The following is a 56,943-nucleotide window of genomic DNA, read 5'->3' on the forward strand; positions in this document are numbered from 1 at the left end:
GACTTGGCCATCATGAGGGCGCGGTGCAGCTCGATGTGGGTGGCGAAGCGCGTTAGCGAGGCCGGGCGCAGCCGGTCGGCGTCGCTCTGGGCCTGCTCGCCGGGGCGTACGAGGCCGAGCCGGGCGTAGAGCATGGACCGGAAGGTCGCCATGCGCCAGGCGGGCACGGCGGCGTCGGAGATCTCGCCGTCGGGTGAGGCGGTGCGGTCGAAGACCCGCTGGGCGTCGTCGTCGGCCGCGATGGCTGCGGCGGCGTCGCCCCGCCCGGCGGCCACGTGCGCGCGAGCCATCAGCGCCTGAAGGCGGCCGAGGGAGGGACGGTCGGACAATGCGAGGGCTTCGTCCGCGTAACGCTGCGCGACCGGGAGCGCGGCACCCTCGTAGGCCAGGGCGATGGCGGCTCGCCCGCGTACCCAGACCCGGACGGCGAGGTCGTCGGAGCGGTCGGCGGCGACGCGGGCCGTGTCGTACCAGCCGATCGCGTCGGTGGGGTCCCTGGTCGTCTTGCCGTAGGTGGTCAGGGCGCGGGCGGCGACGGCCCACATGGCCGGATTGTCGAGTTGCTGTTGCAGGACGACGAGGTCGTTGGCGAGCCGGGATTGCAGGGCGTCCGCGCCGATCTCCATGTAGTCGCGGCCGTACGTGTCGACGCGGTCGCGCCAGCGGTCGGCGCTGTCGCGGTGGCCGGCGAGCGCGGCGGTGAAGCCGCCGCGGATCAACTCGTCGGCGGCGATCGGGCCGATGGTGGCGGCGGCGAGGAGGTCTCTGCGTCTCACGTCCGCTTCTCCCAACGCTCGCGGGTAGGCGAGCACGATGTCCGGCGTCGCGGTCCGGCGACCGGCTTCGACGTTGCTGAGATGCGAGGCCGAGTAGCAGGTCCGGGTCGCGATGGAGGCGAGGGTGACGCCTGCCTCAATCCGAGCGTAGTCGCGCGGTTACCGGATCGTGGTCCGGCTTCGGCGCGTTCTTGCGCGGATCGGTGTACCGTCCGTCGTGGCAGCCTGCCGGACAGTGATCGGCAGGATTCTCGTGTGGTCTGGGAGCGCCGCTGATGCCTCGCCGTCCCATCCCCGCCGATCCGTCGATCGGCGACCGCATCCGTGCCCGCCGGGAGTTGCGTGGGTGGAGCATCCGCCACGCGGCCAGCCGAGCCGGCATCTCCCACACGTCCTGGTCCCGGATCGAACGTGGGCAGCAGCGCACCGACCGGTACATGGTCGTGGACCTGGCCGCCGCGCTCGAATGCTCGGTGGTGGACCTGACCGGGCAGGCGTACACGCCGGCCGATCGGCAGCTCGACGCCGCGCGCATCGACGCGGAGCGGGTCTGGCGGACCATGATGGACACGCCGATGACCGGGCGGTCCGACGCGCCGGCCACGGCTGAGCAGGTGCGTCGCGAGGCAACGCTGGTGCGTGGACTCTACGGCCGGTGTGACTACGCGGGCGCGTTGCGGCGGCTCGTCGACCTGGTCCCCGCGATGCACGGGCTGACCGATCGGCGTGCGGCGTTGGCGGAGATGGTGCCGGTGTACGGCGTGGCGATGGGCTCCCTGCTGAGCGTCAGCCGTCCGGCTCACGCCTGGCTGGCGGCGGAACGCTGCGCCGAGGCGGCTGCCCTGCTCGACGATCCGGTCGCGGTCGGCGTCGCGACCGCCAACCGGGCCCGGGTGTCCGCCTACTCGGGGGCGTACCGGCCGGCGCGGGCGTGGTGCGACGCGGCGGCGGCCGATCTCGCGGGCAGCGCGGCGGGCGGCGCGTTGGACGTGCTGGGATTCCTGCACCTCGCCCGGGCGCATCACCTCGCCGGTCTGCGGGACCGGGCCGGCGCCGAGGGGCATCTCACCGAGGCGGGGCAGATCGCCGCGCGGACCGGGGAGACGGACAGGTGGGATCTCGCCTGGGGCCCGCGGAACGTGGCGATGTGGCGGATGGCTTTCCTGCTCGACACCGGCCGGCCGGAGGAGGCCATGACGGTGGCGGCGGGTGTGGACCTGACCGGCCTGCCGGCGGTGCGGCAGGTGTACTTCTGGCTCGACATGGGACGCGCCGCCGAGGCCGTCGGACGGGATCGTGAGGCGGTGCGGATGCTGCTCGCCGCCGAACGGGTCGGCCCGCAGCACGCCCGCTCATCCGTCTCGGCGCGGGAAACAGTGTGTTCGTTGCTGCGTAGGGGAGCAACGTCGAGCGAACTGCGAGGGCTTTGCGAACGAATGAGCCTCACGACGCAGTAGTGGTGCGTAAGCGTTCCAACCGTTCCGTGCACTTTCCGTAGCGTCCCGATCACAGGCGTGGCGGCGGCGTTCCCGCCGGATTCGCGCCTTCGAGCCGGCGCGACGGAGGCGGGTCCTTCGCCGGGCCCTGCGTCGAGGAGGAAGCACCGATGGGACAGGGTGAAAGCAGCGGCGAACAGGCTGAACGGGCCGAGCGGGAAGCCGCGAGGCAGCGGATCATCGCGCAGGCCGAGGCGGAGCGGACACCGGTTGACGACACGACTCGGGCGGTGCCGGATCGGCGGTGGCGTCGTGGGCGATGATCGCCGCCACCGGGGACCGGACGCTGCTGGCCTGTGCGGCGGTGCAGCTCGGTCCGGTGTTGCGGGCGTCGGCGCGGGCGCGGTCGGTGTTGCTGGCCGCCGCGTACCGGATCGCTCCGGGTGATCTGGATTCCGGTACGCCGGGGGAGTTGTCGCTGTGCGGGGGGCTGCTGGTGCAGGCGGCGTTGACGGCGGCGCGTGCGGGTGACGGGCGCGCGGCAGGTGGCCTGCTCGACGAGGCGGGGGAGATGGCCGTCCGGGTGGGGGACGGGTGCGACCACCACTGGACCGCGTTCGGGCCGGCTGCGGTGGAGGTGGCGCGGGTCGTGGCTGCCGTGGAGTTGGGTGACGGTGCGGAGGCGGTCGCCCGCCACGAGAGCGGTCGAGGGGGAGGGGTGGCGGTGGCTGCCGCTGGACCATCGCGCGGCGCACCTGGTGGACGCCGCGCGGGCGTACCTCCTGGTGGGTGACGCCCGGAGCGCGGCGCAGGCCCTGGTGTGGGCGGACCGTCTCGCGCCGGCCGAGGTCCGGCACCGGCCGACGGCGCGCGAGGTGGCCGCCCAGGTCGCCCGGTGCGCGGACGCCGCCGCGACGCTCGGCCGGGGCCCCGGGATGGCCTGAGGTAGTGCAAAAAACCTGCAAACGCCAGCCCTTGCCATCCGCGAAAGCGCTTTCATACGATTGCGTTACATCGATGTTTCATTTGTGGACCGGGCTCCGCGAATGAATGAGAGCGGCCGGCGACGCGCCTGATCGTGTCGCGGCAATTCATCTTTCCCTTTTCGGCGACAGCCGGCTCTTCCGGCGTGCCCGAATACGAAGCGAGGCGACAATGAGACGACAAGTCGCACTGCGACTACAGGCGGCTATGGCCACGGCGGCGGTGGGGGTCGCGGTGGTGGTGGCGCTGCCGACCCCCGAGGCGTCGGCGGCGGCCGGCACCGCCACCGGCTACGCGACCCAGAACGGCGGGACCACCGGCGGCGCGGGCGGGCAGACGGTACGCGCCACCACCGGCACCGCGATCCACACCGCCCTGTGCAACCGGGCCAGCAGCAGCACCCCGATCATCATCGAGGTCAGCGGCACCATCAACCACGGCAACACCGCGAAGGTCTCCGGTTCGAGCTGCAACACGGCGGCCGGCGTGATCGAGCTGAAGCAGATCAGCAACGTCACGATCATCGGGGTGGGCGGCGGTGCCGTCTTCGACCAGCTCGGCATCCACATCCGCGAGTCCCGCAACATCATCATCCAGAACGTGACCGTGCGGAACGTCAAGAAGTCGGGTTCGCCGACCTCGAACGGCGGCGACGCCATCGGCATGGAAAGCTCGGTCCGCAACGTCTGGGTCGACCACGTGACGCTTGAGGCGTCGGGCGGGGAGTCGGAGGGCTTCGACGGCCTGTTCGACATGAAGAACGACACCCAGTACGTCACCCTGTCCTACAGCATCCTGCGCAATTCCGGTCGCGGCGGGCTGATCGGGTCGAGTGAGAGCGACCGGTCGAACGGCTTCATCACGTTCGACCACAACCTCTACGAGAACATCGACTCCCGTACGCCGCTGCTGCGCGGCGGCATCGCCCACATCTACAACAATCACTATGTGAGTCTGCACGAGTCGGGGATCAACTCCCGGGCCGGCGCGAAGGCGAAGGTGGAGAACAACTACTTTCGCGACTCGAAGGACGTGCTCGGCACGTTCTATACCAACGAGCGCGGGTCCTGGCAGGTCAGCGGCAACATCTTCGACAACGTGACCTGGTCCGCCACCGGCGACGAGAACTATCCGGCGGGGCCGAATCCGACGTCCAACACCACCGTCGGCATCCCCTACTCGTACCGTCTCGACGGGGCGAGCTGCGTGCCGGACATCGTGCGGCAGACCGCCGGCGCCAACACCGGCCTGCGGGTCTCCGACGGCAACTGCACGCCGCAGTCCCCGCCGCCGACCACGCCCGCGCCGACCACGCCCGCGCCGACCACGCCCGCGCCGACCACGCCGCCGCCGGTGACGACTCCGCCGCCGTCCGGCGGGACCAACCTGAGCCTCGTCTCGGGCGCCGGTGCGGACGGCTCCAGCAAGGCCGGCGGCACCAGCTACGGCAACGTGCGTGACGGCAACCTCGGCACCTGGTGGTCGCCGTCCGGTTCGACCGGCACCATCTCGATCAAGTGGGGCTCGGCCACCCGGGTGTCCCGGGTGGTCATCCGGGAGCCGTCCGGCACCCAGGGTTCGATCGGCTCCTGGCAGTTGGTCAACAACGACACCGGGGCCGTGTTGGCCTCCGGCAGTGGCGCGGGTTCCATCAGCTTCGCCGCCACCTCACTGAAGAAGATCAACTTCAAGATCAACAGCTCCAGCGGTACGCCGAGGGTCGGCGAGTTCGAGACGTACGCCTGACCGGCGAAACGAGGCGGGGGCGGCCGGAATGGCCGCCCCCGCCTCCGCGTGTCCCTCCGTCGGCGGGTGAGCACGACGGTGGAGACGCGGCGTGCGCCGACGCTCACCGAGACCTGGTTCCCGTTCACGCTTGCATCCCGCCTGAAGGGCCGGTCTCCCCGTTCGGGGAGGCCGGCCCTTGGTTGTCAGGTGTGCGGTGTGGTCAGCGTTGGAGGGTGAGCAGGCCGGGGCGGTAGGGCAGGAGGCCGTAGTCGCCGCCGGAGTTGGGGGAGCGGCCTTGGTAGAGCAGTTGGAGGTTGCAGGGGTCGACGGTGAAGGTCTGGTCGGCGGTGGTGCGGATGAGTTCGCCGTGGCTGATGTCGTTGGTCCAGGTGGCGCCGCTGTTGGCCTTGCCGGCGAAGGGGTTGTTTTCGCTGGTGGCGTTGGGGGTCCAGGAGCCGTTGAGGCTGGTGGCGGTGAAGGAGCGGAAGTAGCGGCCCTGGGAGCCGATGGCTTCGACGATCATGAGGTAGCGGGTTTGTCCTTGGAGTTTGTAGACCTGGACGGCTTCGAACAGGTTGTTGGTGCTGTCGCTCATGATGGTGGTGTAGTTGGAGCCGAAGTTGCCGGGGAAGTTCCCGATGGGCATGCTGGCGCGGTAGATCTTGCCGTTGTCACCGGCGAAGAACAGGTACATGTTCTGGTCGTCGGCGATCAGCGTCTGGTCGATGGGGCCGGTGCCGGAGCCGGAGATGCTGCCGGTGAACAGCGGCTGTGCCGAGGACCAGCCGTTGGGGTTGGTCGGGTCGGACGAGGTCTTGTAGGAGAACGCGGTGCCGCCCCACTGGTAGGCCAGGACCCAGATGTTGCGGGGGGCGAAGTAGAACAGGGTGGGTGCGACGGTGCCCTGGTTCATGCCGTTCTGGCTGGCCGAGGCCATGTCGGACCAGTTGGTGAACGGGCTGAAGTTCATCGAGCCCCACGACGAGCCGGTGTTGTGGGTGGTCGCGTAGACCAGGTGCTTGCCGTTGTAGGGGACCACCGTGAAGTCCTTCAGCGACACCCAGCCGGACTTGGGCTGCGCCAGCGCGCCGGTCGACGACCAGCGGTACGACGTCGGCAGGTTGCACGTGTTGTTCGGCGGCGGCGTGGTCGGCGGCGGCGTGGGCGAGTTCGTCGGCGACGTGGTCGGCGAGCTGGTCGGTGACGTGGTGGGGTTGGTGCCGCCGGTGCAGGTGACCCCGTTGAGGGCGAAGCTGGTGGGGGCGGGGTTGCTGCTGTTCCAGGCGCCGTTGAAGCCGAACGAGGTGGTGCCGTTGGTGGGGATGGAGCCGTTGTAGCTGACGTTCTTGGCGGTGACGGCGCCGCCGCTCTGGGTGACGGTGGCGTTCCACGCCTGGGTGACGGTTTGTCCGGCGCCGTAGTTCCAGGTGAGCGTCCAGCTCGACAGTGGGTCACCGAGGTTGGTGATGGCGACGTCGGCGCCGAACCCGCCGCCCCACTGCGCCGTCACGGTGTACTTCACCGAGCAGCCGGCCGCTGCGGCCCCGGCCGGCAGTGCGGCGACCACGCCGGTCGTGGCCAGCAGCACGGCACCGGCCGAAGCCAGGCCGACATTGGCGGCCCTTAATCTAGGCATAACGCTTCCTCCTGTGGTGGTGGCGGCCGGTGCATTCGCGGGGATGATTGTGTTGTGAACGTTAACAGCCGCGTCAGGTATGTTACGGGAGCGCTCCCATGGGCTCAATGGGGGAAATTCTTAAGAAAGACGTCCAGCGATCCCGCAGCCGGACCCTCGACCCCACCCTCTCGATCACCCGCTCGGTGATCCCTGGGGTGCCGCCGACCCCACGAACGCCGGTCCCCGCCGAGGTGGCGCGCTGTCGGCCCGTCGTCGACGCTTCTATAGGTGGGCCGGTTCCGGGAGGCTGGTATCGGTAGGGTTCGACGTTGGTGATCGACGAGTGACTCATCCAAGATCTGGCCGCTGTCAGATGGTGTGCCGTGGAGTCGACTTGTCCTCGTGGGTTGCCGGCGTCGGCCCGGCCCACCTTGTTGGCCTGATCAGAAGCCTGTCCGTGACAGGGGTGTGCAGCCCGTGTCGCGTGACTCATCACAGATGTGCCGCCGGGTGATCGTCTCCCGGGCCGACGCCGTCCGAACGTCGTCCCGTGCAAGGGAGAACCGTCCGTGCTTCCTATCCTGGCAGAACGTCTGGCCGAGCGTGTCGACGCGGTCATCGGTGTGGATACCCATACCGATACGCACACCGCTGTGGTGCTCACCCCGGTCGGGACGGTGTTGACCGAGATCACCGTGCCGGCCACCGATGACGGCGCCGCTGTCCTGCTGGCCTGGGCCGGCCGGCAGACGACGGGGTTGGGAACGGGCCGGCGGGCCTGGGCCCTGGACGGCGCCCGGTGTCACGGTGTCGGCCTGCTGCGCGTCCTGCGCGCCGCGGGCGAGGACGTCCTGGAAGCACCCAAACCCGCTGCCGGTCGCCGCCGGCGAGGCGGCAAGTCCGACGTGTTGGACGCTGTGCACGCCGCTCGTGGCGTGCTGGCCGCCGACCACGTCGCCGCGCCCCGCGCCGACGGCGACCGGGAAGCCCTGCGCCTGCTGCTCGTCTGCCGCCGCCACTACAGCGACACCCGCACCGCCACCATCAACTTGTTCAAATCGGTGATCCTCACCGCCGACGACGACCTCCGCTCACAGATGCGTGGCCTGAGCACCCTGCGACAGGTCCAACACGCCACCACCCTCACCACCACCACCACCACCAGCGGCAGCGGCAGCGGCCTCGACCGACTGCGTCGCACTCAACTGGCAGCCCTCGCCGAGCAGATCCTGATCCTCGAACGGCTCCTGAAAGCCAATCTCACCGAGATCCGCACCATGGTCGACAAGCTCTGCCCGACTCTGCTCGACCAGCCCGGGATCGGCCCCGTCACCGCCGCGATCGCCCTGACCGCCTGGTCACACCCCGGCCGTTTCCGCAACGAAGCCGCCTTCGCCTCACTCGCCGGCGTCAGCCCCATCCCCGCCAGCTCCGGGCGGATCACCCGCCACCGCCTCAACCGAGGCGGCGACCGGACCCTCAACGCCGCCCTACACACCATCGCCAAAACCCGGCAACGATGCCACCAACCCACCAAGGACTACATCAACCGCCGCACCACCGAAGGCCGCACCCCAGCCGAGATCACCCGCAGCCTCAAACGCTACATAGCCCGCCAAATCTGGCGCACTCTCGAAACCACCGCTTGACAGAAACCTTCACAGATCTTGGACTTGTGGCACCTCCGATACCAGACCGAAACCGAAATTTCCCGGCACCACAACTCCATGATCGACGACCCCGGATCCAGCCGGCCCTTTCCGGAAGGGCGGATTGGGCGGCGATCAAGGGGTTTGCGCGGCCGTGGAAGTCAACATTCGACGCAAACTCCTTGATCAACGCCACGCGCCCGTCACGCCGGCTGCGGGTGGTGGGTCAGGGGGTGGTGCACGGGGTGTTGTCGGTGGCGCAGGCGGCGGGGGCGTTGTGCAGCGGGTCCGGGTCGCGGATGTCGAAGCGGATGGTGACCGATCCGTTCGGCGGCAGTTCGGCACCGGTGAAGGTGACCACGGTGCCCTCCTGCGTCGCCTCGGCGCCCTCCACCGGACCCACGGTGGCGTTGTCGCCGATGGTCACCGTCACCGTCCACCCCGGGCGTGGGGCCTGGCCCGGGTTGCGCAGCACGACCTCGCCGCGATAGCCGAAGACCCGGTCGGTGACGGTCTGGTAGGTCGCGGTCAGCGCGACGGCGGCCGGCGGCGTCGGGCTCGGCGTACTGCTGGGGGAGGGGGAGGCCGACGGCGACGGCGAGGCGCTGCGGCGGCTGGCGCTCGGCGTGGGCCGGGCGGTGGTGGGCCGGGGCGACGCGCTGGCGGTGGCGGAGGCGGAGGGCATGACCAGCGGCGGCGGTGACGGTGGCGGCGCGTCCGACGGGGGCGGGGTGTCCCGGGTCGCCCACAGTGTCGCTCCGGTGGCGGCCCCGAGCAGCGCCACCGCGGCGGCGGCCAGCAGCACCCGCCGCCGGGGTCGACGGCGCTCGTCGCCGAACAGCCGGACCACGGGCAGTTCCGCGGTCAGGCCGCCCTCGGCGCGGCGCAGGTCGACCTCCTGGAACGCGAGCCAGTCGAGGATCGCCGGCAGTCGTCCGGTCACCGCCTGCCCGTGCTGCGCGGCGCGGGCCTCGGCGTCCCAGTCGCCCTCCTCCAGAACCTCGCGCACGGAGAGTCGGGTGCCGTGCGCGGTGGGGATCAGGTCGCAGGCCAGGCGGGTGGCCCGATCGGCTTCCCGGCACCGCACCACCAGCCGCTGGGCGACGCGCAGCTCGACCACCTCGACCTCGGTGTCGGAGTGGTAGCCGGACAGCCCCGCGGTCGCCAGCACCCAGCGGTCGTCCGCCGAGGTGCTCTCGGCGAACCACTTGGCCAGCAGCGATCGATCGGTCAACGCCGGCCAGATCCGGGCCGACGGATGGGACAGGTCGACCTCGGTGACGATCTCGATCACGCGGAGACTCTAGGGCCTGTGTCAAGTAATGGGTCACTCCGTCCCATCTTCCCGCCACCCGGCCCGCCAGGCGGCCTCGCGTTCCTCAGCTCTCACCCGTTCCTGGTGCACCAACCGTCGCAGCGCGGCGCGGCCGTCCGCGAAGACCACCAACTCGAGCGCGACAAGCCCCACGCAGATCGTGGTGAGCAGCCCGAGCACGGCGAGCGCCGGCAGGTGCCGGCCGACGGGCAGCGCGACCGCCAGTGCGACAAGCGTGCCGACCCGGGTCCACGACAGGGTTCGCAGCGTGCGCCACTGGAACGCCATGTTGGCGGCGAGGTAGACCATCACGCCGCCGAAGAGCAGCGGCGCGGCCGGTCCGTGGCCCCGTTCCGCCGCTCCGCCCGACGGGTCGGTGACGGTCCGGACCAGCTCCTCCGCGCCGATCGCGAACAGGATCACCCCGGCGATCATCGGCAGGTAGAGGTAGGCGTAGGCGTCGCGGGCCATCGCCACCCGGGCATGGCCTTTGGCGGTGTGCAGCGCGATCCGGGCGGCCGGCCCGATCATGTCGAAGTGCGCCCACCACAACGCGGCGGTGAACAGGATGCCGAAGATCGCCGCCGGGATGGCCGGCCAGGTCACCGTCTTGCCGAGCAGGTTGCCGCCCACCCCGACCGAGATGACCGACTCGCCCAACGCGATGATCAGGAGCAGGTCGTAGCGTTCGGTCCAGTGCTCGGCAGAGGTGATCCGCCAGCCGTCGGTCCCGGCCAGCAGCCCGCTGCTGTACTGCACCGCGACGACGGCGATCCACAGCCCGTCGCGCAGCCACGTCCCGTTCTGCGGGTCGACGTGTGGCGGCAGCAACGCGGCCACCAGCAGCAGGCAGGTCGAGAGCACCAGCTCGGGCAGGAACAGCCATACCTTGCGTCGGGCCGGTGGGTCGCCGCGGGTGGCGTACCAGTACAGCGACGTGTGCACGACCCGGATCACCACGTAACTGACCGTGACCAGGATCGGGCCGGCGCTCTTGTGCAGGTCGCCGAAGGTCTGTGGCAGGGCCAGCGCGAACGTGAACAGCGCGACCATGCCGACCACCATGAGGATCGGTACGAAGCCCTCGCCCAGCCGCAGCCGGGCGGCCACCGCGCTGTGCACCACCCAGCACCACCAGAGCACGGCGAGCACCAGCAGCGCGTGCAGCAGTTCCCGCAGCGTCAGGTTGGCGGCGGTGGCCCGGGTGATGAGGAAGAAGGACACGACGAAGACGAGGTCGAAGAAGACCTCGAACTTGTCCACCCGGGTGGCCGGGGCGACCTCGGCCGCGGGTCCGAGGCCCTTGCGCCACCGGTCGCCGCCCACCGGCCGAGTGTGTCAGCCCAGCTCAGTCGCCAGGTCGGATTCGTCCGGCATTCCCCCGGCCGTCGGCGCGGCGTGGGCGAGGACGGTGCGTAGCACGTCGCGCAGGGGCGTGTCGGGGTGCTCGATCCACTGCTGGCCGGCGACGCGGAGCGTGGCCAGGAAGGTGGCGGCCAGGATGCGTGCCCGCAGCGGCGCGTCCGGGCCGGTGAGCCGGTGGGCGATCTCCGCGGCCAGGTCCCGCTCCATGGCCGCGTACGCGCCGACCTGGTGGGCCACCAGGCTCGGGTGGCCGTGCAACCGCCGGCGTCGGGCCAGCCAGGGTTCGGCCGGGTCGTCGTGGCTCTCGTCGGCCTCGGCCACGGCGGCCCGGGTCAGCGCGGTCCAGGGCGGCAGCTCGGCCGGCTGGTCCGCGACGAGCGTCAGCATCCGGCGCAGTCGCAGCGTGTCGCCGTGGAAGAGGGCCTCCTCCTTGCCGGAGAAGTAGTTGGAGAACGTGCGCCGGGAGACGTTGGCGGCGTCGGCGATGGCCTCGACGGTGACCCGGTCGGGGCCGTGCTCGACGGCCAGGCGCAGGGCCGCCTCGTGCAGCGCCAGGCGGGTGGCCGCCTTCTTCCGCTCGCGCAGGCCGGTGCACTCCTCCATGGCGGCCAGCGTACGTGATCCTTTTCTCAATGGGCAAACTTGCCTCATGGGCAGCTTTTGCTGATGATTGCTTGGGGCAACCAAGCGGCCATCCCTATCGACACACCTGGAGGACGCGCGATGAGCGCACCCACCGCGACGGCCGAGGCCGCGCCCATGAGCCGGCGGCAGACGCTGGAGGCACTCAGCGGGCTGCTGCTCGTGCTCTTCGTGGCCATGCTGAGCAGCACCGTCGTCTCGACCGCCCTGCCGAAGATCATCGGGGCGCTGAACGGCTCGCAGACGCAGTACACCTGGGTGGTCACCGCCACCCTGCTCACCGCCACGGCGACCACCCCGATCTGGGGCAAACTGGCCGACCTGTTCAACAAGAAGCTGCTGATCCAGGTCGCCATCGTGGTCTTCCTGGTCGGCTCCGTGGCGGCCGGCTTCTCGCGGAGCGCCGGTCAGCTCATCGGCGCCCGGGCCTTCCAGGGCATCGGCGTCGGCGGGCTCCAGGCGCTGGTCCAGGTCGCCATCGCGGCCATGATCCCGCCGCGTGAGCGGGGCCGCTACAACGGTTACCTGGGTGGCGTCATGGCGCTCGCCACGGTGGGCGGCCCGCTGCTCGGCGGCCTCATCGTCGACACCTCCTGGCTCGGCTGGCGCTGGTGCTTCTTCGTCGGCGTGCCGGTCGCGATCATCGCGCTGTTCCTGCTCCAGATCACGCTCAACCTGCCCACCGTCCGCCGGCAGAACGTCAAGATCGACTATCTGGGCGCGACGCTCATCGCCGCGGGGGTCAGCGTGCTGCTGATCTGGATCTCCTTCGTCGACGGCTCGTTCGCCTGGCTCTCCTGGCAGACCGGCGCCATGGTCGGCGGCGCCGTGCTGCTGCTCGCGTTGGCCGTCTGGGTCGAGGCGCGGGCCGCCGAGCCGGTGGTCCCGCTGGCGATCGTCCGGCAGCGCACCACCGCGCTGGCCATCCTCGGCAGCCTGGCGGTCGGCATGGCCATGTTCGGCGGCGCGGTCTTCCTCGGCCAGTACTTCCAGATCGGCCGCGGCTACAGCCCGACCGAGGCCGGCCTGCTCACCATCCCCCTGATGGGCGGCGTGCTGATCTCCTCGATCGTCGCCGGCCGGATGATCACCGCGAGCGGGAAGATCAAGCCGTACATCGTGTTCGGCTCGATCGTGCTTGTCGCCGGCTTCGCGCTGCTGGGCACCATCGACCACCAGACCTCCCTGGTGATCGTCGGGGTGGCCATGTTCGTCGTCGGCGTCGGCGTCGGCATGACCATGCAGAACCTGGTGCTCGCGGTGCAGAACACGGTCGCGCTCAAGGACATCGGCGCGGCCAGCGCCAGCGTCGCCTTCTTCCGCTCGCTCGGCGGCACCATCGGCGTGTCGGTGCTCGGCGCGATCCTGGCCCGGCAGGTCACCGACCGGATCACCCGCGACCTCGCCGCGTCCGGCATCCCCGCCTCCGGCGGCGGTGGCAGCAGCACGTTGAACCTCGACGCGCTGCCCGAGCCGGTACGGCAGATCGTCCGGGCCGCGTACGGGGACGCCACCGGGCACATCTTCCTCGTCTCAGCCGCGATCGCCGTCGTCGGCGTCGTTGCGGCGCTGTTGCTTCGCCCCGTTACTCTTCGCTCCAGCCTCGATCTTCCGGACGTCGGTCGATCGGTGGCGGTGGGCGCCGACGCGGTCGACGGGGCGCCCGCGTTCGACGGGGTGGGTGCTGACCCGGCCAGCCGGGAGGAACACGCCCGCCGCTGAGCCCGTACCCCAGGGCCGTCGCCGACCACGGCGGCGGCCCTGGTGTGTGCGTGCCGGCGGCCGGGCGGACCAGGGTGAAGGAGAAGCGGTGCAGACCAGCCAGGGCGCGTCCACACGGGGAGGCGCGCTGCGCCGGGCGGCCCGCGAGCTGACGCTCGTCGCGGTGCTCTTCCTCGCCTACAAGGTGGGCCGGCAACTGGTCGCCGGCCGGGCCGGCACCGCGCTCGCGAACGGCGAGCGGATCTGGTGGCTGGAGCGGCTGCTGCACCTGCCGAACGAGGCGCTCGTGCAGGCGCCGCTGCTGGCGCACGACCTGCTGGTGCGGCTGGCCAACAGCTACTACGCCTACGTGCACTTCCCGGCCACCGTGCTCTGCCTGGTCTGGCTCTACCTGCGCCGGCCGGCGCACTACCTCCGGCTCCGGCGGGCCCTCGCGGTGTTGACCGCCGCGGCGTTCGTGCTGCACGTCTGCGTGCCGCTCGCGCCGCCCCGGCTGACCGCGCTCACGCACCTGGTGGACACCGGCCGCCGGTACGGCCCGACTGTCTACGGCCCACCCGAGGCCGACCAGCTCAGCAACCAGTACGCGGCGATGCCCTCGCTGCACGTGGGCTGGGCGCTGGCGGTGGCGCTGGCCCTGGTGACGGTCACCGCGGGGCGGTGGCGCTGGCTCTGGCTGGCCCACCCGCTGGTCACCACGCTCGTGGTCGTCGGCACCGGCAACCACTACTGGCTCGACGCGGTCGTCGTGGTGGTCCTGCTCGCGCTGATCCTGGCCGCGCTGCCCCGACCCGTCGAGCCGTCCCGGCAGCCGCCACCGCCGCCGGCGGAACCGCCGCGCCCGCACGTGGTGCCCGCGCCGCGGCGCGCCGGCCGCCGACGGACCGCGAAGGTCCCGACGACGGCCGACGCCCGGCTCCGACCACCCGGTCGGGGCTGACCTGCGGCTCAGCCGCGCACGGTGCAGACCGTGCCGTTGAGCCGGAACACGCCCGGCGGCACGTTCGGCCCGCTGTACGCGCCGACGAAGCCGGCGCTCGTGCTCCCGCCGTCGGCCGCGAGCCGGCGGTTGTCGGCGGTCGGGGTCACCCGGACCTCCCGGCCCGTCTGGGTCCAGGTGGCGTTCCAGCCGCTGCTCACCTGCTGCCAACCGGTCGGCCAGGTCCAGGTGAGCGTCCAGCCGTCGACCTCGTCCGGCCCGGTGTTCACCACGTCGACGGTGGCCACGTACCCGTTGCCCCAGTCGGTGTCGTTGTGGAAGCGGACCGCGCAGCCGCTGTCGGCCGGGCTGCCGGTGGCGAAGGTCAACGGCGGCGACGACCAGGACACCCGACCGGCGGTGTCCCGGGCGAGCACGTTCACCGTGTAGCGGGAGCCCGGTTCGAGGTTGCGCACGGTGAACGAGGTGCCGGCGGTCTCCCCGAGCTGCTCGCTCACCGCGCCGAACTGCCGGTACACCTCGTACTTCGCGATCGGCGCGGCGCCCGCGGTCGCCGCCGGCCAGGAGAGGGTCGCCGCGCGGTCGGTCACCGCGCTCGCGGTCGGCCGCCCCGGCGCGGTCGGCCGCCCGGCCGTGCCGCCGGCCGGTCGCAGCACGAGCGTGGTCAGGGAGTACGGCGGCAGCGTCCGGGTGGTCGCACTGCCGGAACGGTCGGTGCTCACCCCGGTCGCGCCGTTGGTGAGCGTGTGCACGGTGGGCGCCTCGTCCGCCGGGGTGAACCCGGCGTAGTCGACCGCCACCGGGTACGCGGTGTCCGGATCCTTGTTGAGCAACTGGACCGCCAGGCTGCCGTCGGGTCGGCGTACCGCGTGCGCGGTGACCAGCGGCTGGTCGGTGCCGGCACGGACGAACTGGTCGCCGGGACGGGCGAACAGGTTCATCATGGACAGCGCGTGGTAGGGCGCGAACGGCGTGTTGAACGGCGGCTCGCACACGTCGCCGTCGCTCGTGCAGTTGCCGCTGGACAGCAGCCCGAAGTCGCCGTAGTCGGTCTGCCCGGCCACCTCGGAGACGGTGCCGAGGCCGTTGTGCACGTTCCACCACTGCACCGTGAAGACGCCCTGTTCCAGCAGGCCGCTGTAGGCGTCGGCGAGGAACAACGCGCCGGGCTGGGTGTTCCGGCCGGCGTCGACGTTCAGCTCGGTGAGGCTGATGCCGATCCGGTCGGAGTCCGGGCCGGCGTACCGGGAGATCTGTTGGCGCAGCAGCCAGGCGGCGTCGGGGAGCTGGTTGGTGCGGGTCAGCGACTCGGCGGCGGTGCCACCCGGGTACCAGTGCACGTCCACGAAATCGATCTTCGGGCCGGCGAGGGAGAGCACGGTCTGGTTCCACGGGCCCGGGTCGCCGCCGGCGGTGATCCCGTCGGGCCAGTTGCCGGGCATGGTCAGCACCGCGCCGACCTTGATGCTCGGGTCGACCGCCTTCATCGCGTCGGCGTACTCGATCACCAGCTCGGCGTACTGGGTGGCGCTCTTGTCGGCGTGGTCGTCGGCCTCCCAGGCCGAGCCGTAGAGGCCGTTGCCGTAGTTCTCGTTGCCGACGGTCCACCACCTCGCGCCGTAGCCCTTGGTGACGTTGGCGTAGCGCACCCAGTCGGCCGCCTCGGCGGGCGTCCCGGTGCCGTAGTTGGCGATGATCATGGGCTGGGCGCCGACCCGGCGGGCCGCCGCCATGAACGTGTCGAAGTCGGTGTCCGGCGCGACGTAGCCGCCGGGCGCGGTGTGCGTCTTCCAGTGGTAGATGTCGGCGTACGAGCCGCCGGGGTAACGCAGCATCCGCACGCCGGCGGCCTTGAGCAGGTCGGACGTCTCGGCGCTGCCGAGTTTGGCGTCCCAGATGGCGTGGTTGACGCCGAGCGCGGTGTCCGGCACGGTGGCCAGCCCGGCGCGGGCGTTCACGGTCACCGCGACCGGGTCGGCGGCGGCGCCGGCGGCGGGCGCCTCGACGGTGGCGAGCGCGGTGGTGGCGAGCAGCAGACTGGCCGCGTAGGCGGTCCAGCGGCGGACGTGGGGCAGGGATCTCCACATGGGGGCGTCCTTCGAGAGGCGGGTTCCCGGGTCGGTGCCGCCGTCCTCCCGGATGCCTACCGGCGCCCGGGTGCCCAGGAACGACGATCGGCTCCACGCGCTGATCAGGATCACACGCACGAGGCGACGCGCTCAAGGCTTAATTTATAGACAGGAGTCTTTACTGTTAACAAGGTTTAATTTATGTTCGTGACACCTTCCGTACCCCCCGAAGGAGTTGTCACCATGCGCCGAAGAATCACCCTCCCGCTGCTCACCGCCGGTGCCGTCACCGCGACGCTGGCGCTGGCCGCACCCGCGCAGGCCCACGGCTACGTCTCCTCGCCGCCCAGCCGGCAGGCGCTCTGCGCGCAGAACCGGGTGCCCGACTGCGGCCAGATCAAGTACGAGCCGCAGAGCGTCGAAGGACCCAAGGGCCTGAAGAGCTGCCACGCCAACATCGCCGGATTCGCCGTGCTCAACGACGACAGCCGCAACTGGCCGGCCACCCCGGTCGGCGGCACGGTGACGTTCACCTGGATCAACACCGCCCGGCACGCCACCGCCAACTGGGAATACTGGATCGGCAACACCCGGGTCGCGGTCGTCGACGGCGGTGGCCGCCAACCCGGTGCCACCGTGTCCCACACGGTCAACCTGGGCGGCTTCTCCGGCCGGCAGAAACTGCTCGCGGTCTGGAACATCTCCGACACCGCGAACGCGTTCTACTCCTGCGTCGACCTCCAGATCGGTGGCGGCGGCAACCCGTCACCGTCACCCACCCCGACACCGTCACCGACCCGCACCCCCACGCCGTCGCCCACCCCCACGCCCACCCCCACCGCCACGCCGGCGCCCGGCGGCACCTGGGCCGCCGGCAGGACGTACCAGGTCGGTGACACGGTGACCTACGCCGGTCGCAGCTACCGCTGCCGCCAGGCGCACACCGCGATCGCCGGCTGGGAACCCCCGAACGTGCCCGCCCTGTGGCAGCAGCTCTGACCCCACCCCCACCCCCTGCTGCGCTTTCACGGAAAGAGTGGTCATGTCACGTGGAATAGCCACTCTTTCCGTGAATCAGCGCTCGGCCCGGCGTGTGGGGTTGGCTCTTCTGGTGGTGGGGGTGCTCGCTCTGGGTGGGTGCGGGGGTGCGCCGGCGGCGCCCGTCGGCGCGCCCGCGGCGTCGGCGGGTGCCGCCGAGACCAGCGGCATCGACGCGCTGTTCCTGGCCATGATGGTGGCGCACACCGAACAGACCCTGGAGATCGTCGGGCTCGGCCTCGACCGGGCCACCGACCCCCAGCTCCGTACGCTGATCGCCGCCATCCGGGCCACCGAGACCGACGAACTGGCCACCATGCGCGGCTGGCTGCGTGCGGCCGGCCCGTCCGCGTCGGCCGCCGCCGCGCGGCACGACCACTCCGGGCACAGCGACGCCGCCGCCGGCCTTTCCCGGCTACGGGCCGCCCCCGCCGACGGCTTCGACCGGGTGCTGCGCGACGTGCTCGCCGCGCACCAGCGCACCGCCGCGGCCCTGGCCCGCGCCCAGGTCACCGCCGGCACCAGCGAGCGGGTACGCGACCTCGCCGCCCGCATCGACCGTTCGCGCACGGCCGAGGTGGCGCTGATGACGTCTTCGCGTTCCTGAGGGTGGCGGCCGGCGCCGGGGAGGGCACGGCGGGGACATGACGTTCGTCACGGTGAGTGGCGCCGCCTCGACGTACTGCGCCGTCCACGAAACGGGTCGCATCGGTGCTTTCCGTACGCCGAGAGGCGGCACGCGCGCCGGGAACGGCCCGCGTGCGGGGCGCGGAGGCCGGTGGGCGGGTGCAGGGTCGTTCGCCTCTCGGCAAAACGGGCCGCGCGATGTCGTAGGCCGTGGCTAGGCTTTCCGCCGAACGTCGTCCCCGCCTCACGTCCACCCGCGCGCCCCGTGGTGCGCGGCGCCGCCACCGCCCTCGGACCGGACCGGAACCAGGAGATTGTCTGTGACCCAGCAACCCGTCGCGACATCGAACAAACTCGACGCCGCGGTGCTCAAGGTGGCCGGTGTCGTCGTGCTCGGTGCGATCATGTCGATCCTCGACGTGACCGTCGTCAGCGTGGCCATCCCGACGTTCCAGAGCGAGTTCGACGCCTCGTACGCGCGCGTCGCCTGGACCATGACCGGCTACACCCTCGCGCTGGCGACGGTGATCCCGCTCAGCGGGTGGGCCGCGGACCGGTTCGGCACCAAACGCCTCTACATGGTGGCGTTGGCGCTGTTCACCATCGGCTCCGGGCTGTGCGCCACCGCCGACTCCATCGGTGAGCTGATCGCCTGGCGCGTCGTCCAGGGCCTCGGCGGCGGCATGCTCATGCCGCTCGGCATGACCATCATGACCCGGGCCGCCGGCCCGCACCGGATCGGCCGGCTGATGGCCGTGCTCGGCATCCCGATGCTGCTCGGCCCGATCGGTGGCCCGATCCTCGGCGGCTGGCTGATCGACACCGCGAGCTGGCACTGGATCTTCCTGATCAACCTGCCGATCGGCGTGGTCGCGCTGGTCTACGCCCAGTTGGCGCTGCCGAAGGACGCCCCCGAGCCGTCGGAGTCGTTCGACTTCCTCGGCATGCTGATGCTCTCGCCGGGCCTGGCGCTGTTCCTCTACGGCGTCTCCTCGCTGCCGGAGGCCGGAACGGCCACCGACCCCGAGGTCTGGTTGCCCATGGCGGTCGGCGCCGCGCTCGTGGTCGCCTTCGTCCGCTACTCGTTCCGGCCCCGGCACCCGCTGCTCGACCTGCGGCTGTTCCGCAACCGCAACCTCACCGTCGCCGCGCTCACGCTGTTCGTCTTCATCATCGCGTTCATGGGCGCGGGCCTGCTGTTCCCGAGCTACTTCCTGCAGATCCGCGGCGAGACCACGCTCACCGCCGGCCTGCTGATGGCGCCGCAGGGCATCGGCGCGATGATCACCATGCCGATCGCCGGCATGCTCGCCGACCGGGTGCCCGTCGGCCGGACGGTGCCGTTCGCGCTGGTCCTCCTCGCGGCCGGGTTCTTCACCTTCACCCAGCTCGGCACCGACACGTCCTACCTGCTGCTCTGCGGGTCGCTGTTCGTGATGGGCCTCGGCATGGGCGGCACCATGATGCCGATCATGACCTCGGCGCTGAAGACGTTGCAGGCCGCGGAGGTGGCGCGCGGGTCGACGCTTGTGAACATCCTCCAGCAGATCGGTGGCTCGGTCGGCGCGGCGGTGATGTCGGTGATCCTCACCAGCGAGCTGAACGGCTCGCGGGTGGTCCCCGGCGTGACCGACCCGGGCAGCGGCGCCCCGGTCACCGAGGCGCAGCTCGCGATCGCCGTGCAGCAGCAGCCCGAGCTGGCCCAGCAGTTCCCGGTGCCGCCGTCGCTGCTCGAACGCGGGCTGGACTTCGCGGCGAACTCGTTCGCCACCACGTTCTGGGTGGCGTTCGGCCTGGTGCTGCTCACGGTCGTCCCGGCCGCCTTCCTGCCCCGCCGGCGGGAGCCGTCGCACCTGCTCGACGGCGAGCCGGGGGAGGAGCAGCGGCCGATGCCGGTGCCGATCCACTGATCGTCGCCCGTCTCGCGTGGGGTCGACCGCCGGCGGCCGGCCGGGGCCGGCGCAGCCGTGGCGTATCGCCAGCGGCCCCGCCGGGCAGCGCCTAGGCTCGACGCAGGAAGCCGGCGAGAGGCGGGCGGGGTGAGCGCAGGCGGCGAGGACCGGTCGGCGCGGCGGCGCAGCCGCCTGCTGCTGGCCGGTCTGCTGGCCGTCGTCGGCCTGATCCTGCTGCTGCTCGCGCTCACCGTCGCCACCGGCACGGTAGCCGGCCTCGAGGTGGTGCTCGCCCTGCTGTTGCTGGCCGCCAGCTACGCCGTCCAGCGGGTGGCCCGCCGGGAGACCGTCTACCGCGACGAGCGGCGGCGGTGACGGGTGTGACCACCCGACCGGGCTAGGCTGACCGTGTGGATCAGGAAGACCGGATCGCGCTGTTCCTCGACTACGAGAACCTGGCGCTGGGCGTACGGGACCATCACGGCGGTCGGCCGTTCGACTTCCGTCCGATCGCCGACGCCCTCGCCGAACGCGGCCGGGTGGTGGTGCGCCGGGCGTACGCCGACTGGTCGTACTTCGACGAGGACCGGCGGATGCTCACCCGCTCGCACGTCGAGTTGATCGAGATCCCGCAGCGGATGGGCTTCTCGCGCAAGAACGCCGCCGACATCAAGATGGCGGTGGACGCGGTCGAGCTGGCCTTCGAGCGCGGCTACATCTCCACGTTCGTGATCTGCACCGGGGACAGCGACTTCACCCCGCTCGTGCACAAGCTGCGCGAACTCAACAAGCGGGTGATCGGCGTCGGGGTGGAGAAGTCGACGTCGGCGCTGCTGCCGCCGGCCTGCGACGAGTTCCTCTACTACGACCGCCTCGAAGGGGTGGACGTGCCGCCGCCCGCGGCCCGCCGCACGCGCCCGTCCCGGCCGGCCGGGACGTCGCCGGTGGAGCCGGCGCCCGAGCCGCCGGTGGGGACCGCCCCGGCCGAGGACGAGTCGGCGCGGGACGTCGACACGCTCGCGGTCCTGCTCGTGCAGACCGTGGCGGGTATGCAGGGCAGCTCCAGCGGCGAGGTGACCGCGTCCGGTCTGAAGCGTGCCCTGCTCCGCAAGGACCCGACGTTCAGCGAGTCCGACTACGGCTTCCGCACGTTCGGTGAGCTGCTGCGGCACCTGGCCGCCTCCAACGTGGTGGAGTTGGCCGCCGGCCCGGCCAAGGGCGATCCGGAGGTGTCGCTGCCCGAGCGGGGCGACCGGGAGGTCACGTTCGGGCTGCTCCGCTCCGTGGTGGCGGACCTGGCCGCCGAGGGCGGCGCGGTGGCGCTGTCCGGCCTGAAGGACCAGCTCCGGCGCGCCCGGCCGGACTTCAGCGAGAAGAAGCTCGGCTACCGCAGCTTCCTCCAGTTCTGCAAGGCCGCCGCCACCGACGGAGCGGTGGAGCTGCGGTGGAGCCCGGACGACGGTGACTACCTGCTCACCCCGCAGCCCTCCTGAGCACGGCACACGTGGCCATGGCGCGGATCGTGCAACTGCTGGCCTCGCCGGTGCACCGCTATGTGGGCCGGCCGGCGGACGGACCCGCCCCGGCGCCGCCCGGCGAACTTGTCGACCAGGTGCGCGTACGCGCCGGCCTGGGCGTCGTCGGTGACCGCTACTTCGGTCGGGCGGCGCACCGCACGGCGAGCGTCACGCTCGTCGCGCAGGAGTCACTGCCGCCCGGCGCCGACCTGACCGAGTTGCGCCGCAACGTGCTGACCAGCGGCATCGCGGTGGACGACCTGGTCGGCCGGGTGCTCACCCTCGACTCCGGCGACGGGCCGGTCAGCCTGCGGGTGCACCGGGCCGCGCCGCCGTGCGCCTGGCTGGACGTGGTGGTCGCGCCGGGCACCTGGAAGGCGCTGCGCCGGCGGGCCGGCGTCCGCTGTGAGCCGCTCACCGACGGTGTCCTGCGGGTCGGACCGGTCACGGTCACCGTCGACGGCTGAGGGCGCGCCGGAACTTTTCCCGCCCGCCCGCCGACCAACCTCGGGGTCACCGATCGTCGAGGTCGGCGGCGAGGTGACGGAGGGGACGCCAGGGATGAACCGAACGACGCCCGCATCCGTACCATCCGACATGATCGTGTCGGAGCGGCGGGCGAGCCGCGGATGAGCCTGGACGCCGACGACGAGCAGGTGACCCGGTGGGCGCACCTCGCCGGGCAGGGTGACCAGCAGGCCGCCGCCGCGTTCGTCCGGGCGCTCCAGGGCCCGGTGTGGCGGTTCCTCGCCCACCTGGCCGGGCCGTCGGAGGCCGACGACCTCGCCCAGGAGACGTTCCTGCGTGCGTTGCGCAGCCTGCCCGGCTTCGCCGGCCGTTCCTCGGCCCGGACCTGGATCTTCACCATCGCCCGCCGGGTCGCCGTGGACCAGGTGCGGGCCGCGACGGTACGCCCCCGGGTGGCCGCGCTTCCCGACTGGCAGGCCGCCGCCGAGGCGGCCGGGGCGGTGACCGCCGGCGGGGACGACGGCGTGACGCTGCGCGGGCTCATCGCCGGGCTGGCACCGGACCGGCGGGAGGCGTTCGTCGCCACCCAGGTGCTCGGCCTGTCCTACGCCGAGGCCGCCGAGGTGTGCGGCTGCCCGGTCGGCACCATCCGGTCCCGGGTCGCCCGCGCCCGGGAGGACCTGGTCGCCGCCTGGACCGTCGACACCCGGGACCGCCGCGCCCGCTGAGCCGCGCCGCGCCACCCGCACGAGCCGCGCGCTGATTCACGGAAAGAGTGGCTATTCCGCGCGGAATAGCCACTCTTTCCGTGAAAGCGCACCAGGGCGGGTGGGGCGGGGGCGTCAGGCGGCGCGGCGGTCGTGGGCCCGCGCGGTGTACGGGCCGGGCGGCACCAGCCGTAGCGGGGCCGGCGCGGGCGGCTCCTCGGTGCGCAACGCCCAGCGCGACCCGGACGACCGTTGGTCGGGCGGTGTGTCACCGGACCGCCAGCGGGGCCGGGACAGCACCAGCATCACCGCCCAACCGACCAGCAGGAAGCCGTGGCTGACCAGCCGCGTCACCGCCACCTGCCCGGTGATCAGGTCGTTCACCGACAGCAGTACGAGCGTGACGACGAACGCGCTGAGCATCGGCAGCAGCCCGGACGGGGTGGACCGGCGCAGCGCGACGTAGAGGAAGCCGGCGCCGACGGCCACGTTCCACGCCGCCGACTCGTGCCACAGGTGCTGGCCGGCGGTGTGCGCGTGCGCGACCACCGCCTCCCGGCCGATCTGCGCCAGGCCGAGCACCAGTTGCACGGCCCCGAGCAGGCCGAGCGCCGCGCGCAACCCCAGCGCCACCCGCCGGCGGCGGCTGGGGCGGGGCGGCGGCGCGGCGGCCAGCACGGACGCGACCAGATCGGGCACCTGCGGGGCGAGTTGGGTACGGGCCCGCCGGGTGACCGCCGCGGCCGAGTCGAACCACCGCCGGCATCCCGCGCAGCCGCTCAGGTGCGCCTCGGCCGCCTCGGTCTCCGCCCGGGACGCCTCACCGTCCAACTGGGCCGACAGGATTTCCCGCCACTGCTCACACACCATGTAGAGATAGTCGTCCGGTCCGGCCACCTGGTTCCCGGTGGGGTGTCGATCACGCCGGTACCCCGGCTCGTGCAGGCCGGCCTGGCCTGGCTGATCGCCTACGAGGTGTTCGGCAACCCCGATCCGACGGCACCGCGCTGCGCACCGCCGGACGAGGCCCGCCGCTAGCATGTGCCGATGACCTTCGACGCCACGCTCACCCGCATCAACGAGGGTGTGCAGTTGCATCACCAGCAGGGCGAGCGTGCCGCGGCGCGGGACCTGTTCGCCCAGGTGTGGGACGAGATCGGCGGGGAGCGGGGCGACGCGCTGCACGTCTGCGTCCTCGCCCACGCGATGGCCGACGTGCAGGACGACGTCCGCCAGGAACTGCTCTGGGACGAGCGCGCGCTGGCGGCGGCCGACCGGCTCACCGACGAGCGGGTCGCCGAGTCGGGGGTGCCCCTGTCGGTGGCCGGGCTCTACCCGTCACTGCACCTCAACCTGGCCGAGTGTCACCGCAGGCTCGGCGACCTCGACCGGGCCCGCGAGCACCTGCGGCAGGCCGAGGCGGGCATCGGCGCGCTCGGCGACGACGGATACGGCAAGGTGATCCGGGGCGGCCTGGACCGGCTGACCCGGCAACTCGCCGCCGGATAGCGGCCATGGGCCGCCCGCGGTAGCGGCTACGGCGACGCGCGGCGGGAGCGGCCGAGCCACGCCAGGAAGCGGTCCCACAGGACGGCCGGCGCCGGCACGTCGTGCGGGTTCAGCGCGTAGAGGTCACCGACCGCGTCGTGCAACATGCCGGCCAGGTAGACGGCCAGGCTCACCGCGTCACCGTCGTAGTCGCGCAGCAGGGCGGCCCGCGCCTGTGGGCACGGCCAGGGCGCGCCGTCCAGGCGACAGAGCCAGAGCGGGCGTACGGGACAATGCCGGTTGTCGTCGTCGCCGGTCATCGCAGCCTCAGCGCGACGGCGCGGGCCTCCTCGTCGCTCAGCGACAGGAACCACAGGAAACGACGGACGATCGCCACCGGATCCGGGCCGCCGGGACGCCCCCGCAGGTCACGGATCGCGTGGCGGGTGATCCGGGAGAACTCCGGCAGCAGCGTCGCCCGGCGCGCGGCGTCCGTCGGGGTCGACCGCAACGTCGGGCAGGGCCAGTCCTGCCCGCACTGCTCGCACACCCAGTCCGGACCGCGGGCCCGATGGCCGGACGGGACATGTGCCGTCTCCTCGCGCACCGCGCTCTCCCTTCGTCGTGGCATGGCGTCGGTGACACTCTGCGGTGGAGGCGTTACGGTCGCCAAGGGGCTCCGGCGGGCCGGCGAGCACTGGGAGAAGCGCTCGCCCCGGCGTGGAGCCGTGGATGGCCGATCTCTGGTTTGGAGCGCACTGGATGGCCGAGGTGCCGGGACCCGTCGCGGGTTTCATCGTTGCCGAGATCCGCCGCGCCCGGGGCGCGGCGGGCATGACGCAGGAGGCGTTCGGCAAACACGCCGGCTTCAGCGCGTCGCACGTCAGCGCCGTGGAGGGCGGCACCCGGGCGCTCACCGTCGACTTCATCCGCGGCGCGGACCGGGCGGTGCGCAACGGCGGGCTCTTCGAACGGCTGGCGGCCGAACTGGGTACGCCGTCATGGTTCCGGCCGTGGCTCGACGCCGAACGCGGCGCGACCCAACTCCGCTACTTCGAGCCGAACCTGATCCCGGGCCTCCTGCAAATCGAGCACTACGCGCGCGGCGTGCTCCGCACGGTCGACAGCCTCACCGACGAGGAGGTGGAGCAGCGCACGTCGGCGCGGCTGGACCGGCAGAACATCCTGACCGGGGAACGTCCACCGCAGTTCGTGGCGGTGATCGACGAAGGAGCGCTACGTCGAGGCGGCGACGGGATCGGCGGGATCATGCCCCAGCAGATCGCCCACCTGATCGCGCTCACCGACCTGCCGCACGTGCACATCCTCGTCATCCCGTGGGACAGCGGTCTGCACGTCGGGCTGTCCGGGCCGTTCGCGCTGGCCCGGTCGAGTGACGGGCAGTGGGTGGGGCACCTGGAGAACCAACTTGGCGGCGACGTCGTCGACAAGGACGATGATGTGGCTACGCTCCACGCGCGGTGGGAGAGCGTGCGAAATGAGGCTCTACCGCGCCGGCAGTCCATCGACCTGTTGAAGGAAGTGGAGAACCAGCATGGAACTCAGTGACGCCAAGTGGCGGAAGTCCACCCGGAGCGGGGCTAGCGGCGGCAACTGCGTCGAGGTCGCCGACGACCTTCCCGGCGTCGTCGCCGTGCGCGACTCCAAGGACCCCACAGGCCCGGCGCTCACCTTCACCCCGTCAACGTGGCGCACCTTCCTCGCCCAACTCCCCGAACAGCCGTAGCCGCCTCGTCATGCCAAGTAACCCACTCGTCCAGAAGGTGGGAAGGCACTCCCGGCAGGCGAGAACTCGCGCTTGATCGACTCCATTGCGCCGAGGTGGCGGGGTCGAGCGGGCGCGGATAGCGCCACCTCGCCGAAGTGGAGTCGATCAAGATGCCGGCCGCCACCTCAGTACACGCGAAGCCGCGTGATCCACCCACGCGACCCATTCGGGGCATGGTTCCCCGGCGCCGGGTCGAATCATGGTACGCAGGCGCTTTCGGTGGGGCGGTTGCGTACCAGGTAACCCGGCCCTCTCGGACCGTCGCGGAGGCGCAACAGCGGGGCAACAGTGACAAGACGGGTCTGCTTCCGGTCAGATCTGCCGCGCGCCGCGCGCGATGAGTTCCGTGGAGCGCGCCGGTCTACCGTGCGACTGAGGCGATCTACTCACGGGAGTCACGGCATGGGGCACATTCACATCGAGCTTTTCACCACCCTCGACCTCGTCGGGCAGGCGCCCGGCGGCCCGGACGAGGACCCGGTGGGCTTCCCGTTCGGCGGCTGGCAGGCGCCCCTGCTGGACGAGGTCTCCGGGGCGCAGGTCCTCAAGGCGTACGAGGGCACCGACGCCCTCCTGCTCGGCCGGCGGACGTACGACATCTTCGCCGCCTACTGGCCGCACCAGGAGGGCGGCGAGGACAACGCCATCGCCACGCTGTTCAACCGCATCCCGAAGTACGTGGCGTCCCGAGGCCGGCCCGACCTGTCCTGGGCCGGGTCCACGAAGCTCGGCCCGGATCTGGCCGGCGCGGTGCGGGAGATCCGGGACCGGCACGAGCACGTCAAGGTCGTCGGGAGCCTCAACCTGGTGCAGACCCTGCTGCGGGAGAAGCTGTTCGACCGGATCGACCTCTGGGTGCATCCGATCATGCTGGGGGTCGGCAAGAAGGTCTTCGACAGTGGCGCGGTGCCCACGAACGTCACCCTCCTCGAACCGCCGGTGGCGAACGCGACGGGCACCGTCTACCTGCGCTACGGGCTCGCCGACGGCACGCCCGCGACGGGGGACATGAGCGCGCCCGACCGCGGCGTCTGAGGGGCGTCAGCCCTCGGTCAGCCGGCTCTTCTGCACCTTGCCCATGGCGTTGCGGGGCAGCGCGTCGACAAGCCGCACCTGCCGGGGCCGCTTGTGCACGGACAACTGCCGGGCCACGAAGTCGATCAGCTCGGTCTCGCCCAGGCCGTCGCCGACCACGTACGCGGTGACCTGCTGGCCCAGGTCGGGGTGGGGGAGCCCGACGACGGCGGCCTCCCGCACGCCCGGATGGGCCAGCAGCGCGTCCTCCACCTCACCCGCGCCGATCCGGTAGCCGCCGCTCTTGATCAGGTCGGTGGCGGCCCGGCCGACGATCCGGTGCCAGCCGTCCGGGCCGACCGTCGCCACGTCGCCGGTGCGGAACCAGTCGTCGGCGGTCCGGGCGGCGGCGTCGGCGTCCGGCCGGTGGAGGTAGCCGTCGAAGAGCGTCTCCCCGCGCACCTGCAACTCGCCCATGGTGCCGGCGGGCAGCGGGGCGCCGTGCTCGTCGACCACGCGGGTGCGCACCCCGGGCAGCGGCACGCCCACCGTGCCCGGCCGTCGCGGCCCGTCGGCGCGGGCGCTCACCGTGATCAGCGTCTCGGTCATCCCGTACCGCTCGACCGGCCGGTGCCCGGTCAGCCCGCCGAGCGCCGCGAAGACCGGCTCGGGCAGCGCCGCGCTGCCCGACACCAGCAGCCGGGCGCCGCGCAGCGCCCGCGCCGCCGCCGGCTCCGCCGCGATCCGCGACCAGATCGTGGGTACGCCGAAGTAGAGCGAGCCGCCGGCTGCCGCGTACCGGTCGGGGCGGGGTCGGCCGACGTGGCGCAGCCGGCTGCCGACGCGCAGCGGGCCCAGCACGCCGAGCACGAGCCCGTGCACGTGGAACAGCGGCAGCCCGTGCGCCAGCACGTCGTCGGGGGTCCACGCCCAGGCGTCGGCGAGCCCGTCCAGGCAGGCGGCGACCGCGCGGCGGGACAGCACCGCGCCCTTGGGCGCGCCCGTGGTGCCGCTGGTGTAGAGGATCAGCGCGGTGGCCGTCGGGTCCGGCTCCGGGTGCCGGGTGTCCGAGCGCCGGGTCAGGTCCACCGGCACGACCGGCAGCGTCGCGGAACCGTCGTCGTGCGGCGTCACCAGCGCCTCGGCCCCGGAGTCACGCAGGATGTGGTCGCGTTCCACCGGACCGGCGTCCGGCGGCACCGGCACGACCGCCGCGCCGGCCAACAGCCCGCCGACCACGCCGACCACGGTCTCCAGGCTGGCCGTGGCGGGCACCGCGACCCGCCGGGCCCCGCGCAGATCGTCGGCGACCGCGGTGGCGGCCCGGCGCAGCTCCACCCAGGACATCGACAGGTCGTCCACCCGGACCGCGTCCGGACGTTCGTCGGTGGACTCGGCGAGCCAGCTCAGCAGCGCCACGCATGCCCCTCTCCGGCCACCGCCGACGTCGGCTCCCGCGCCGGCCTTGGCGGCCGACCTCGCACGCCCCGACGGTATCGGCCCCCCAAGCGGAACCACCACCCCTACGCGCTCCGCGCCTCCCCGGCTTTGGGTGCACCTGTTGTCGCTATGACGACAACAGGTGCACCCAAAGGGCGCCGGACCAGAGCGCTCCGGCGCGTGTGTCGCCGTGCGCGGTGGCAGCGGCCGGTTCGGCGGTACGGGCGGCCGGGCAGTCACACTCGTGGTGACCGTGCTGCGCTTCCCGCCGGGCGGGGCGGACATGCGGGCCCGGTGGTTCGACCGAGCCGGGTCAGAGCGTCTCGACGAGCCGGAAGCGCTCCAGCACCGCCGGCGTGTCGTCGGCCACGGTGAACGCCGGGTCCCCGAGCCAGCCGCGGTAGTCCGCGCCGTGCCAGTAGCGCTCGTGCCCGGCCCGCCAGGCGGCGACCGACTCGTACCCCTCGCCCTCGTCGCGGGCGTGGTCGAGGTCCACGTCGCCGACCCGGGCGACGCGGACCTCGACCACCTCGATCACCGCCACCGGCGCGCCGGCCGAGTCGACCACCGCGAACCGGGTGCCGACCTCCGGCAGCGCCTCGTCGTCGATCTCGTAGTCCTGGAGCAGGCCGGTGGTGCTGGTCTTGGTCCCGGCGAGCACGGCGGCGACCAACTGGTCACGCAGCGGGCCGGGGAAGGCGAACTCGCAGGTCGGCAAGTCGGCGGCGGTCATGGCGGGCAGCGTAGCCACGACGGCGGTCAGCGGCGAGGCGATTCCGGTTCCGGCAGCACCTTGCCCAGCCAGTCCAGCAGGACCGACTCGTACTGCGCGCTGACGCCGGCCAGCTCCTCGCGCTCGTCGAGGGTGGGCGCGTGGTCGCAGCCGGCCAGCCGGGCCACGGTCATGTCGGCCCAGGTGCCGGGCGCTTCGGGTAGCTCGCGGGGCAGGAACGCCAGCGGGAACCACGGCCGCTGCGCCGCGGCGTCCACGTCCGCCTGCGCGGTCGGCCGGGGCACGTCGCCGCGCAGGAACCCCTCGGCGACCCCACGCAGTCGGGCCAGCTCGGCCAGGTCGTCCGGCCCGTAGCCGTGCCGGCGCAACTGTTCGGCGGTGCCGTAGCGCATCTGGGCGGCCGGGCTGACCCCGCTGCACCCGACCTGGACCAGGAAGTCGACCGGATGCCGGGTGGCCGTGAACGCCGCCGCCCAGGACCCCTGGCTGAAACCCCACAGCCCGACCGGCGCCGCACCGACGTGCCGGCGCAGCTCGGTCACCGCTGCGGCGGCGTCGTCGGCCTGGTCGGCCAGCGGCACGTCGTGGCCGTCGACGCGGGGGCGGCGGTCGAAGCGCAGCGCCGCGACGCCGGCCGGCGGCAGCAGCCGGGCCAGGTGGGCGTAGAGGAAGTGGGACCGCTTGTCGGCGTGCGAGCCGTGCAGCACCACCAGGCCGCCGCGAACCGGCCCGGCGGGCAGGTCGAGCGTGGCCGGCAGGCCGGGCGCGCCGATGGTCGCCTCCACGCCGGGCAGTCAACCACGCCGCGCTGCTTCCGGCCGTCCCGCGCCGTCGGACGACCGGCATACTGCGTACGCTGGCCCGGTACCCCGCCTCGACCGTGGAGCGCCGATGAACACCCGTACCGCCCGGCCCGCCGACGTGCCCGCCCTGGTCGACCTGATCGAGTCGGCGTACCGGGGGGACCGCGCCCGGGCCGGCTGGACCCACGAGGCCGACCTGCTCGACGGGCAGCGCGCCGACCCGGAGATGGTGGAAGCGGCGGTGGCCGGCCCGGACGGGGTGGTCCTGGTGGTGGAGCGCGACGGACGCCTGGTCGCCTGCTGCCAGTTGGAGCGGCGCGACGACCACGCCTACTTCGGCATGTTCGCGGTCGCGCCGGCCGAGCAGGGCGGCGGGCTGGGCCGGGAGTTGCTGGCCGGGGCCGAGCGGTTCGCCCGGGACCGCTGGCACGCCGGCGAGCTGCGGATGACCGTGATCGTCCAGCGCGACGACCTGATCGCCTGGTACGAGCGGCGCGGCTACGTCCGCACCGGCGAGCTGAGCCCGTTCCCGTACGGCGACGAGCGGTTCGGCCTGCCGCGCCGCCCGGACCTGGCGTTCGAGACGCTGCGCAAGAAGCTCGGGTGAGCGGGGACGCTCAGGCGAAGGCGAAGTAGCGCAGCCACAGGTACGGCATCGCCAGCCCGACGGTGACCAGGGTGACCAGCAGACCGTAGCGGGTGAACTGCCAGAAGGTGATCCGATGCCCGGCGCGTTCGGCCAGGCCGAGCACGACGACGTTGGCCGAGGCGCCGACGGCGGTGGCGTTGCCGCCGAGGTCCGCGCCGAGCGCCAGCGCCCACCACAGCACCCGCGACTGCCCGCCGCCGCCCTGGGCGTGCACGAGATCCGCCACCACCGGGCTCATCGTCGCCACGTACGGGATGTTGTCGACGATCGCCGACAGCACCGCCGACCCCCACAGCAGCACCAGCGACGCGGGCAGCAGCCGGCCCTCGGTGGCGTCGATGGCGGCCTGCGAGATCTGCTCGACCACACCGGTGTTGACGAGCGCGCCGACCATGATGAACAGGCCGGCGAAGAACACCAGGGTCGGCCACTCCACGTCCCGGCTGACCTCTCCGGCGTCGAGCCGGGAGAGCGCCAGCAGCAGCAGCCCGCCGAGCAGCGCGACCACCGCCGGTTCCAGGTCCAGCACGGTGTGCAGCACGAATGCCACGGTCACCGCCGCGAGCACGGCCAGCCCGAGGATCAGCAGCCGGCGGTCGCGGATCGCGTCCCGCTCGCGCAGGGCGGCGATCTGCGCGGCCCGCTCCGCGTCGTAGCGGAACGCGTCGCGGAACATCAGCCGGCACAACCCGAGGAAGACCACGAGCAGCAGCGCCACGAGCGGCGCGAGGTGGACCAGGAAGTCGTTGTACGACAGCCCGCCCCGGCTGCCGATGATGATGTTCGGCGGGTCGCCCACCAGGGTGGCGGTGCCGCCGATGTTCGAGGCCATCGCCTCGGCGATGAGGAACGGCACCGCCGGCACCCCGAGCCGTTCGCAGACCAGGAACGTCACCGGGGCGATGAGCAGCACGGTGGTGACGTTGTCGAGCGCCGCCGACGCCACCGCCGTGATCAGCACGAGGATCACCATCACCCGGTACGGGCGGCCCCGCGCCCGCTTCGACGCCCAGACCGCCACGTACTCGAAACCGCCCGTGCGTTTGAGCACGGCGACGATGAGCATCATGCCGATCAGCAGGAAGATCACGTTCCAGTCGACGCCGGACTCTTCGGAGAAGAAGGCATGCCCGGCGTCGGTGGCGCCGATCAGGAACATCACGGCCGCGCCGCCGAGCGCGGCGGCGACCCGGTGGATCTTCTCGGTGGCGATCAGGACGTACGCGACGGAGAAGACGGCCACCGACGCCCAGGCCAGCCCGGTCATGCGGCCAGCATCCGGTCGAGCAGGGCGTCCAGGGTGATGCCGCCGATCATCGGCTCGCCGCGGGGCGCCACCGCCACCAGCGGGCTCAGCCGCTGCGCCATCACGGCGGCGACCTCCAGCACCGTCGCCTGCGGTTCGACCACCGGCGGCTCCGGTCGGTCGCGGGGCAGCAGGTCCCGCACGGTCCGACCCTCCGCCCCCCGGAAGAACACGTCGGCGGTGGGCTCGTCGATCATCCGGGCCAGGGTGGGGTCCTCCCGGCAGTAGCCGGGGATCACCAGGCGCAGCACCTGCGCGCCGGGCAGGACGCTCACCGGGCGCTCCCGGTCGTCGACGACGATCAGCCCGGGCAGGTTGTTGTCCGCCAGCAACCGGGCCGCCTCCAGCACGGGCGAGGACAGCGTGATGGAGGGGAACGGGACAGCCAGGTCTCGGGCTCGCACGATGACTCCTGCCGCAGCTTCGGAACACGACGGTCAAGTACCGGCCGGCTTGCCGGCACGCCGGTGCTCACCCTAGTCGCCCGCTCGGCGCCGCCTCGGCGTACCTCTGGTGATCCTGCCGGTGCTCACGCCCGGGTGTCGGGATCGGTGTCGCCGGCGTCGCTGCCCGGCGTCGTGCCGGTCGGCTCCGCCGCCTCGCCGTCGGGCCCGGTCGGTGGCGTCGTCGGCGGCTCGGTCGTCCCGGTGGGGTCGGCGGTCGGTGGGGGCGGTGTCGGCGACGCCGACGGTGTGGCGGAGCGCGACGGGCTGGTGGACGGCGACGGTGTGGCGGAGCGAGACGGCTCCTCGCTGGTGGGGCCGGACGGCTGGGGATCGGCGGTGGGCTCGCTGTCGGGCACGGAGTCGGACGGCGGAGCGTCGGCCCGGACCGGCTCGGTGGTCGGGGGCGCCTCGGGTCGGGACGGGCCGGTCGCGGAGCGGGTGTCGCCGATCGTGACGAGCGCGGACCGCCGGCACGGCACGCCGCCGACCGCGAACGAGTCGGCGGCGGTGCCGGTGCGGTCCGTCCAGGTGCCCCGCAGCGGGAGCCGCGTCGTGCCGGCCTGGTCCATCGCGACCGGCAGGCGCACCTGGCGACCCGACTGCCAGCGGTCGAGCGGCGCGGTGAGCCGCTGGCCGGGGGGAAGCCGGAAGGACAGCACCGGCTCGCCGTCCGGTCGCGGCCCGCTCATCTCGACGGTGACGTCGGCGCCGAACGTGCCGTCCGTCGACCGGTCCGAGGACCAGGCGACGGCACAGCCGAACGGCGTGGCGGACGGCAGCTCCGCCGCACCCTCGGCGGCGTCGCCGGTCGAGGAGAGCCCGGGCAGTTGGGCGGCGAGCACCGCGCCCGCCAGCACGACCGGCAGGCTGCCCACCAGCAGCGCCCGGCGGCGTCGCGACCGGGCGGTCCCGGCGGCCACCGTCGGTGGGGCGGCCGGGTGGCCGGCCACGGCGGGTCGCATCCGCGCCTGGGGAGGCTCGACGGTCGCGCCGAGCCGGCGGGCCACCTCGTCGGCCGTCGGCCGGTCCTGGGCCTGCGGCGCCAGGCAGGCCCGTCGGAGGCCGTCGACGGCGTCCGGGACGCCGTCGACCGGGAGGTCGGCGAGGTGGTCGTCGCGTTCGGGCTCGTCGGGGCGCACCGGGCGGCGCCCGGTCAGGCACTCGGTGAGCAGCAGGCCGAGGGCGTAGACGTCGCTGGCGGGCACGGCGACGTCGCCGAGCAGTTGCTCCGGCGCCATGTAGGCGGGTGTGCCCCGGATCTCGCCCCGACCGTTCACGGTGTCGGCGCCGACCGCGAGCGCGATGCCGAGATCCACAAGTTTCGGCCCGGCGGGCGACAGCAGCACGTTGCCCGGCTTGAGGTCGCGGTGCACCAGCCCGGCGGCGTGCACGGCGGCGACACCGGCCGCGACCTCCGCGCAGACCCGGGCGGCCCGCGGCCAGTCCAGTGCCCCGTCGCGGCGCAGCGCGTCGGCGAGCGTCTCGCCCTCGACGTATTCCAGCACCAGGAAGGGCAGCCGGCGCAGCCCGGCGGTGCGGGCCTCGCCGTAGTCGTAGACGGCGGCGACGTTCGCGTGGTTGAGGCGGGCGGCGGCCCGTGCCTCGGCCCGCACCGCGGCCCGCCACCACCGGTCGTCGGCGGCGTCGGAGTCGAGCAGCTTCACCGCGACGGTCCGCCCGAGGAGCTCGTCGACGGCGCGCCAGACGATCGCCGTCCCGCCCCGGCCGATCTGCTCGACCAGCCGGTAACGACCTGCCAGCACCCGCACGCTCACCCCCCGGCGGTCTCGTCGGCCGCGTCGGTCGCTGCCCCCGGGACCAGCGCGGCGACAGGCCCGGGTTCCGGTAGTGCTACCCCGCACACGGTAGCCGGAAACGGGGTGATGGCGGCACCCCCGGCGGGGCGGGTCACACCGGGCCGAACGGGCGCGCGACCCGCGCGACCAGCTTCTTCGGGGCGAGCACGCAGTAGCTCTCGGTGAGCAACTCGGCCACCTCGGCCCAGTCCGTCGCGCCGTCGAGCGCCATGCCCACCACGTCGGCGCCCCACCCCGGTTTGAAGAACGGCGGGCCGGCGGCGATCAACCCGGCGATCTCGTCGCCGGGGGAGCGGAACGTCAGCGCGCAGATCGGCTCGTCGGTCGCCGCGGCCCGCGCGTACGCCGCCTGGTGGTCGGGGTCGACGGTGAGCACGTGGGCGAACGTGCGCCTGCGGACCCGCCAGCGCGTGCCGACCCAGGCCGGCTCCTCGTAGGTCTCCGGCAGGCCGAGGCAGACCGGCCGCAGTCGGTCGAGGTAGGCGGGGGGTACGTCTCCGGGCCCGGTCATGCGCGCAGGGTAACGACTCGCACCGACAATCCCCGGCGGCCGGCGTGGCGACCCCGTCGCCACCTGTGCTGAGGCCGATTGTCGTACCCGAGGAGTACGACAGCGATGAGTTTCGGCGCGGCGCACGGTCGGACGTGGGGAACCATCGAATGGAGGACGAGACGTGACGACGACACGGGTACTTGTGGGCACGCGCAAGGGCGCGTTCATCCTGACGTCCGACGGGCGGCGCGGCGACTGGACGGTCGACGGGCCCCACTTCGGCGGCTGGGAGATCTACCACCTGACCGGCTCGCCGGTCGCGCCGGACCGGCTCTACGCGTCCCAGTCCGGTGGCTGGTTCGGGCAGCTCATCCAGCGCTCGGACGACGGCGGCCGAAACTGGACGCCGGTCGGCAACGACTTCGCCTACGCCGGCGAGGTCGGGGAGCACCTCTGGTACGACGGCACGCCCCGGCCGTGGGAGTTCAAGCGGATCTGGCACCTCGAGCCGTCCCGCCACGACGCCGAGACGGTATACGCGGGCGGCGAGGACGCCGCGCTCTACCGGTCCACCGACGGCGGTGAGAAGTGGTCGGAGTTGACCGCGCTGCGCCAGCACCCGACCGGCCCGACGTGGCAGCCCGGCGCCGGCGGCATGTGCCTGCACACGATCATCCTCGACCCGGCCGACCGCGACCGGATCTACGTCGCGATCTCCGCCGCCGGGGCGTTCCGCAGCGACGACGGCGGCGCGAGCTGGCTGCCGATCAACAAGGGGCTGCGCTCGGGGGAGATCCCCGACACCGACGCCGAGGTCGGCCACTGCGTGCACCGCCTCGCCCAGCACCCGTCCCGGCCGGACACGCTGTTCATGCAGAAGCACTGGGACGTGATGCGCACCGACGACGCCGGCGCGAACTGGCGGGAGGTCAGCGGCGACCTCCCGAGCGACTTCGGCTTCCCGATCGCGGTGCACGCGCACGAGCCGGAGACGGTCTACGTCGTGCCGATCACCAGCGACTCGCTGCACTACCCGCCGGAGGGCAAACTGCGCGTCTACCGCAGCCGCACCGGCGGTGAGCGGTGGGAGCCGCTGACCGAGGGCCTGCCGCAGTCGCACTGCTACGTCAACGTGCTGCGCGACGCGATGGCGGTCGACACGCTCGACCCGTGCGGCATCTACTTCGGCACCACGGGTGGCCAGGTCTACCACTCGGCGGACGACGGCGACACCTGGGCGCCGATCGTGCGCGACCTGCCCGCGGTGCTCTCCGTCGAGGTCCAGGTGTTGCCGTGATCCGGGTCGTGCTGCCGGCCCACCTGAAGAACCTGGCGCACGTCGCCGGCGAGGTCCGCGTCGAGGTGGCCGGGCCGCCCACCCAGCGCGAGGTGCTCGACGCGCTGGAGGCGGCGTACCCGATGCTGCTGGGCACGATCCGCGACCGGCGCAGCGGCGAGCGCCGGCCGTTCGTCCGCTTCTACGCCTGCGAGCTGGACCTGTCGAACGAGCCGCCGGACGCGCCGCTGCCCGAGGAGGTGGTCGCCGGCAAGGAGCCGTTCATCGTGCTCGGCGCGATGGCCGGCGGCTGACCGCCGCGCGTCGGGGAACCAGGACCGGTGCGGTCACGTCTGACCGACCATGACTGGCAGAACCCGGACCGTCGGATGGGCGATGGTCGCCGCGCTGACCCTCGCCGGATGCACCGCGCACCCGTCCGCCCCACCGCCCCGCGACCGGGGCGGGCCGGCGGGCGGGCTGCGACTGGTCGCCTTCGACTCGTGCGACGAGGCGCTGAAGCAGCTCCGGAGCGCCGCGAAGGCGGCGGTCGGCCCGTGGGGCTTCGGGCCGGACGGCGACGTCGTGCCGTTCGCCTCCGCGGAACGCGCCTCCGCGGCGGGCGCGGCGAAGGACAGCGCGGGCGCGTCCACGGGCGGCTTCTCCGGCACCACCGTGCACGAGGCCGGGGTGGACGAGCCGGACCTGGTCAAGACCGACGGCCGGCGGATCGTCACGGTCACCCGGGGCGTGCTGTCCGTGGTGGACCCGGCGAGCCGCAAGCTCACCGGGCGGCTGGAGATCGACCCGCCGTCCGCGCAGCGGTTCTCCGGCGGTGATGCCAGCCTGCTGCTGCACGGCGACCGGGCGCTGGTGCTGCTCCCCGCCCGATGGGTGACCAGGCCCGCCGCGCCGAAGGGCCGGCCGGCCCCGAGCGCACCCGAGGCCCGACTGGTCCTGGTGGACCTCGCCGGGGCGCCGAAGGTCGTCGGCGACTACCGGATCGACGGCAGCCTGGTCGACGCCCGGCAGGTCGGCGCCACCGCCCGGGTGGTGGTCCGCTCCACGCCCCGGCTGGCCTTCGCGCCGCCGCACGACAGCACGGACGCCAGGCGTACCGCCGCCAACCGCGCCGTCATCGCCAGGGCGACGCTCGACGACTGGCTGCCCCGGTACGAGGTCCGCGAGGGTGGCCGCACCACCGGCGGGCGGGTCGGCTGCGACCGGGTCAGCCGGCCGGCCGGCTTCTCCGGCGCCTCGATGGTGACCGTGCTCAGCTTCGACCTCGCCGCGACCACCCTCGGCACGGGCGACCCGGTGACCGTCGCGGCCGACGGCGACACCGTCTACAGCAGCGGCCCGCGGCTCTATCTCACCAACGACCGGCGCTGGTGGCGGGCGGGCGCGTCGTCGGTCCGGACGGCGGACACCACCGAGATCTACCAGTTCGACACCCGCTCGGGCACCCCGCGCTACGTCGCCGCCGGCTCGGTGCCGGGCTGGCTGATCAACCAGTACGCGCTGTCCGAGTGGAACGGTCACCTGCGGGTGGCGACCACCACCGATGACGGCGGACGACGCGGGACCGACTCCACCTCCGGGGTGTACGTGCTGCGCACCGACGGCGCGAAACTCCGCACGGTCGGGCAGGTCACCGGCCTGGGCCGCGGTGAGCGGATCTTCGCGGTGCGGTTCCTCGGCGACACCGGATACGTGGTGACGTTCCGGCAGACCGACCCGCTCTACACGGTGGACCTGCGCGATCCCGCCGCACCCCGGACGACGGGCGAGTTGAAGATCAACGGGTATTCCTCGTACCTGCACCCGGCCGGGGACGGCCGGTTGTTCGGCGTCGGGCAGGAGGCCACCGACCGGGGCCAGGTCCAGGGCACGCAGGTGTCGCTGTTCGACGTCGCCGACCCGGCCCGGCCGACCCGGGCCGCCCGGCACCACGTCGCGCAGGGCTGGTCCGACGCCGAGTCCGACCCGCACGCGTTCCTCTACTGGGCGCCGGAGCACCTGCTGGTGATCCCGGTGACACGGCCCGGCGTGGCCACCGACCGGGCCGATGGCGGGGTCGGCACGGGCGAACCGGGCACCGGGGCGCTGGCGCTGCGGGTCGGCGACCGCGGGTTCACCGTGGCCGGCACGGTCGAGCACCCGCCGGCCCTGACCGACGGCGTGGACTGGACGCGGATCCGCCGGTCGCTCGTGGTCGGCGACGTGCTCTGGACCGTCTCCGACGCCGGCCTGAAGGCGACCGGCCTGGCCGGCATGACGACGCTGGCCTGGCTCCCCACAACCTGACCAGCCGCGTCGGCCGGTCTGTGGGGTGGGGCGGTTCGGCTCGGTGAACCGCACCACCAACCCGCCACCATCCGCCCGCAGTAGACACCCACAGCGTTCCACTCGTGCTCTGCCGAGCCCATGGGTGGAACACCAGGGGTGTCTCAGGACGCCGTAGGCACCCATAGCGTTCCACTCGTGCCCCGCCTCGCCCGTGAGTGGAACGCTATGGGTGTATCAGTAGGTGGTTGCGTCCACGGGAGTGGTGTACGACTCGCCCGTGATGGGAGTATTGCGGCGATAAGCCGCATCTGAGAGTGTGAAACGTCTGGACCTGCTGCGCGAGCAGATCGCGCGTGTCGCCGCATGTGTTGCAGGCGATGATCCGCACGTCCGCGCAGGCGGTGATGTCCGCTGAAGCGGACACGATCTACGGGGCTGGCTACGGGCCGGAAAAGCTCGGCATCCGGCAGTTGTCGAAGTCGCAGGTCTCGGAGCTGGCCGTCCCTCGTGCCCCGACGGCGTCGCCGAGGTGTGGCCGCCGTGTGAGCGAGACGGCTTCCCGACAGAACCCTTTCAGGCAGATCGAGGAAGCACGTTAATCGGACGGCAATTCCGTGCCGCGCGGGTTCCGATCGACGCCCGCCGGCGCCCGCCGCGTCCGCACAACACAGGGGAACATCGGTATGTCCTCGTCCGTTCTGGACCTTGTCCGTGAAGCGGGCCGTCTGGACCGAATGATACTGACGCTGGTGGGGACCAGGGAGACGAGTCTCCCGCCGGAGATCGGCCAGTTGCACAACCTCAGGTTCCTTGATCTGCGAGACAGCCAGATCCAGTCCCTGCCACCGGAGATCGGCACACTGACCCGCCTGGAGGGCATCAACGCCAACGGCGGCAGCCTCCGCCGGCTGCCCGAGGAGATCGGCAATCTGAAACGACTCCGGCAGCTCGACGTGCACGGGTGCCCACTGGTCGAGATTCCGGAGGCCCTCTGGGAGTGCTCCTCCCTGGAGCAGTTGGCACTCGGCGGGCAGTATCGCCAACTCCCGCCGGGCATCCACAAGTTGAAAAACCTGCGGCGGCTGGACATCGATGCCACCTGCCGACTGGACTGGCTGCCGAGGGGCTTCGCCGCGCTGCCGATGCTCACGTTGCTCACCATGCCGCCCGCGGCCGACGGCAGTCTGCCGCTGCAGGTCTTCCACCTGCCCAGACTGGAGCACCTGACGGTCGTCGGCGGCAGATACGTCCGGCTGCCCGCCGAGGTCGGTCAGTTGGCCCGGCTCCGTGAGTTGAACCTGGGCACCGCGATCGTCACGGACCTGCCGACCGAACTCGCGGACCTTCCCCAACTGGACACACTGCGCCTCCAGCCGGAGCATCTCGCGGAGCCGTTGGGCGATCTCTACTCCCGAGGGCTACCGGCGCTGCTGGCGTACCTGCGGGACGAGGGACGCGACGGCGTCCCGCTCTACGAGATCAAGGTGCTGCTCGTCGGCGAGGGCGAGGTCGGCAAGAGCTCCCTGGTCGGCGCCTTCCATCGGCATCCGTTCGTGGTCGGGCGTCCGACGACACACGGCATCGAACTGAGCAATGTGGAGTTGCCGCACCCGTCGGAGTCGGACGTCGTCATCACGTTTCGCATCTGGGACTTCGGCGGGCAGGAGGTGTATCGGATCACCCACCAGTTCTTCTTCTCACGGCGGTCCCTGTACCTCCTCGTCTGGAAGCCGCGGCAGGGGCAGGACGAGAACTCGATCGAGTTCTGGCTCAGGCTGATCCGCCTGCGGGTCGGGCGGGACGCCCGCGTGATGATCGTCGCGACGCACGGCGACGAACGCCAGCCCGAGATCGACATCCCGTACCTGCGGGCGAAGTTCGCCCCGTCACTGATCGGTCAGTGGGTCGTCGACAACGCCTCGGGCACGGGTCTGCCGGACATCGAGCGGGAACTCGCCCACGAGGCGTCCCGGTACCCGCAGATGGGGCGGCGGCTGAGCAAGCGGTGGATCGCGGTGCGCGACGAACTCGCCTCGCTCAACCACCCGCAGATCCCGTACCGCAGCTACCACGACATCTGTGTGAAGCACAACGTCGACGCGGAGGCTGAGCGGACGCTCATCGAACTGCTCCACGACCTCGGCAACGTCGTCTACTTCTCCGAGATCGACGGCCTGCGCGACATCATCGTGCTGCAACCCGAGTGGTTGACCAGAGCGATCGGCTACGTCCTGGAGGACATGTCGACCCGGGCGGCTGGTGGGGTGCTCGACCACGGCCGTCTGCGCGACATCTGGCAGTCCGCCGATCCGGATCGCGAGCAGTATCCCGCCGAACATCATCCGTACTTCCTGCGCCTGATGGAGAAGTTCGACGTCTCCTACCGGTTGCCGGATTCGGACAAGAGCCTGGTGGCCCAACTGGTGCCGTACGAGCGGCCGGTGTTGCGATGGCAGAGCAACCTGGTCAGGTCGAGCAAGGTGAACGAGGTCAGTCTGGTCTGCGAGTTGTCGGACGACGTCCCTGGACTGATCGCCTGGTTGACCGTTCGCAACTACCGGTTCTCCACCGGTCTGCACTGGCGACGCGGCGTCTTCCTCCGCCACGACAGCTACAACCTGGAAGCGCTGATCGAACTCGTCGACGACAAGCGGCTGTACCTGACCGTACGCGGACCGTCGCCGGTCTACTTCTTCAGCATCCTCCGGGACGCGGTGGAGGACCTGCTGAGAACGCGGTGGCCCGGCCTGCGGTACAACCTGCTCGTACCGTGCCCGAACGCACCCGGGGGCGCGCAGTGCGCCGGAACCTTCCCGTTGTCCGCTCTCGACGGTCTGTTCCAGAGCGGCCGTGACGCCGTCACGTGTCACACCTGTCTTCGGGACATGGCGCTCACGTTGCTTCTGACCGGATTTCCCGGGGAGTACGAGTCGGCCTCGTCGGCGCTCGCCCGACAGGATCGGCTCTTCGAGGAGATGGTGCAGGAGATCTCCGGCATGACGGCTACGGTGCACCAGATCGAGTCGATCGCGAGCGACACGGCGCTCATGCTCCACCGCGTCCGACGGATGCTGTCCACCGAGGTCGCCGACTGTCCGGCCCTGATCAGCATCTCCCAGACCACCGGCTCCCGCTTCAATCCGGCGCGGTTGTTCCGGCACCGGTTCGTCCTCAACCTCTGGTGCGAGCACCCGGAGCACCAGCACCGGTGCCGCCACCCCGGTTACCGGTTCAGCCGGTCCCGGGAATGGTTCCTCCGGGCCGAGCCCTATCTCCTGCGACTGTCGAAGGTGCTGCGTCTCATCCCGCTCACCGGCGCGGTGGCAGGTCTTCTCGGCGCGCTCGATCCCGCGCGGACCGCGGAGATGACCCGACTCAAGGCGGAGACCGACCTGATGGGCGCGGTGGCGAGTCTGTTTCCGACGGGTGCGGGCGAATCAGGTCTCGCGGTCGGGTTCTCGGACGAGGTCGGTGGCTTCCGCGCGGTCCGGGAGCTGCTGTTCGACCTCGATCCGGCTCGGGACTTCGCGGGGCTGCGGCGGGTGGTCTCCGAGTCGGGTGACTTCCTCTGGGTCTGTCCCGACCACTACTCGGTCTACGATCCCGGACTGCCGGAACTCTGACCGAGCCGGCGCAGGGCGGCGTCCACGGTGTCGTCCGGCCTGCTGTTGAAGGCGATCGACGCGCCCGGCGCGTGCCGGTGCACCAGGTTGATCACCTGCTCGAAGAACTCCAGCAGCGGCTCGTGCTTGCGGATGCCGCCGCCGACCACCACGCAGGCGTAGTCCCGTCGGGTCAACGCCGCCGCGATCTCCCGCTCGGCGTCCGCGTCGGTCCCGGTGAGGCACAGGTCGGCCTCGATCCCGTGCTCGGCGAAGCGGGCGTGGCCGCGCGCGATCGCGGCCACCACCGGCTCCGGGTCCCAGCCGGGGATCCGGACCGGGTCGAGTCCGATGACGAGCACCGGGCCGTGCGCCATGTGGGTCCTCCTCGGGTGCGCCGGTTCGTCCGACCATCACACCGCGTCGACGGCGATCCGGCCAACCCGCCACCGGTTCGCCGCCGACGCGGCGCTTGTCGCGGGTAGGCGTCAGGGGCCGGCGGCGAACGGGCCGCCCGGGCCGAACGCCAGCGCGGCGAAGCGCTCGCCGATGCGGCGGTCCGCGACCGGGTCGGGGTGCAACTGGTCGGGCAGCGGCAGCTCGGCGTAGTCCGCCTCACCGTAGAGCGCCAGGCCGTCCAGGTAGTGCAGGTGCGGGTCCTCGGCGGCCCGGGCGGCCACGATCCGGGCCAGTTCCGCGCGGATGACCCGCAGGGTGAGCTTGCCGGCGGCCTGTTCGGCCGGGTCACCTGTGGCGCGGAACTGGAGCGTGCCGGTGCTGAAGTCGGCCGCGCCGGGGCCGGGGGTGTCCTCCTGGATCGGGCACAGGATCGACGACACGACGAGCAGCGGGGTGTCCGGATGCCCCTCCCGCAGGGTGTCGAGGAAGCCGTGCACCGCCGGGGTGAACGCGCGCAGCCGCATCACGTCGCCGTTCACCAGGTTGATGCCGATCTTGACGCTGATCAGGTCCGCCGGGGTGTCCCGCATGGCCCACGCGGTGAACGGGTCGAGCAGCGCGCTGCCGCTGAACCCGAGGTTGACCAGCTCGACTCCGGCGAGCCCGGCGGCGATCGCCGGCCACGTGCCGGTGGGGCTCTCGGCGTCCGAGCCGTGGCTGATCGAGCTGCCGTGGTGCAGCCACACCCGCCGGCCGCGGTCGCCGACGGTCTCGACCGGCGCGTCGGTGCGCAGCGCCACCAGCTCGGTGATCTCCCGCTGCGGCAGCCAGATCTCCACCTCCTTGTCGCCGGCGGGCAGGTCGGTGAAGCGGACCGTGGCGACCGGGCCCGGCTTGTCGGTCACGGCGCCGGTGGTCAGGTCGATGGCGAGCACCTTGCCGCCGCCGGCCGTGCCCTGGCCGGCGAGGCGCCCGTCGACAAGCAGGTCGTAGCGGCCGTCCGGACGCGGCGGGGCACCCTGGTAGACCATCTTGGTGGCGAGCACGTCCAGCTCGACCACGGTGGCACGGGTGCGGAACAGCAGCCGCACGCCGGACGGCATCGCCTCCGCCATCGCCACCTGCGGGTCGCTGTTCTGCGCCCGGGCCCGCGCGGGTAGCCGGTGCGGCAGCACGCCGTACGCGGTGGTCTCCAGGTCGAGCGCGCCGCGCAGCAGGTCGGGGGTGATCGGCGTGGTGATCGAGGGATGCGGGAAGGTCATGATCCGATCGTGACGCAGCTACCCGCCGGACGGCTACCTGTTTTGTCCGACAGGCCGGATTCGCTCGGCGAGCCGGCCGCCCGCCTCGCGCAGCCAGGCCCTCGCCGCCGTCCGCGAGCGGCACCAGCCGTACGTCATCGCGGGGCCCTCGAACGAGTCCGGCGCGACGACGACCCGCATCAGTCGGCCAGCACCAGCTCGACGTAGCGGTCGGCCATGGTGGCGAGGACCTGGTCCGGGTCGGTCGCCCACACCTCGGCGTTGAAGATCTCCACCTCGGTGTCCCCGGCGTAGCCGGCCGCCTCGACGGCCCGGCGCAGCGGCGGGAAGTCGATGTGCCCGTCGCCCATCATGCCGCGGCCCAGCAGCACGTCGGCCGGGAGCGGGGTGAGGAAGTCGCAGACCTGGAAACTGGCGATCCGTGCCCCGGCGCGGGCGATCTGCCGCCACACGTCCGGGTCCCACCAGACGTGGAACGAGTCCACCACGACGCCCACCTGCTCGGTCGGGAACGCCTCGGCCAGGTCGAGCGCCTGCCCGAGCGTGGACAGCACCGCCCGGTCGGCGCAGTACATCGGGTGCAGCGGCTCCAACGCCAGCCGCACGCCGCGCTCGCCCGCGTACGGGGCCAGCTCGGCCAGCGCGTCGGCGACCCGGGCTCGCGCGCCGACCAGGTCCCGGGAGCCGGGCGGCAGGCCGCCGACGACCAGCACCAGGCAGTCGGTGCCGAGCCCGGCCGCCTCGTCGATGGCGCGCCGGTTGTCGGCCAGCGCCTCGGCCCGCGCGCGTTCGTCGGCGGCGGTGAGGAACCCGCCCCGGCACAGTGACGACACCCGCAGCCCGGCGTCCGCGACGAGTGTCGCGGCGGCCGGTACGCCGATCTCGGCGACCGGTTCACGCCACAGCCCGATCGCCGGGATGCCGGCGCGCACACAGCCGTCGACCGCCTCCCGGACCGACCAGCGCTGCGTGGTGCGCTGGTTGAGCGACAGCTTCGCCAGTCGCGGGTCGGCGGTCATCCGGTCACCCCCGCCACGGTCAGGTAGCCGCGCATCCGGTCGGCCGCCAGCTCCGGGTCGAGCAGCAGCCCGGCGGCGTCGGCCAGCCGGAACGTCTCGACCAGGTGCGGGACGCCGCGCCCGCCGTGCAGGCCGCCGACCATGGTGAAGCCGGGTTGCCGCCCGTTCAGCCAGGACAGGAACGCGATGCCGGTCTTGTAGTACGGCGTGGGCGCGGCGAACACGTGCCGGGACAGCGGCACGGTCGGGTCGAGGACCGCCCGGAAACCGGCCGGGTCGCCCGCGTCGAGCCGTTGCAGCGCCGCCGACGCGGCCGGGGCGATCGCCGCGAACGCGCCGAGCAGCGCGTGGCTGGACCGGGCGCCGTCGCCTTCGATCAGCTCCGGGTAGTGGAAGTCGTCGCCGGTGTAGACCCGCACCGTCGGCGGCAGCAGCTCCCGCAGCCGCACCTCCCGCGCGGCGTCCAGCAGCGACACCTTCACCCCGTCGATCACGTCGGCGTGGGCGTGCACGAGCGCGACGAACGTCTTGGTGGCGTCGTCCAGGTCGGTCGAGCCCCAGTAGCCGGCCAGCGCCGGGTCGAACGTGTCGCCGAGCCAGTGCAGCACCACGGGCGCGCCGGTGGACCCCAGCACCTGCTCGTAGACGCGCCGGTAGTCGTCCGGGCCGGTGGCGAGCGCGGCGAGGTGCCGGCTGGCCATCACCACCGCGACCGCGCCGCACTCCTGCACGTACGCGACCTGCTCGGCGTACGCGGTGACGACCTCGTCGAGCGTGTCGGGCACGCCGGTGAGCTGGTCGGTGGCCGCCCCGGCGACGATGCGTCCGCCGCAGGCGGCGGCCTCGGCGGCGCTGCGCCGGATCAGCTCCCGGGTGGCCGCCCAGTCCAGCCCCATGCCGCGCTGTGCGGTGTCCATCGCCTCGGCCACGCCCAGCCCCCAGGACCAGAGATCGCGCCGCACCGCAAGGGTGGCGTCCCAGTCCAGCCGGGCCGGGGCGCCGGGGGCGTTGTCGGCGTACGGGTCGGCGACCACGTGCGCCGCCGCGTACGCGATCCGGCTGGTCGGCGGCGCGGCCGGCCGCTGCCAGCCGGCCGGCTCCCGCAGGGTGAGCGTCTCGACGCCGCCGCCCCGGGTGGGCAGGGTGATCCGCGCGGTCACCTGTCGATCTCCCCGATCTCGATCCGCCGGCCCTCGCGGGCGGAGCGCAGCCCGGCCTCGGCGAGTTGCACGCCGCGCACGCCGGCGAGGAAGTCCCACGGGAACGGCTCGTTGTCGACGACGTGCCGCAGGAACGCCTCCCACTGCACCTTGAAACCGTTGTCGTAGTCGGCGTTGTCCGGCACGGTCTGCCACTGCGCGCGGAACGGCTCGGTGACCGGCAGGTCCGGGTTCCACACCGGCATCGGGGTGGCGCCGCGGTGCTGGATGCGGCAGTCGCGCAGCCCGGCGACCGCGCTGCCGTGGGTGCCGTCGACCTGGAACTCGACCAGCTCGTCCCGGTAGACCCGCACCGCCCAGGAGGAGTTGATCTGGGCGATGATGCCGCCGGCCAGCTCGAAGATGCCGTACGCGGCGTCGTCGGCGGTGGCCGGGTAGGTGACGCCGTTCTCGTCGACGCGCTCCGGGATGTGCGTGGCGGTGACCGCGGTGACGGCGGTGACCCGGCCGAAGAGCTGCTCCAGCACGTAGTGCCAGTGCGGGAACATGTCGACGGTGATGCCGCCGCCGTCCTCGGCGCGGTAGTTCCAGCTCGGCCGCTGCGCGTCCTGCCAGTCGCCCTCGAACACCCAGTAGCCGAACTCGCCGCGCACCGACAGGATCCGGCCGAAGAACCCGCCGTCGACGAGCCGCTTGAGCTTGCGTAGGCCGGGCAGGAACAGCTTGTCCTGCACCACGCCGTTCTTGACGCCCCGGGCGGCGGCGAGCCGGGCCAGCTCCAGCGACCCGTCCAGCCCTTCGGCGAGCGGCTTCTCGGTGTAGATGTGCCTGCCGGCCTCGATCGCCGCCCGGATCGCCTTCTCCCGCGCGGCGGTCACCTGCGCGTCGAAGTAGATCTGGTGGCTGTCGTCGGCGAGCGCCGCGTCCAGGTCGGTGGTGTACGAGGTGAGCCCGTGCCGGGCGGCGATCTCGGCGAGCCGGGCCTCGTTACGGCCCACCAGGGTCAACTCCGGCCAGATGCGGCTGCCGTCGCGGGCGGGCAGTCCGCCCTGCTCGCGGATCGCGAGCAGGGACCGGACGAGATGCTGCCGGTAGCCCATCCGTCCGGTCACGCCGTTGAGGATGATCCCGATAGACGTGCGCTCCACGTGTGTGTCCTTCCCAGTGCTCAGTCGATCGACGTCGATGACCTCGGCGACGGAGTGGTGCCGGTCTCCCGCCGGACGCGCCGCAGCTCGACGGTCATCTCCGCGCGGCCATGACCCTCCGTTCTCGGTGGCCGAAAACGCGGTGAGGTCGGGAGTTGGCCCTGAATGCGCTTTCAGTAAGCGCTTTCAGGATGTTACCGTAACCACGCCGAATCGAGCAGGTCAAGACGTCCCGCAGGGGGAAAACGATGCAGCCACGGACGCACGTGACCCTGGAAGACGTGGCCAGAGCCGCCGACGTCTCACTGGCCACGGCCTCCCGCGCGCTCAACGGCATGCGGGTCACCCCACAACTACGGGACCGGGTCCTCGCCGCCGCCGCGCACCTCGCCTACACCCCCAACGCGCACGCCCGGGCGCTCGCCGGCGCCTCCCACCGCACCGTCGGCGTGATCTGCCACGACGTCACCGACCCCTACTTCGCCGCCATCGCCGGCGGCGTCATGCGCGTCGCCGGCGCCAACGACCTGCTGGTCATGCTCGCCAGCACCTTCCGCGACCCGGAACGGGAGATCGCGTACGTGTCGATGCTGCGCGCCGAACGCGCCCCCGCCATCCTGCTCGCCGGCTCCGGCTTCGAGGACGCCCGTTGGGAACGGGCCATGGAGGCCGAGTTGAAGCCCTACCTCGACGGCGGCGGCCGGGTCGCCGTGGTCAGCCGGCACCGCAGCCTCAAGGTCGACAGTGTGCTGCCGGAAAACCGGGCCGGCGCCGCCGCCATGGCCCGCGCCCTGCTGGAACTCGGCCACCGCCGCTTCGCGGTGCTCTCCGGCCCCCGCGCGCTCACCACCGTCGCCGACCGGCTCGGCGGCTTCCGCGACGAGCTGGCCGCCGCCGGCGTCCCGCTCGACCGGGCGCACGTCGTCGAAGGGCCGTTCACCCGCGACGGCGGCTACCAGGCGATGACCGAGCTGCTCACCCGCGGCCTCGACGCCACCTGCGTGTTCGCGCTCACCGACGTGATGGCCATCGGCGCGTACGCGGCGCTGCGCGACCACGGACTGTCGGTGCCCGGCGACGTCTCCGTCGCCGGGTTCGACGACATCCCGATCGTCCGCGACCTCACCCCGCCGCTGACCACGGTCGCCCTGCCGCTGCGCGAGCTCGGCGAGAAGGTGATGGAGATGGCGCTCACCGAGAACACCGGCCGCCGCCGGCGGATCCTGCGGATGGCCGGCGAGGTCGTCGTCCGCGCCAGCACCGCAAAGGTGGGCGCGTGAACACGCTCGCCGGCCTCACCGTCGACCGCGTCGACAGGTACGCGGTCGCGCTGCCCACGATCCGCTCGTCCGGCGTCTCCGGCGGCGCCGTCGCCGGCACCCCGAGCATCCGCCGGCGCTGACCCCCGCGTACCCTCGATATGTGCCCCGCCGCACCGAGGTGCCGTCGTCCCAGTAGGGTGCCGGCATGATCGAGGACGTCGCGTGCCGTTGACGAACCCGTGGCTGGCCGGGCCGACGCCGACGAGGAAGCTCGACCGGGAGCGCCTCGAGGAACGCATCCACAACCTGCTGTCCTCGCAGAACATGTGCGTCCTCGCCACCGCCGGGCCGGACGGGCCGCTGGCCACCCCGGTGCGCTACTACCCGCTCGACTTCACGCTGATGTTCACCGCCGCGCCGCGCTCGCCGAAGATGCGCAACATCGCCGCCGACCCGCGGGTGTCCGTCGGCGTCTTCGCGCCGCTGGTCGGGCTGGCCAGCAGCCGCGGCGCGCAGGTGTTCGGCGTCGCCCGGGTGCTCGCCCCGGACCATCCGGACCACGCCCACCACTGGTCGGCGTTCCGCTGGCAGAACGAGCACGCCGAGCGGGGCCGGTCGCTGGCCGAGCCGCCCGAGGAGACGCTCGTGGTCGTCGAGGCGCAGCGGATCGTCTACACCGAACACTGGCTACGCCGCGAGGGTTTCGCTCCACGCCAACACTGGCGCCGCTGACCCAGCCGCCGCTGCCCCTCGCTGCTCCGCGCTGCCCTCGCCTCACAGATCTTGGACTTGTGGTGCCAGAGAATGCGGCTTCTGTGGCTTTTGGGAGGTGCCACAAGTCCACGATCGACGGGTGGTACCGCGATTCGGGAGTGTGGTCGAAGACCGTGTTGACCCGGCGCGAGTGGCATGCTCGGGTGATGACCAGCTACGACGTTGCGCTCGTCCTGCTCGTCGACCCGTCCGGCGCGGTCCTCATGCAACACCGGGACGGCAACGCGCCCGTCTCACCCCACCAGTGGAGCCTGCCCGGCGGCGGCATCGAGCCGGGCGAGACGCCCGAGCAGGCCGCCCGCCGCGAGCTGTTCGAGGAGACCGGCCTGACCGCCGGCGCGCTGCACCTGCTGTGGAGCGGCCCCGACCCGACGAGGAGGGCTTCCCGCACACTGTCACCGTGTACGTCTTCCGGGGCGCCACCGACGCACGGCAGGAGGACGTGGTGCTCGGCGAGGGCCAGGCCATGGTCTTCGTCCCCCGAGACCAGGTGCTCGACCGGGAGCTGGCGGTCAGCACCGCGAAGGTCCTGCCGCTGCACCTGGCCGACGAACGCTAACCGATGACACCGCCCCGATTCGGGCCCGCCGGCTCAACGCACCACCAGCAGGTCCAGCGCGTCGATCACCGGGCCGGTGTCCTCCCGCGCGGCCTCACGCAGGCGCACCACGCCCGCGGCGTACTCGTCGTCGGTGATCAACTGGAGCGGAGTGTGCGCCTCCCGGCGCAGCGTGCCCGCCGCCTCCCGCAGCGACGCCGCGGTGACCTGCGGGACCGGCTCCACGGACGCCGACGCGAAACCGGCGTCGGCGAAGGTCGCCTCGACCTCGGCGACGCTCGGGTAGGTGTCGAGCACGCGCACCGCCTCCGGGAAGTAACGGAACAACGTGATCGCCTCGTGCCGGCCGGCGAACGCCGACCGGATGAGCACCGGCCCGTCCGGCCGCACCACCCGCCGCAGCTCCCGCGCCGCGGCGGCCAGGTCGGGCACGTGGTGGATGACGGTGGAGAGCCACGCGGCGTCCACGCTGTCGTCGTCGAGCGGGAGGTGCGCCGCGTCCCCGGCCAGGACCGGCCGGACCACGCAGCGGGCCCGCATCGCCGCCGACGGCTCCACCGCGACGACCTCCAGCCCGGGGAACCAGGCGGTGAAGCGCCGCGCCCAGCTCCCGGTGCCGGCGCCCAGGTCGAGCAGCCGCAGGCCCGGCCGTGGGGCGAGGTGTCGGGGGACGGCGCCCCGCCAGGCGGTGAGCCCGTCGTCGGTGAGGTGGCGGGTCGCCGCGAAGGCTTCGGCGTCGGTGTCGTCGTACGCGATGCGCGCCATGCCGCAAGCCAACTATCCGGTCCGGACGCGCGGCAAGCGTTGTGACGAACGGCGCAGACCCGATGCCGTCCGTCGCGCGTAGGGTCGAATTCATGAGCGCCGACGTCGATGTGCGGGCGTGGCTGCGCGACCGGGGAGCCGAGACGATCGAACATCCCGGCGGCACCCTCTACACCCACCTGTGCCGCGTGCGGGACCGCCTCGCCGAGCTGGGGCAGGAGCCCGCCGTGCAAACGGCCGGCCTGGCGCACGCCGTGTACGGCACCGACGGCTTCGACGTGGCGTTGCTCGACCGCACCGACCGGGACCGGTTGCGTGACCTCGTCGGGGCCGACGCCGAGGCCCTCGTCTACCTCTACGGCGCGTGCGACCGGAAGCGCTCCTGGCCGCGGCTGGCGAGCACCGGGACGGTCCACGACCGCTTCACCGGGGAGGCGACGACGGTCCGGGTGGACCAGTTGACCCCGCTCGTCGACCTGAGCATCGTCAACGAGTTGGACGTGGTCGACCACCTGCCCCGCGTATCGGATCGGCACCTGGCGTACCTGCGGGGGCTGTTCGCCGCGTGGGCGCCGGCCGCTTCCCCGGCCGTGCGCGAGGAGGTGGCGCGGGTCCTCGGCCCGGAGGCCAGCGGGTGAGGCTGGCCCCGGACAGCGCGGGGAGCAGCACGCGACCCTAGCGAGTCGGTGCTGTTGCCGCATCCCTGGACGCTTCAGGAGCAAGTGGCGGGCGCGGCCCTGTCTCGTACACCGTTTCGAGGCCGCGTTCCACACGGATCAACGAGTTGAGCCAGTCCCGCGTTTCGGGGTCCGTCGAGTAGAGGACGGTGCCCCGCATGCCGCGGGTCATCAGCACCTTGTACGTGTTCCGGATCAGGCGGTCTGCCTCGGCGTCACTGAGCGCCTTCCGGCTGCGGAACGCCGGATCCTTCGACTCCGCCCGCTGGCTGACCAGTTTCCCGCCTCGTGCGACGAGATCCGGTCCCATGATGACCCCGGACCACTCGTACTCGAATCCCTGGGCGGTGTAGACGCAGCCCACCTGCCCGAAGCCGTTGGGCTCGGTGGCCCAGAACGCGCTGCCCGGCGCTTCTCCGACACTGCGGTCGCTCTTGACGTTCCAGGGGCGCGCCCAGTCACCCACCCGCACATCCGGCACGAGGGATGCATCCGGCCGCGGGTCACTCCACGGCCAGCAGTACCCGGCCGATATGCGCGCCGTCTCCCCGGTCGCCTGCTTCTGCGTCAGGAACGCCTCCATCTCCTGCGGTGATCCCGCCACCCGCAGGTCGAACCGTCCGTCCCCGGCCCATACCGATGGTTGCCCGCCGTCGAGGCCGAGCAGGTCGAGAACCCAGTCCTCGTACGCCTCGCTGCCGCCGCACCGGAACTGGTCGTGCAGCGACACCATCGCGACGTCCAGGTCGAGCTGCCGGGCGTGCGCCGAGATGACGTCGATGTTGCCGAGTTCACCGGGCTTGACCACCTGGTGTTCGTCGAGCAGGAAGACCGGCACACGTGCCGCGGCGATCAGCTCGTCGATCTGCCGGCGGGCCCGGTCCCGCCTGACCTTCGGGGTGAATCGGTTGACGGAGGTCTCCCGGATACGGTGGGCCTCGTCGCAGATCAGCACGTCGAGACCGTTCCGTTCCGCCGTCATGAAGCTGTTGAAGTAGCCGAAGAGGTTCTTCAACCGCGTCGAGCCCTTACCCGCATACCGGCGGAGCGTCTGCGTGAACGATCGCGAGCCGGTGGCGTGCATGACCGAGCGCTGCTGCCGGGCAAGCTCACCGAGCACCGACAGCGCGATGACGCTCTTGCCGCTGCCCGGCCCGCCGGACACCACCACGACCGACTTACGGTCCGCGCTCCGGGCCCGCTCCACGGCGTGCAACACCAGTTCGTACGCGAGTCGCTGCTCGTCGAGCAGCGTGAAGTGCGTCCGGTCCTTCAGCTCCGCCGCGGCGTACGACAGCAGGTGCTTGCTCGGGCGTACGGAGCTGGTGAGGAAGCGGTCGGCGGCGGCTGCGCCGGACGTCGGCGCCAGGCGGCTGCGCAGGTAGTCGAGGAACTGGCCGCGGCGCTGCCCGGTGAAGATCCGGCTGTGGTCGGTGGGCTGCCGCACGAACAGGTCGGCCACGTCGCGATCGACCGCGTTGTGCAGGTAGGCGGTGCCGGCGATCGGGCTCCGGCCGCGCGAGAGGACGCCGAGAAAGTCGGCCAGGTATTCGCAGTAGTCCTCGACCTGAACGCCGGGGTGCAACCGGGGCCCGGCGGCGTGCTCGACCAGGACGAGCCGTTCGGATCCCTCGTAGGACTCGACCCGGGACCACTGCTTCAACTCGACGACCACATAGGAGTCCTCGCCGGTCCTCGGATGGACGCCGGCGAGGACCACGTCGATCCGTCTGCTGGTCAACGGGAGCTGATACTCCACCAGCATCTCGACCTGGCCGAGATCGGCATCGACGAGGTCCTGCCCGAGCGCGGTGAGGCTCCGATCCCAGGACCGTCGCTCGTTGGGGCCCACCTTGTGTCCGAGGTGCTCCGTGATCCGGTCGGCCAGGTCGCCGCCGATGGAGTAGCGAAGGAGACCGTCGGCGGAGGTGCGGAACGCTGACAACACTTGCCCCCGGGCAGCACGAAATGATCGTGCGCTTGGGGGCATGTCCGGTCACTGCCGGAAGCCCGTCGTTGAGCGCCTGTACGAGTGGACTGTAGCGAAGAGATCACCTCTTCGCGTGCTTCGCTACCGCTTGTTCGCGGAGCCGCTGACCTCCTGGGCGGGGTAGCGGACGGCAACCTCGGCCAGTTTGTCGAGAGCGGCCTCCGCCAGGTCGATGCCGAGGACGTCCGCCAACCGGGTCAGGTAGATCATGACGTCGCCGATCTCCGCCCGGACCCGGGCCCCCGCCTCGGCATCGTCCATCACCGCGTCCGCCTGCTCGGGCGTCAGCCACTGGAACTCCGCGACCAGTTCGCCGACCTCTCCAGCGAGCGCCATGGCGAGATTCTTCGGCGTGTGGAACTGCTGCCAGTCACGTTCCTCGGCGAAGGCCCGTACGCGAGCCGTCAGGTCGTCCATCTCCGCAGTCTGGCACGGCAGAGACGAACGACCTGACGGGAGCCAGCGGGTCACAGGGTCACGACGGCGTCCTCGGCCAGTGTGAAGAGCCCGGCATCGAACGTGATCGTCTTCAGCTTGGTTCCCTTCGGCACGTCGAAGAAGACGTTCGCGCTCACGGAATTACCCGGGTTGATCTCCTCCAGGAAGCCCCTGCCGTCCTTGTTCCCATAGATGCCGGCCTCACCGTCGGCGTCGTACTCGCGACCCCCCGCATCCTGCGCCGTGACCGTCCCGTCGGCGTGGAACAGGTGTGCGGACTTCGTCACGTTCTTCACCGTGATCGTGATCCGGCAGAAGCTGCCCTGCGCCTTCTGGTTCAGGAAGGAGTCGCCGACCTGGCTGATCCCGCACTTCAGCCCCTTCACCGTGAACTCGAAGTCGCCGCCGCGGACCTTGTCGCCGATCCGGTAGACCTTCGGCCCGGCCGCGGGAGGCTTCGAAGGTGCTGCCTTACGGGGTGAGGCCGCGCTCGACTCCGGCGCGGTCGCGGACGGCGTCGTCGGACCGGGCGAGGTCTTCGCCACCGCCTCCGCCGCCTGGCTGGGCGTCGCGTCGTCTGACGGCGGATCTCCCATGACGGCACCGAACACGCCGATTCCACAGCAGAGTGCGACCATGGCTCCCACGCCGACGAGGACGGGGATCAGCCATCCCGGTCGGCGTTTCACCGCCGGTCCGGCTGGTGGCGGCCCCATCGGAGGCGCGCCGGCAAAGGGCGGTGGCGCCCCGGGCGGTGGCCCGTACGGTGGTGGCCCGTATGGCTGGTTCTGGCTCGGCTGGCCAGGAAAGGTCATGTTGATATCCCCACGAGTCGCCTGCGACACCATGTCGCGAGTCCCGCCGACGGTACGGGCGACTCGGGCCTGATCCTCGGGCCTGTCAGGTTGGGGACAGGGGCTGGCGCGGGAACTGTCCCCACGGGCAGATCACGTTCCTGCGGAAGCCTCCGCATGACCGCCGATCGGGTGCGCTCCACCTCCACCGTCCGACGGAGGTTGCCGCGTACGGGACGATCCTGCCCGATGTGGAGGACGAAGGTCAGATGAACGACGGTCCACGGTGACGCGCGCGGCGAAGCGCCTGACCTGGATCAGACACGCGGGGGCCAGCGACGCGGGCACGCCCCACGTAGGCTGGGTGCGGCCATCTCCCTGTCACCGGAGCGCGCCTTGACCCTCACGTACTACCTCTACCTGTCGCACCTGAAGCTCGGCCTCCTCGCGGCGCAGCTCGCCTCCGACGCGCGGCACGAGACCGAGGTCGCCGTGGATCTGAAGTTCGTCCGCTACAGCCGCAAGGCGGTCCTGCCGGAGCGCCACGATCTCGACAAGCTGGCGAAGGTGGTCCGGCACCTGCAGGACGCCGACCAGATCGGCGCCGTCGCCGACTCGCGTCCCTACTTCCAGGCCGGCATGGAGATGCGCTGGCAGGTCTTCCCGACCGCCGGCATCGTGGTCTTCGCCGGGACGCTCGACGGCCAGGTCGTCGTCCTCGGCGGGTCGGCGTCGCACGTGGTCGGCGGCCGTGCCGCCGAGCCGGTCGGGTCGGTCCCGCCGTACCTGTTCCGCAAGCTTCAGGAGCTGCGTCCGGATCCGGGCGAGTTCGACGACGAGCGCTTCCACGAGACGCTGTCGCAGATCGGGGCGGGGCTTCCGGGGCCGGCGCAGCGGGTCGAGTTCATCGCCAAGCGGCTGGCCGCGAAGCCCGGACCGGACGGCGCGGTGCTGGGCAGCCCGATCTACGTGGCGCTCGCCGAATAGGGCCCCGGCGTGGACGCGGGGGAGGTCATCCGGTGGCGGCCGGGGGAGACCGTCCTCGACACGTACCGCATCGAGGAGGTGGTCGAGACCGGCGGCATGGGTTTCGTGTACCGCGCCCACCATCTCACCTGGAACGTCGACCTCGCCGTGAAGACACCGCGTCCCGATCTGGCCGCGGCGCCCGGGATCCTCGACCTGCTCGCCCAGGAGGCGCAGTCCTGGACCGATCTCGGCCCGCACCCGAACGTGGTCGGGTGCGCCTACGTGCGGCGCGTCGGCGCGTACCCGGTGGTGTTCGCGGAATGGATCGCGGGCGGTGACCTGACCGCGGCGGTGCGGGAGGGTCGCTGCCGCGACCTCCCGCAGGCCCTCGACGTCGCGATCCAGACGCTGCGCGGCATCGGGCACGCCCACGCCGCGGGCCTGGTCCACCAGGACATCAAACCCTCCAACATCATGTACGACGGTGAGACGGCGAGGGTGACCGACTTCGGCACCGCCAAGGCGAAGGCGTACGCCTCGGAGCCCGCGTCGGACGGCGCCGGGACCGCCTATGCGACCCTCGGCGGGTTCACCCCGCAATACTGCTCGCCCGAGCAGGTCGACCCGGACGGCCGGATCGGTCGGGCCAGCGACATGTGGTCGTGGGCGCTGACGGTGATCGAGCTGTTGCACGGGCGTCGGCTCTGGGAGTGGGGTCACGACGGCGCGGACGCGCTCGCGGCGCTGCGCGCCGATCTCCCGCAGCCGCTGCGCGACCTGCTGGCGGGTTGCCTCGCGCGCGATCCCCGGTCGCGGATCAGCGACACCGCCGAGGCGGAGGCCGTCCTCACCGGCGTGTACGCGGACTGCGCGGGCGGCCCCTATCCGCGTTCCGACCGGGTCCCGCCGGCGTTGAAGGCCGACGGCTTGTCGAACAAGGCGTTGTCGCTGTGGGACCTCGGCGAGCAGCGCCGGGCGGTCGAGTTGTTCGAGCAGGCGAGAGCGATCGACCCGCACAACGTCCACGCGGTCTACAACCACGGGCTCCTCCGGTGGGCCGACGGCCTCGTCACCGACGAGACCCTGCTGTCGGAGCTGCGCGCCACCGGCGACTCCTGGGAGGCGGACCACCTGGCCGCGTTGGTGCACCTGGAACGCGGCGACGGCGTCCTCGCGGCGCGGCACCTGGCCGAGGCGGACCGGAAGCATCCGGGTGCACCCGAGATCGCGACCGCGCGCGAACGCTGCGCCCGGTTGGCGCCCCGGGGCACGCTCGAGGTGTTCGGGCAGTTCACCGGTGAGGTCGCGGCGATGGCCAGCGATGCGGACGCGACGCACGTGGTGGTGGCCGAGACGTCGGGCCGGGTGCGGATCTGGGACGCCCTCGCGGGCCGGGTGGTCACCGAACTCACCGAATCCGGCCGGACGCCCGTCGACGTCGCGATCGACCACGCCGGCGTGCGGGTGCTCGTCTGCTACCAGGACTCGACGGTCGAGCGGTGGCGCCTCACCGACGGGACCGCGCATCTCGAAGGCCGGCTGGACGGGGGAACGGCCGTGGCGCTCAGCCCCGACGGCGGCTCCGCGGCGGTGGGCACGGCCGACGGCCGCGTCCTGGTCTTCCGCACCGGCGGGTGGGAGCCCGTCGTCGACATCCGGCCCCACGAGGGGCGTGTCACGCGGGTGATCCTCGCCCCGGAGGCGGAGGTGTGCGTCTCCGCCTCGCTGGGGCATCCCGACGCGGACGACCGGGTGGAGCAGTGGTGGCCCCTGCGTCGTACCAGGATGCGGGGTTTGCACCTGCCGCCCGACGGGTTGAACTCCGACCGGAGGACCGCCCTGGCGACGGACGGGTCGGTCGTCCTGCGGCTCGGCGTCCGGTCGATGATGACCGTGGACATGCGGGTGTGGGACGAGCCGCGACGGTGGGAGATCCCCTGGCTCCTCGGCTACGACGTGCTCGGCGTCTCCGGCCGGGCCGGCTGGGCCCTGCTCGACCCGGGCAGCGGCGACCTTCAGGTCCTCGAACTGGCCATCCGCCGCTGCGTCCGCACCTTCCCCAAGGACTGGAAACGCGGATCCCATCGCG

At 72.2% G+C, this 56,943-nt stretch carries 56 protein-coding genes and 1 pseudogene (2 of these 57 cut by a window edge); 32 read left to right on the forward strand and 25 right to left on the reverse strand.

Features of this window, described 5'->3' with window-relative positions:
• On the reverse strand, positions 1–917 hold the 5' portion of the coding sequence (locus O7619_RS17970; RefSeq protein ID WP_282288863.1) for a helix-turn-helix transcriptional regulator. Its footprint begins 127 nt before the window's first position; 917 of the gene's 1,044 nt are visible here — the first part of the coding sequence; it begins with the start codon at positions 915–917; the stop codon falls past the left edge of the window.
• Between the two features lie 167 nt (positions 918–1,084).
• Here O7619_RS17970 and O7619_RS17975 point away from each other — a divergent pair, with 167 nt between their 5' ends.
• The 4 genes from O7619_RS17975 (at position 1,085) to O7619_RS17990 (ending at position 4,942) form a co-directional block, all read left to right on the forward strand.
• Positions 1,085–2,233, forward strand: coding sequence for a helix-turn-helix transcriptional regulator (locus O7619_RS17975; RefSeq protein ID WP_282288864.1), 1,149 nt, complete (start codon positions 1,085–1,087; stop codon positions 2,231–2,233).
• 283 nt (positions 2,234–2,516) lie between these two features.
• The gene (locus tag O7619_RS17980; protein WP_282282116.1) at positions 2,517–3,005 is read left to right on the forward strand and encodes a hypothetical protein; all 489 of its coding nucleotides are present in this window, start codon (positions 2,517–2,519) and stop codon (positions 3,003–3,005) included.
• Positions 2,998–3,156, forward strand: a complete 159-nt coding sequence (locus O7619_RS17985) for a hypothetical protein (protein WP_282282117.1) — start codon at positions 2,998–3,000, stop codon at positions 3,154–3,156. Before O7619_RS17980 ends, O7619_RS17985 begins: the two co-directional genes overlap by 8 nt.
• Before the next feature lie 211 nt (positions 3,157–3,367).
• Positions 3,368–4,942, forward strand: a complete 1,575-nt coding sequence (locus O7619_RS17990) for a polysaccharide lyase family 1 protein (protein WP_282282118.1) — start codon at positions 3,368–3,370, stop codon at positions 4,940–4,942.
• 202 nt (positions 4,943–5,144) lie between these two features.
• Here the strand turns inward: O7619_RS17990 and O7619_RS17995 are convergent, their stop codons facing one another.
• Entirely contained in the window at positions 5,145–6,560 is a 1,416-nt protein-coding gene (locus O7619_RS17995; protein WP_282282119.1) for a non-reducing end alpha-L-arabinofuranosidase family hydrolase, read from the reverse strand.
• A 482-nt stretch (positions 6,561–7,042) separates the two neighbouring features.
• Here O7619_RS17995 and O7619_RS18000 point away from each other — a divergent pair, with 482 nt between their 5' ends.
• Entirely contained in the window at positions 7,043–8,191 is a 1,149-nt protein-coding gene (locus O7619_RS18000) for an IS110 family transposase (protein ID WP_282282120.1), read from the forward strand.
• 226 nt (positions 8,192–8,417) lie between these two features.
• Here O7619_RS18000 and O7619_RS18005 read toward each other — a convergent pair whose 3' ends face one another.
• The 3 genes from O7619_RS18005 to O7619_RS18015 are packed head-to-tail and all read right to left on the reverse strand — an operon-like array spanning position 8,418 to position 11,474.
• On the reverse strand, positions 8,418–9,485 hold the full coding sequence (locus O7619_RS18005; RefSeq protein ID WP_282282121.1) for an SRPBCC domain-containing protein: 1,068 nt from the start codon (positions 9,483–9,485) through the stop codon (positions 8,418–8,420).
• A 33-nt stretch (positions 9,486–9,518) separates the two neighbouring features.
• Entirely contained in the window at positions 9,519–10,832 is a 1,314-nt protein-coding gene (locus O7619_RS18010) for a low temperature requirement protein A (protein WP_282282122.1), read from the reverse strand.
• A gap of 12 nt (positions 10,833–10,844) precedes the next feature.
• Complete coding sequence (locus O7619_RS18015) at positions 10,845–11,474, reverse strand: TetR family transcriptional regulator (RefSeq protein ID WP_282282123.1); 630 nt, start codon at positions 11,472–11,474, stop codon at positions 10,845–10,847.
• Between the two features lie 120 nt (positions 11,475–11,594).
• On the opposite strand from O7619_RS18015, the gene O7619_RS18020 reads away from it, so the two are divergent.
• Positions 11,595–13,235, forward strand: coding sequence for an MDR family MFS transporter (locus tag O7619_RS18020; protein ID WP_282282124.1), 1,641 nt, complete (start codon positions 11,595–11,597; stop codon positions 13,233–13,235).
• An 88-nt stretch (positions 13,236–13,323) separates the two neighbouring features.
• On the forward strand, positions 13,324–14,175 hold the full coding sequence (locus tag O7619_RS18025) for a phosphatase PAP2 family protein (protein ID WP_282282125.1): 852 nt from the start codon (positions 13,324–13,326) through the stop codon (positions 14,173–14,175).
• An 8-nt stretch (positions 14,176–14,183) separates the two neighbouring features.
• On the opposite strand, the gene O7619_RS18030 is transcribed toward O7619_RS18025, so the two are convergent.
• Positions 14,184–16,262, reverse strand: coding sequence for a cellulose binding domain-containing protein (locus O7619_RS18030; protein WP_282282126.1), 2,079 nt, complete (start codon positions 16,260–16,262; stop codon positions 14,184–14,186).
• 225 nt (positions 16,263–16,487) lie between these two features.
• On the opposite strand from O7619_RS18030, the gene O7619_RS18035 reads away from it, so the two are divergent.
• From O7619_RS18035 to O7619_RS18065, 7 genes are all read left to right on the forward strand, one after another.
• Positions 16,488–17,243 carry a lytic polysaccharide monooxygenase gene (locus O7619_RS18035; RefSeq protein ID WP_282282127.1) on the forward strand — a complete coding sequence of 252 codons (756 nt, stop codon included), beginning with the start codon at positions 16,488–16,490 and terminating at the stop codon, positions 17,241–17,243.
• A gap of 70 nt (positions 17,244–17,313) precedes the next feature.
• Positions 17,314–17,889 carry a DUF305 domain-containing protein gene (locus O7619_RS18040; RefSeq protein WP_282282128.1) on the forward strand — a complete coding sequence of 192 codons (576 nt, stop codon included), beginning with the start codon at positions 17,314–17,316 and terminating at the stop codon, positions 17,887–17,889.
• A 340-nt stretch (positions 17,890–18,229) separates the two neighbouring features.
• Positions 18,230–19,819, forward strand: coding sequence for a DHA2 family efflux MFS transporter permease subunit (locus O7619_RS18045; RefSeq protein ID WP_282282129.1), 1,590 nt, complete (start codon positions 18,230–18,232; stop codon positions 19,817–19,819).
• A 129-nt stretch (positions 19,820–19,948) separates the two neighbouring features.
• Complete coding sequence (locus O7619_RS18050; RefSeq protein ID WP_282282130.1) at positions 19,949–20,176, forward strand: hypothetical protein; 228 nt, start codon at positions 19,949–19,951, stop codon at positions 20,174–20,176.
• 35 nt (positions 20,177–20,211) lie between these two features.
• On the forward strand, positions 20,212–21,294 hold the full coding sequence (locus O7619_RS18055; RefSeq protein WP_282282131.1) for a PIN domain-containing protein: 1,083 nt from the start codon (positions 20,212–20,214) through the stop codon (positions 21,292–21,294).
• 17 nt (positions 21,295–21,311) lie between these two features.
• Positions 21,312–21,785 carry a molybdenum cofactor biosysynthesis protein gene (locus tag O7619_RS18060; RefSeq protein WP_282288865.1) on the forward strand — a complete coding sequence of 158 codons (474 nt, stop codon included), beginning with the start codon at positions 21,312–21,314 and terminating at the stop codon, positions 21,783–21,785.
• A 162-nt stretch (positions 21,786–21,947) separates the two neighbouring features.
• The gene (locus O7619_RS18065) at positions 21,948–22,514 is read left to right on the forward strand and encodes a sigma-70 family RNA polymerase sigma factor (RefSeq protein ID WP_282282132.1); all 567 of its coding nucleotides are present in this window, start codon (positions 21,948–21,950) and stop codon (positions 22,512–22,514) included.
• 114 nt (positions 22,515–22,628) lie between these two features.
• On the opposite strand, the gene O7619_RS18070 is transcribed toward O7619_RS18065, so the two are convergent.
• Positions 22,629–23,363, reverse strand: a complete 735-nt coding sequence (locus O7619_RS18070; protein WP_282288866.1) for a zf-HC2 domain-containing protein — start codon at positions 23,361–23,363, stop codon at positions 22,629–22,631.
• A gap of 42 nt (positions 23,364–23,405) precedes the next feature.
• On the opposite strand from O7619_RS18070, the gene O7619_RS18075 reads away from it, so the two are divergent.
• Both O7619_RS18075 and O7619_RS18080 read left to right on the forward strand, forming a co-directional pair.
• The gene (locus O7619_RS18075) at positions 23,406–23,531 is read left to right on the forward strand and encodes a hypothetical protein (protein WP_282282134.1); all 126 of its coding nucleotides are present in this window, start codon (positions 23,406–23,408) and stop codon (positions 23,529–23,531) included.
• A gap of 9 nt (positions 23,532–23,540) precedes the next feature.
• Positions 23,541–24,002, forward strand: a complete 462-nt coding sequence (locus tag O7619_RS18080; protein ID WP_282282135.1) for a hypothetical protein — start codon at positions 23,541–23,543, stop codon at positions 24,000–24,002.
• Between the two features lie 26 nt (positions 24,003–24,028).
• On the opposite strand, the gene O7619_RS18085 is transcribed toward O7619_RS18080, so the two are convergent.
• The gene (locus O7619_RS18085) at positions 24,029–24,301 is read right to left on the reverse strand and encodes a hypothetical protein (protein ID WP_282282136.1); all 273 of its coding nucleotides are present in this window, start codon (positions 24,299–24,301) and stop codon (positions 24,029–24,031) included.
• Entirely contained in the window at positions 24,298–24,588 is a 291-nt protein-coding gene (locus O7619_RS18090) for a hypothetical protein (RefSeq protein WP_282282137.1), read from the reverse strand. Before O7619_RS18090 ends, O7619_RS18085 begins: the two co-directional genes overlap by 4 nt.
• A gap of 155 nt (positions 24,589–24,743) precedes the next feature.
• Here O7619_RS18090 and O7619_RS18095 point away from each other — a divergent pair, with 155 nt between their 5' ends.
• From O7619_RS18095 to O7619_RS18105, 3 genes are all read left to right on the forward strand, one after another.
• A complete protein-coding gene (locus O7619_RS18095; protein WP_282288867.1) occupies positions 24,744–25,550 on the forward strand; it encodes a helix-turn-helix transcriptional regulator in 807 nt (268 codons plus the stop codon).
• Positions 25,537–25,728, forward strand: a complete 192-nt coding sequence (locus O7619_RS18100; RefSeq protein ID WP_282282138.1) for a DUF397 domain-containing protein — start codon at positions 25,537–25,539, stop codon at positions 25,726–25,728. The genes O7619_RS18095 and O7619_RS18100 overlap by 14 nt, the downstream gene beginning before the upstream one ends.
• A gap of 444 nt (positions 25,729–26,172) precedes the next feature.
• Positions 26,173–26,805, forward strand: coding sequence for a dihydrofolate reductase family protein (locus O7619_RS18105; RefSeq protein ID WP_282282139.1), 633 nt, complete (start codon positions 26,173–26,175; stop codon positions 26,803–26,805).
• 6 nt (positions 26,806–26,811) lie between these two features.
• Here the strand turns inward: O7619_RS18105 and O7619_RS18110 are convergent, their stop codons facing one another.
• The 3 genes from O7619_RS18110 to O7619_RS18120 form a co-directional block, all read right to left on the reverse strand.
• A complete protein-coding gene (locus O7619_RS18110) occupies positions 26,812–28,203 on the reverse strand; it encodes an acyl-CoA synthetase (RefSeq protein WP_282282140.1) in 1,392 nt (463 codons plus the stop codon).
• 334 nt (positions 28,204–28,537) lie between these two features.
• The gene (locus O7619_RS18115; RefSeq protein WP_282282141.1) at positions 28,538–28,957 is read right to left on the reverse strand and encodes an ASCH domain-containing protein; all 420 of its coding nucleotides are present in this window, start codon (positions 28,955–28,957) and stop codon (positions 28,538–28,540) included.
• 26 nt (positions 28,958–28,983) lie between these two features.
• Positions 28,984–29,742, reverse strand: coding sequence for an alpha/beta hydrolase (locus O7619_RS18120; protein WP_282282142.1), 759 nt, complete (start codon positions 29,740–29,742; stop codon positions 28,984–28,986).
• Between the two features lie 106 nt (positions 29,743–29,848).
• On the opposite strand from O7619_RS18120, the gene O7619_RS18125 reads away from it, so the two are divergent.
• Positions 29,849–30,367, forward strand: a complete 519-nt coding sequence (locus O7619_RS18125; RefSeq protein ID WP_282282143.1) for a GNAT family N-acetyltransferase — start codon at positions 29,849–29,851, stop codon at positions 30,365–30,367.
• 10 nt (positions 30,368–30,377) lie between these two features.
• Here the strand turns inward: O7619_RS18125 and O7619_RS18130 are convergent, their stop codons facing one another.
• The 4 genes from O7619_RS18130 to O7619_RS18145 all read right to left on the reverse strand — a co-directional run bounded on the left by O7619_RS18130 (position 30,378) and on the right by O7619_RS18145 (position 34,489).
• Positions 30,378–31,676: an ArsB/NhaD family transporter gene (locus O7619_RS18130; protein WP_282282144.1), complete on the reverse strand. Its 1,299-nt coding sequence runs from the start codon at positions 31,674–31,676 to the stop codon at positions 30,378–30,380.
• Complete coding sequence (locus O7619_RS18135) at positions 31,673–32,119, reverse strand: CBS domain-containing protein (RefSeq protein WP_281589616.1); 447 nt, start codon at positions 32,117–32,119, stop codon at positions 31,673–31,675. Before O7619_RS18135 ends, O7619_RS18130 begins: the two co-directional genes overlap by 4 nt.
• 125 nt (positions 32,120–32,244) lie before the next feature.
• Positions 32,245–33,924 carry a serine/threonine-protein kinase gene (locus O7619_RS18140; protein WP_282282145.1) on the reverse strand — a complete coding sequence of 560 codons (1,680 nt, stop codon included), beginning with the start codon at positions 33,922–33,924 and terminating at the stop codon, positions 32,245–32,247.
• Between the two features lie 145 nt (positions 33,925–34,069).
• Entirely contained in the window at positions 34,070–34,489 is a 420-nt protein-coding gene (locus tag O7619_RS18145) for an MmcQ/YjbR family DNA-binding protein (protein ID WP_282282146.1), read from the reverse strand.
• Positions 34,490–34,652: 163 nt separating this feature from the next.
• Between O7619_RS18145 and O7619_RS18150 the strand changes: the two genes are divergently transcribed.
• The 5 genes from O7619_RS18150 (at position 34,653) to O7619_RS18170 (ending at position 41,659) form a co-directional block, all read left to right on the forward strand.
• On the forward strand, positions 34,653–35,768 hold the full coding sequence (locus tag O7619_RS18150) for a sialidase family protein (RefSeq protein ID WP_282282147.1): 1,116 nt from the start codon (positions 34,653–34,655) through the stop codon (positions 35,766–35,768).
• Positions 35,765–36,061: a MoaD/ThiS family protein gene (locus O7619_RS18155; RefSeq protein WP_281589610.1), complete on the forward strand. Its 297-nt coding sequence runs from the start codon at positions 35,765–35,767 to the stop codon at positions 36,059–36,061. Before O7619_RS18150 ends, O7619_RS18155 begins: the two co-directional genes overlap by 4 nt.
• Positions 36,062–36,110: 49 nt before the next feature.
• On the forward strand, positions 36,111–38,054 hold the full coding sequence (locus O7619_RS18160; RefSeq protein ID WP_282282148.1) for a beta-propeller domain-containing protein: 1,944 nt from the start codon (positions 36,111–36,113) through the stop codon (positions 38,052–38,054).
• Positions 38,055–38,389: 335 nt separating this feature from the next.
• Positions 38,390–38,635 (forward strand): hypothetical protein, encoded by a 246-nt coding sequence (locus tag O7619_RS18165; RefSeq protein WP_282282149.1) that lies wholly within the window; start codon positions 38,390–38,392, stop codon positions 38,633–38,635.
• A gap of 150 nt (positions 38,636–38,785) precedes the next feature.
• Positions 38,786–41,659 (forward strand): COR domain-containing protein, encoded by a 2,874-nt coding sequence (locus O7619_RS18170; RefSeq protein ID WP_282282150.1) that lies wholly within the window; start codon positions 38,786–38,788, stop codon positions 41,657–41,659.
• Here the strand turns inward: O7619_RS18170 and O7619_RS18175 are convergent.
• The 5 genes from O7619_RS18175 to O7619_RS18195 form a co-directional block, all read right to left on the reverse strand.
• A complete protein-coding gene (locus O7619_RS18175) occupies positions 41,632–42,015 on the reverse strand; it encodes a hypothetical protein (protein WP_282282151.1) in 384 nt (127 codons plus the stop codon). The two genes, O7619_RS18170 and O7619_RS18175, sit on opposite strands and share 28 nt — an antisense overlap.
• Positions 42,016–42,126: 111 nt before the next feature.
• Positions 42,127–43,299 carry an SGNH/GDSL hydrolase family protein gene (locus tag O7619_RS18180; RefSeq protein WP_282282152.1) on the reverse strand — a complete coding sequence of 391 codons (1,173 nt, stop codon included), beginning with the start codon at positions 43,297–43,299 and terminating at the stop codon, positions 42,127–42,129.
• Between the two features lie 179 nt (positions 43,300–43,478).
• Positions 43,479–44,318 carry a sugar phosphate isomerase/epimerase family protein gene (locus O7619_RS18185; RefSeq protein ID WP_282282154.1) on the reverse strand — a complete coding sequence of 280 codons (840 nt, stop codon included), beginning with the start codon at positions 44,316–44,318 and terminating at the stop codon, positions 43,479–43,481.
• Positions 44,315–45,478, reverse strand: coding sequence for a dihydrodipicolinate synthase family protein (locus O7619_RS18190; RefSeq protein ID WP_282282156.1), 1,164 nt, complete (start codon positions 45,476–45,478; stop codon positions 44,315–44,317). The genes O7619_RS18185 and O7619_RS18190 overlap by 4 nt, the downstream gene beginning before the upstream one ends.
• Positions 45,475–46,626 (reverse strand): Gfo/Idh/MocA family oxidoreductase, encoded by a 1,152-nt coding sequence (locus O7619_RS18195; RefSeq protein ID WP_282282157.1) that lies wholly within the window; start codon positions 46,624–46,626, stop codon positions 45,475–45,477. Before O7619_RS18195 ends, O7619_RS18190 begins: the two co-directional genes overlap by 4 nt.
• A 281-nt stretch (positions 46,627–46,907) precedes the next feature.
• On the opposite strand from O7619_RS18195, the gene O7619_RS18200 reads away from it, so the two are divergent.
• The 4 genes and pseudogenes from O7619_RS18200 (at position 46,908) to O7619_RS18215 (ending at position 49,221) form a co-directional block, all read left to right on the forward strand.
• The gene (locus O7619_RS18200) at positions 46,908–47,906 is read left to right on the forward strand and encodes a LacI family DNA-binding transcriptional regulator (protein ID WP_282282158.1); all 999 of its coding nucleotides are present in this window, start codon (positions 46,908–46,910) and stop codon (positions 47,904–47,906) included.
• A complete protein-coding gene (locus O7619_RS18205; protein WP_282282160.1) occupies positions 47,903–48,028 on the forward strand; it encodes a hypothetical protein in 126 nt (41 codons plus the stop codon). The genes O7619_RS18200 and O7619_RS18205 overlap by 4 nt, the downstream gene beginning before the upstream one ends.
• Positions 48,029–48,110: 82 nt before the next feature.
• Positions 48,111–48,620 carry a pyridoxamine 5'-phosphate oxidase family protein gene (locus O7619_RS18210; RefSeq protein WP_282282162.1) on the forward strand — a complete coding sequence of 170 codons (510 nt, stop codon included), beginning with the start codon at positions 48,111–48,113 and terminating at the stop codon, positions 48,618–48,620.
• 188 nt (positions 48,621–48,808) lie between these two features.
• Positions 48,809–49,221, forward strand: a pseudogene (locus O7619_RS18215) (NUDIX domain-containing protein).
• Between the two features lie 33 nt (positions 49,222–49,254).
• On the opposite strand, the gene O7619_RS18220 reads toward O7619_RS18215, so the two are convergent.
• On the reverse strand, positions 49,255–49,986 hold the full coding sequence (locus O7619_RS18220) for a methyltransferase domain-containing protein (protein ID WP_282282164.1): 732 nt from the start codon (positions 49,984–49,986) through the stop codon (positions 49,255–49,257).
• A 92-nt stretch (positions 49,987–50,078) separates the two neighbouring features.
• Between O7619_RS18220 and O7619_RS18225 the strand changes: the two genes are divergently transcribed.
• Positions 50,079–50,624 carry a DUF6817 domain-containing protein gene (locus tag O7619_RS18225; protein ID WP_282282166.1) on the forward strand — a complete coding sequence of 182 codons (546 nt, stop codon included), beginning with the start codon at positions 50,079–50,081 and terminating at the stop codon, positions 50,622–50,624.
• Positions 50,625–50,661: 37 nt separating this feature from the next.
• Here the strand turns inward: O7619_RS18225 and O7619_RS18230 are convergent, their stop codons facing one another.
• From O7619_RS18230 to O7619_RS18240, 3 genes are all read right to left on the reverse strand, one after another.
• A complete protein-coding gene (locus O7619_RS18230; protein WP_282282168.1) occupies positions 50,662–52,608 on the reverse strand; it encodes a DUF2075 domain-containing protein in 1,947 nt (648 codons plus the stop codon).
• A 126-nt stretch (positions 52,609–52,734) separates the two neighbouring features.
• Positions 52,735–53,070 carry a nucleotide pyrophosphohydrolase gene (locus O7619_RS18235; RefSeq protein WP_282282170.1) on the reverse strand — a complete coding sequence of 112 codons (336 nt, stop codon included), beginning with the start codon at positions 53,068–53,070 and terminating at the stop codon, positions 52,735–52,737.
• A 50-nt stretch (positions 53,071–53,120) separates the two neighbouring features.
• Positions 53,121–53,780, reverse strand: a complete 660-nt coding sequence (locus O7619_RS18240; RefSeq protein ID WP_282282172.1) for a DUF4352 domain-containing protein — start codon at positions 53,778–53,780, stop codon at positions 53,121–53,123.
• 501 nt (positions 53,781–54,281) lie between these two features.
• Between O7619_RS18240 and O7619_RS18245 the strand changes: the two genes are divergently transcribed.
• Together O7619_RS18245 and O7619_RS18250 are read left to right on the forward strand one after the other, a co-directional pair.
• Positions 54,282–54,872 carry an SAVMC3_10250 family protein gene (locus O7619_RS18245; protein ID WP_282282174.1) on the forward strand — a complete coding sequence of 197 codons (591 nt, stop codon included), beginning with the start codon at positions 54,282–54,284 and terminating at the stop codon, positions 54,870–54,872.
• 9 nt (positions 54,873–54,881) lie between these two features.
• Positions 54,882–56,943: the 5' portion of a serine/threonine-protein kinase gene (locus O7619_RS18250; protein WP_282282176.1), read on the forward strand. 1,385 nt of this gene lie beyond the right edge of the window; only the first 2,062 of its 3,447 coding nucleotides appear in the window; it begins with the start codon at positions 54,882–54,884; the stop codon falls past the right edge of the window.

This window comes from Micromonospora sp. WMMD998 (assembly GCF_029581235.1).
Classification (GTDB): Bacteria; Actinomycetota; Actinomycetes; order Mycobacteriales; family Micromonosporaceae; genus Micromonospora.

Bases quoted from the DNA above. Each gene is read 5' to 3' on its own strand.
- O7619_RS18145 (WP_282282146.1), bottom strand. From the start codon at position 34,489: ATGACCGGGCCCGGAGACGTACCCCCCGCCTACCTCGACCGACTGCGG.
- O7619_RS18160 (WP_282282148.1), top strand. From the start codon at position 36,111: ATGACTGGCAGAACCCGGACCGTCGGATGGGCGATGGTCGCCGCGCTG.
- O7619_RS18125 (WP_282282143.1), top strand. From the start codon at position 29,849: ATGAACACCCGTACCGCCCGGCCCGCCGACGTGCCCGCCCTGGTCGAC.
- O7619_RS18035 (WP_282282127.1), top strand. From the start codon at position 16,488: ATGCGCCGAAGAATCACCCTCCCGCTGCTCACCGCCGGTGCCGTCACC.
- O7619_RS18180 (WP_282282152.1), bottom strand. From the start codon at position 43,299: ATGACCTTCCCGCATCCCTCGATCACCACGCCGATCACCCCCGACCTG.
- O7619_RS18105 (WP_282282139.1), top strand. From the start codon at position 26,173: ATGGGGCACATTCACATCGAGCTTTTCACCACCCTCGACCTCGTCGGG.
- O7619_RS18175 (WP_282282151.1), bottom strand. From the start codon at position 42,015: ATGGCGCACGGCCCGGTGCTCGTCATCGGACTCGACCCGGTCCGGATC.
- O7619_RS18060 (WP_282288865.1), top strand. From the start codon at position 21,312: ATGGCGCGGATCGTGCAACTGCTGGCCTCGCCGGTGCACCGCTATGTG.
- O7619_RS18115 (WP_282282141.1), bottom strand. From the start codon at position 28,957: ATGACCGCCGCCGACTTGCCGACCTGCGAGTTCGCCTTCCCCGGCCCG.
- O7619_RS18130 (WP_282282144.1), bottom strand. From the start codon at position 31,676: ATGACCGGGCTGGCCTGGGCGTCGGTGGCCGTCTTCTCCGTCGCGTAC.
- O7619_RS17995 (WP_282282119.1), bottom strand. From the start codon at position 6,560: ATGCCTAGATTAAGGGCCGCCAATGTCGGCCTGGCTTCGGCCGGTGCC.
- O7619_RS18095 (WP_282288867.1), top strand. From the start codon at position 24,744: ATGGCCGAGGTGCCGGGACCCGTCGCGGGTTTCATCGTTGCCGAGATC.
- O7619_RS18100 (WP_282282138.1), top strand. From the start codon at position 25,537: ATGGAACTCAGTGACGCCAAGTGGCGGAAGTCCACCCGGAGCGGGGCT.
- O7619_RS18080 (WP_282282135.1), top strand. From the start codon at position 23,541: ATGACCTTCGACGCCACGCTCACCCGCATCAACGAGGGTGTGCAGTTG.
- O7619_RS18235 (WP_282282170.1), bottom strand. From the start codon at position 53,070: ATGGACGACCTGACGGCTCGCGTACGGGCCTTCGCCGAGGAACGTGAC.
- O7619_RS17990 (WP_282282118.1), top strand. From the start codon at position 3,368: ATGAGACGACAAGTCGCACTGCGACTACAGGCGGCTATGGCCACGGCG.
- O7619_RS18185 (WP_282282154.1), bottom strand. From the start codon at position 44,318: ATGACCGCCGACCCGCGACTGGCGAAGCTGTCGCTCAACCAGCGCACC.
- O7619_RS18065 (WP_282282132.1), top strand. From the start codon at position 21,948: ATGAGCCTGGACGCCGACGACGAGCAGGTGACCCGGTGGGCGCACCTC.
- O7619_RS18225 (WP_282282166.1), top strand. From the start codon at position 50,079: ATGAGCGCCGACGTCGATGTGCGGGCGTGGCTGCGCGACCGGGGAGCC.
- O7619_RS18085 (WP_282282136.1), bottom strand. From the start codon at position 24,301: ATGACCGGCGACGACGACAACCGGCATTGTCCCGTACGCCCGCTCTGG.
- O7619_RS18030 (WP_282282126.1), bottom strand. From the start codon at position 16,262: ATGTGGAGATCCCTGCCCCACGTCCGCCGCTGGACCGCCTACGCGGCC.
- O7619_RS18070 (WP_282288866.1), bottom strand. From the start codon at position 23,363: ATGGTGTGTGAGCAGTGGCGGGAAATCCTGTCGGCCCAGTTGGACGGT.
- O7619_RS18020 (WP_282282124.1), top strand. From the start codon at position 11,595: ATGAGCGCACCCACCGCGACGGCCGAGGCCGCGCCCATGAGCCGGCGG.
- O7619_RS18015 (WP_282282123.1), bottom strand. From the start codon at position 11,474: ATGGAGGAGTGCACCGGCCTGCGCGAGCGGAAGAAGGCGGCCACCCGC.
- O7619_RS18220 (WP_282282164.1), bottom strand. From the start codon at position 49,986: ATGGCGCGCATCGCGTACGACGACACCGACGCCGAAGCCTTCGCGGCG.